The organism is Rhodovulum iodosum (assembly GCF_041020385.1).
GTDB classification, from domain to species: Bacteria; Pseudomonadota; Alphaproteobacteria; order Rhodobacterales; family Rhodobacteraceae; genus Rhodovulum; species Rhodovulum iodosum.
This window is the reverse complement of the sequence record NZ_JBEHHI010000002.1, coordinates 443,280-498,543: the sequence shown is the minus strand read 5'-3', so window position 1 is coordinate 498,543 and position 55,264 is coordinate 443,280. Positions and strand designations below refer to the sequence as shown.

54 protein-coding genes and 1 tRNA gene (1 of these 55 running past the window's edge) are annotated in these 55,264 nt (G+C 67.6%); 27 read left to right on the top strand and 28 right to left on the bottom strand.

Annotated features, from left to right (window positions below):
• Positions 1-286: 286 nt before the first annotated feature.
• Positions 287-2,695, top strand: a complete 2,409-nt coding sequence (locus Ga0609869_RS11540; RefSeq protein WP_125404080.1) for a GcvT family protein — start codon at positions 287-289, stop codon at positions 2,693-2,695.
• Positions 2,696-2,739: 44 nt separating this feature from the next.
• The gene (locus Ga0609869_RS11535; RefSeq protein WP_369022861.1) at positions 2,740-3,339 is read left to right on the top strand and encodes a nucleotidyltransferase family protein; all 600 of its coding nucleotides are present in this window, start codon (positions 2,740-2,742) and stop codon (positions 3,337-3,339) included.
• Here the strand turns inward: Ga0609869_RS11535 and Ga0609869_RS11530 are convergent.
• Together Ga0609869_RS11530 and Ga0609869_RS11525 are read right to left on the bottom strand one after the other, a co-directional pair.
• Positions 3,336-3,773 (bottom strand): hypothetical protein, encoded by a 438-nt coding sequence (locus tag Ga0609869_RS11530; protein ID WP_125403228.1) that lies wholly within the window; start codon positions 3,771-3,773, stop codon positions 3,336-3,338. The genes Ga0609869_RS11535 and Ga0609869_RS11530 overlap by 4 nt on opposite strands.
• Positions 3,774-3,920: 147 nt before the next feature.
• Positions 3,921-6,611, bottom strand: a complete 2,691-nt coding sequence (locus tag Ga0609869_RS11525) for a Hint domain-containing protein (protein ID WP_281273236.1) — start codon at positions 6,609-6,611, stop codon at positions 3,921-3,923.
• A 1,076-nt stretch (positions 6,612-7,687) separates the two neighbouring features.
• On the opposite strand from Ga0609869_RS11525, the gene Ga0609869_RS11520 reads away from it, so the two are divergent.
• Positions 7,688-8,128, top strand: a complete 441-nt coding sequence (locus Ga0609869_RS11520) for a CBS domain-containing protein (protein WP_170168738.1) — start codon at positions 7,688-7,690, stop codon at positions 8,126-8,128.
• Between the two features lie 68 nt (positions 8,129-8,196).
• Here the strand turns inward: Ga0609869_RS11520 and Ga0609869_RS11515 are convergent.
• Positions 8,197-8,280 (bottom strand) — tRNA-Leu (locus Ga0609869_RS11515).
• A gap of 62 nt (positions 8,281-8,342) precedes the next feature.
• Complete coding sequence (ypfJ, locus tag Ga0609869_RS11510) at positions 8,343-9,197, bottom strand: KPN_02809 family neutral zinc metallopeptidase (RefSeq protein ID WP_125403231.1); 855 nt, start codon at positions 9,195-9,197, stop codon at positions 8,343-8,345.
• Positions 9,198-9,315: 118 nt separating this feature from the next.
• Here ypfJ and Ga0609869_RS11505 point away from each other — a divergent pair, with 118 nt between their 5' ends.
• Both Ga0609869_RS11505 and Ga0609869_RS11500 read left to right on the top strand, forming a co-directional pair.
• A complete protein-coding gene (locus Ga0609869_RS11505) occupies positions 9,316-9,894 on the top strand; it encodes a YqaA family protein (protein WP_125403232.1) in 579 nt (192 codons plus the stop codon).
• Positions 9,891-10,376: a disulfide bond formation protein B gene (locus Ga0609869_RS11500; protein ID WP_125403233.1), complete on the top strand. Its 486-nt coding sequence runs from the start codon at positions 9,891-9,893 to the stop codon at positions 10,374-10,376. The genes Ga0609869_RS11505 and Ga0609869_RS11500 overlap by 4 nt, the downstream gene beginning before the upstream one ends.
• On the opposite strand, the gene Ga0609869_RS11495 is transcribed toward Ga0609869_RS11500, so the two are convergent.
• A complete protein-coding gene (locus tag Ga0609869_RS11495; protein WP_125403234.1) occupies positions 10,363-10,632 on the bottom strand; it encodes an usg protein in 270 nt (89 codons plus the stop codon). The two genes, Ga0609869_RS11500 and Ga0609869_RS11495, sit on opposite strands and share 14 nt — an antisense overlap.
• 194 nt (positions 10,633-10,826) lie before the next feature.
• Between Ga0609869_RS11495 and gyrA the strand changes: the two genes are divergently transcribed.
• From gyrA to gluQRS, 7 genes are all read left to right on the top strand, one after another.
• Positions 10,827-13,571 (top strand): DNA gyrase subunit A, encoded by a 2,745-nt coding sequence (gene gyrA, locus Ga0609869_RS11490; RefSeq protein WP_245972082.1) that lies wholly within the window; start codon positions 10,827-10,829, stop codon positions 13,569-13,571.
• A 173-nt stretch (positions 13,572-13,744) separates the two neighbouring features.
• Positions 13,745-14,551: a LysR family transcriptional regulator gene (locus Ga0609869_RS11485; RefSeq protein ID WP_125403235.1), complete on the top strand. Its 807-nt coding sequence runs from the start codon at positions 13,745-13,747 to the stop codon at positions 14,549-14,551.
• Between the two features lie 81 nt (positions 14,552-14,632).
• Positions 14,633-15,043, top strand: coding sequence for a hypothetical protein (locus tag Ga0609869_RS11480; RefSeq protein ID WP_369022860.1), 411 nt, complete (start codon positions 14,633-14,635; stop codon positions 15,041-15,043).
• 175 nt (positions 15,044-15,218) lie between these two features.
• Complete coding sequence (locus Ga0609869_RS11475; RefSeq protein ID WP_170168739.1) at positions 15,219-15,776, top strand: DoxX family protein; 558 nt, start codon at positions 15,219-15,221, stop codon at positions 15,774-15,776.
• 39 nt (positions 15,777-15,815) lie between these two features.
• A complete protein-coding gene (trmFO, locus tag Ga0609869_RS11470; RefSeq protein ID WP_125403238.1) occupies positions 15,816-17,171 on the top strand; it encodes a methylenetetrahydrofolate--tRNA-(uracil(54)-C(5))-methyltransferase (FADH(2)-oxidizing) TrmFO in 1,356 nt (451 codons plus the stop codon).
• Between the two features lie 22 nt (positions 17,172-17,193).
• Complete coding sequence (locus Ga0609869_RS11465) at positions 17,194-17,796, top strand: class I SAM-dependent DNA methyltransferase (RefSeq protein WP_125403239.1); 603 nt, start codon at positions 17,194-17,196, stop codon at positions 17,794-17,796.
• Complete coding sequence (gluQRS, locus tag Ga0609869_RS11460) at positions 17,793-18,626, top strand: tRNA glutamyl-Q(34) synthetase GluQRS (RefSeq protein WP_125403240.1); 834 nt, start codon at positions 17,793-17,795, stop codon at positions 18,624-18,626. Before Ga0609869_RS11465 ends, gluQRS begins: the two co-directional genes overlap by 4 nt.
• A gap of 40 nt (positions 18,627-18,666) precedes the next feature.
• On the opposite strand, the gene hisI is transcribed toward gluQRS, so the two are convergent.
• Entirely contained in the window at positions 18,667-19,026 is a 360-nt protein-coding gene (hisI, locus tag Ga0609869_RS11455; protein ID WP_125403241.1) for a phosphoribosyl-AMP cyclohydrolase, read from the bottom strand.
• A 64-nt stretch (positions 19,027-19,090) separates the two neighbouring features.
• Here hisI and Ga0609869_RS11450 point away from each other — a divergent pair, with 64 nt between their 5' ends.
• Complete coding sequence (locus Ga0609869_RS11450) at positions 19,091-19,546, top strand: iron-sulfur cluster assembly scaffold protein (RefSeq protein ID WP_125403242.1); 456 nt, start codon at positions 19,091-19,093, stop codon at positions 19,544-19,546.
• A gap of 193 nt (positions 19,547-19,739) precedes the next feature.
• Here the strand turns inward: Ga0609869_RS11450 and Ga0609869_RS11445 are convergent, their stop codons facing one another.
• The 5 genes from Ga0609869_RS11445 to sciP form a co-directional block, all read right to left on the bottom strand.
• Positions 19,740-19,862 carry a hypothetical protein gene (locus tag Ga0609869_RS11445; protein ID WP_281273237.1) on the bottom strand — a complete coding sequence of 41 codons (123 nt, stop codon included), beginning with the start codon at positions 19,860-19,862 and terminating at the stop codon, positions 19,740-19,742.
• A gap of 105 nt (positions 19,863-19,967) precedes the next feature.
• Positions 19,968-22,058 carry an ATP-dependent DNA helicase RecG gene (gene recG / locus Ga0609869_RS11440; protein ID WP_125403243.1) on the bottom strand — a complete coding sequence of 697 codons (2,091 nt, stop codon included), beginning with the start codon at positions 22,056-22,058 and terminating at the stop codon, positions 19,968-19,970.
• Positions 22,055-24,181, bottom strand: coding sequence for an NAD-dependent DNA ligase LigA (gene ligA, locus Ga0609869_RS11435; RefSeq protein WP_125403244.1), 2,127 nt, complete (start codon positions 24,179-24,181; stop codon positions 22,055-22,057). The genes recG and ligA overlap by 4 nt, the downstream gene beginning before the upstream one ends.
• Positions 24,182-24,263: 82 nt before the next feature.
• Positions 24,264-24,977, bottom strand: coding sequence for a response regulator transcription factor CtrA (gene ctrA / locus Ga0609869_RS11430; protein ID WP_125403245.1), 714 nt, complete (start codon positions 24,975-24,977; stop codon positions 24,264-24,266).
• A 95-nt stretch (positions 24,978-25,072) separates the two neighbouring features.
• Positions 25,073-25,351 (bottom strand): CtrA inhibitor SciP, encoded by a 279-nt coding sequence (sciP, locus tag Ga0609869_RS11425; RefSeq protein WP_125403246.1) that lies wholly within the window; start codon positions 25,349-25,351, stop codon positions 25,073-25,075.
• Positions 25,352-25,472: 121 nt separating this feature from the next.
• Here sciP and mnmA point away from each other — a divergent pair, with 121 nt between their 5' ends.
• The gene (gene mnmA, locus Ga0609869_RS11420) at positions 25,473-26,621 is read left to right on the top strand and encodes a tRNA 2-thiouridine(34) synthase MnmA (protein ID WP_125403247.1); all 1,149 of its coding nucleotides are present in this window, start codon (positions 25,473-25,475) and stop codon (positions 26,619-26,621) included.
• Positions 26,622-26,703: 82 nt separating this feature from the next.
• Here the strand turns inward: mnmA and lpxB are convergent, their stop codons facing one another.
• From lpxB to pyrH, 13 genes are all read right to left on the bottom strand, one after another.
• Complete coding sequence (gene lpxB / locus Ga0609869_RS11415) at positions 26,704-27,855, bottom strand: lipid-A-disaccharide synthase (protein ID WP_125403248.1); 1,152 nt, start codon at positions 27,853-27,855, stop codon at positions 26,704-26,706.
• Positions 27,852-28,679: an LpxI family protein gene (locus tag Ga0609869_RS11410; RefSeq protein WP_125403249.1), complete on the bottom strand. Its 828-nt coding sequence runs from the start codon at positions 28,677-28,679 to the stop codon at positions 27,852-27,854. The genes lpxB and Ga0609869_RS11410 overlap by 4 nt, the downstream gene beginning before the upstream one ends.
• 6 nt (positions 28,680-28,685) lie before the next feature.
• A complete protein-coding gene (lpxA, locus tag Ga0609869_RS11405) occupies positions 28,686-29,480 on the bottom strand; it encodes an acyl-ACP--UDP-N-acetylglucosamine O-acyltransferase (RefSeq protein ID WP_125403250.1) in 795 nt (264 codons plus the stop codon).
• Positions 29,481-29,488: 8 nt separating this feature from the next.
• Positions 29,489-29,950 carry a 3-hydroxyacyl-ACP dehydratase FabZ gene (gene fabZ, locus Ga0609869_RS11400; protein WP_125403251.1) on the bottom strand — a complete coding sequence of 154 codons (462 nt, stop codon included), beginning with the start codon at positions 29,948-29,950 and terminating at the stop codon, positions 29,489-29,491.
• 106 nt (positions 29,951-30,056) lie between these two features.
• Positions 30,057-30,620, bottom strand: a complete 564-nt coding sequence (locus Ga0609869_RS11395; RefSeq protein ID WP_125403252.1) for an OmpH/Skp family outer membrane protein — start codon at positions 30,618-30,620, stop codon at positions 30,057-30,059.
• Positions 30,620-32,956, bottom strand: a complete 2,337-nt coding sequence (bamA, locus tag Ga0609869_RS11390; RefSeq protein ID WP_125403253.1) for an outer membrane protein assembly factor BamA — start codon at positions 32,954-32,956, stop codon at positions 30,620-30,622. The genes Ga0609869_RS11395 and bamA overlap by 1 nt, the downstream gene beginning before the upstream one ends.
• 104 nt (positions 32,957-33,060) lie before the next feature.
• Entirely contained in the window at positions 33,061-33,189 is a 129-nt protein-coding gene (locus Ga0609869_RS11385; RefSeq protein ID WP_281273238.1) for a hypothetical protein, read from the bottom strand.
• An 87-nt stretch (positions 33,190-33,276) separates the two neighbouring features.
• Positions 33,277-34,614, bottom strand: coding sequence for an RIP metalloprotease RseP (rseP, locus tag Ga0609869_RS11380; protein ID WP_125403254.1), 1,338 nt, complete (start codon positions 34,612-34,614; stop codon positions 33,277-33,279).
• Between the two features lie 13 nt (positions 34,615-34,627).
• On the bottom strand, positions 34,628-35,812 hold the full coding sequence (gene dxr, locus Ga0609869_RS11375) for a 1-deoxy-D-xylulose-5-phosphate reductoisomerase (RefSeq protein WP_125403255.1): 1,185 nt from the start codon (positions 35,810-35,812) through the stop codon (positions 34,628-34,630).
• Positions 35,813-35,814: 2 nt separating this feature from the next.
• A complete protein-coding gene (locus Ga0609869_RS11370) occupies positions 35,815-36,606 on the bottom strand; it encodes a phosphatidate cytidylyltransferase (protein WP_125403256.1) in 792 nt (263 codons plus the stop codon).
• Positions 36,606-37,280, bottom strand: a complete 675-nt coding sequence (gene uppS, locus Ga0609869_RS11365) for a polyprenyl diphosphate synthase (protein WP_125403276.1) — start codon at positions 37,278-37,280, stop codon at positions 36,606-36,608. The genes Ga0609869_RS11370 and uppS overlap by 1 nt, the downstream gene beginning before the upstream one ends.
• A gap of 78 nt (positions 37,281-37,358) precedes the next feature.
• On the bottom strand, positions 37,359-37,925 hold the full coding sequence (gene frr, locus Ga0609869_RS11360) for a ribosome recycling factor (RefSeq protein ID WP_125403257.1): 567 nt from the start codon (positions 37,923-37,925) through the stop codon (positions 37,359-37,361).
• Positions 37,926-37,978: 53 nt separating this feature from the next.
• Entirely contained in the window at positions 37,979-38,716 is a 738-nt protein-coding gene (pyrH, locus tag Ga0609869_RS11355; protein WP_125403258.1) for a UMP kinase, read from the bottom strand.
• A gap of 88 nt (positions 38,717-38,804) precedes the next feature.
• Here pyrH and miaA point away from each other — a divergent pair, with 88 nt between their 5' ends.
• From miaA to Ga0609869_RS11315, 8 genes are all read left to right on the top strand, one after another.
• A complete protein-coding gene (gene miaA / locus Ga0609869_RS11350) occupies positions 38,805-39,677 on the top strand; it encodes a tRNA (adenosine(37)-N6)-dimethylallyltransferase MiaA (RefSeq protein WP_125403259.1) in 873 nt (290 codons plus the stop codon).
• Between the two features lie 105 nt (positions 39,678-39,782).
• A complete protein-coding gene (locus tag Ga0609869_RS11345) occupies positions 39,783-40,574 on the top strand; it encodes a helix-turn-helix transcriptional regulator (RefSeq protein WP_125403260.1) in 792 nt (263 codons plus the stop codon).
• Between the two features lie 224 nt (positions 40,575-40,798).
• Positions 40,799-42,457 carry an ABC transporter substrate-binding protein gene (locus tag Ga0609869_RS11340; protein ID WP_125403261.1) on the top strand — a complete coding sequence of 553 codons (1,659 nt, stop codon included), beginning with the start codon at positions 40,799-40,801 and terminating at the stop codon, positions 42,455-42,457.
• A gap of 119 nt (positions 42,458-42,576) precedes the next feature.
• A complete protein-coding gene (locus tag Ga0609869_RS11335; protein WP_125403262.1) occupies positions 42,577-43,635 on the top strand; it encodes an ABC transporter permease in 1,059 nt (352 codons plus the stop codon).
• 12 nt (positions 43,636-43,647) lie between these two features.
• Positions 43,648-45,069, top strand: coding sequence for an ABC transporter permease (locus tag Ga0609869_RS11330; RefSeq protein ID WP_125403263.1), 1,422 nt, complete (start codon positions 43,648-43,650; stop codon positions 45,067-45,069).
• A 5-nt stretch (positions 45,070-45,074) separates the two neighbouring features.
• Positions 45,075-45,605: a uracil-DNA glycosylase family protein gene (locus tag Ga0609869_RS11325; RefSeq protein WP_125403264.1), complete on the top strand. Its 531-nt coding sequence runs from the start codon at positions 45,075-45,077 to the stop codon at positions 45,603-45,605.
• 4 nt (positions 45,606-45,609) lie between these two features.
• Positions 45,610-47,691, top strand: a complete 2,082-nt coding sequence (locus tag Ga0609869_RS11320; protein WP_125403265.1) for a dipeptide ABC transporter ATP-binding protein — start codon at positions 45,610-45,612, stop codon at positions 47,689-47,691.
• Between the two features lie 155 nt (positions 47,692-47,846).
• The gene (locus tag Ga0609869_RS11315; RefSeq protein ID WP_170168740.1) at positions 47,847-48,452 is read left to right on the top strand and encodes a VPLPA-CTERM sorting domain-containing protein; all 606 of its coding nucleotides are present in this window, start codon (positions 47,847-47,849) and stop codon (positions 48,450-48,452) included.
• 67 nt (positions 48,453-48,519) lie between these two features.
• On the opposite strand, the gene Ga0609869_RS11310 is transcribed toward Ga0609869_RS11315, so the two are convergent.
• Positions 48,520-49,092, bottom strand: coding sequence for a hypothetical protein (locus tag Ga0609869_RS11310; protein WP_125403267.1), 573 nt, complete (start codon positions 49,090-49,092; stop codon positions 48,520-48,522).
• A gap of 143 nt (positions 49,093-49,235) precedes the next feature.
• Entirely contained in the window at positions 49,236-49,826 is a 591-nt protein-coding gene (locus Ga0609869_RS11305) for a lytic transglycosylase domain-containing protein (RefSeq protein WP_125403268.1), read from the bottom strand.
• Between the two features lie 242 nt (positions 49,827-50,068).
• Between Ga0609869_RS11305 and ssb the strand changes: the two genes are divergently transcribed.
• Complete coding sequence (gene ssb, locus Ga0609869_RS11300) at positions 50,069-50,569, top strand: single-stranded DNA-binding protein (RefSeq protein ID WP_125403269.1); 501 nt, start codon at positions 50,069-50,071, stop codon at positions 50,567-50,569.
• A 28-nt stretch (positions 50,570-50,597) separates the two neighbouring features.
• Positions 50,598-51,683 (top strand): site-2 protease family protein, encoded by a 1,086-nt coding sequence (locus Ga0609869_RS11295; protein ID WP_125403270.1) that lies wholly within the window; start codon positions 50,598-50,600, stop codon positions 51,681-51,683.
• A 37-nt stretch (positions 51,684-51,720) separates the two neighbouring features.
• On the opposite strand, the gene aroB is transcribed toward Ga0609869_RS11295, so the two are convergent.
• On the bottom strand, positions 51,721-52,836 hold the full coding sequence (gene aroB / locus Ga0609869_RS11290) for a 3-dehydroquinate synthase (RefSeq protein ID WP_125403271.1): 1,116 nt from the start codon (positions 52,834-52,836) through the stop codon (positions 51,721-51,723).
• 3 nt (positions 52,837-52,839) lie between these two features.
• A complete protein-coding gene (locus tag Ga0609869_RS11285) occupies positions 52,840-53,409 on the bottom strand; it encodes a shikimate kinase (RefSeq protein ID WP_125403272.1) in 570 nt (189 codons plus the stop codon).
• 97 nt (positions 53,410-53,506) lie between these two features.
• On the opposite strand from Ga0609869_RS11285, the gene Ga0609869_RS11280 reads away from it, so the two are divergent.
• The 3 genes in view from Ga0609869_RS11280 to Ga0609869_RS11270 are tightly spaced (each overlapping or abutting the next) and all read left to right on the top strand, a layout consistent with a single transcriptional unit that may run on beyond the window.
• Positions 53,507-53,641 carry a hypothetical protein gene (locus Ga0609869_RS11280; protein WP_281273240.1) on the top strand — a complete coding sequence of 45 codons (135 nt, stop codon included), beginning with the start codon at positions 53,507-53,509 and terminating at the stop codon, positions 53,639-53,641.
• Complete coding sequence (locus Ga0609869_RS11275) at positions 53,631-55,160, top strand: hypothetical protein (protein ID WP_125403273.1); 1,530 nt, start codon at positions 53,631-53,633, stop codon at positions 55,158-55,160. Before Ga0609869_RS11280 ends, Ga0609869_RS11275 begins: the two co-directional genes overlap by 11 nt.
• Positions 55,157-55,264: the start of a tyrosine recombinase gene (locus Ga0609869_RS11270; RefSeq protein WP_369022859.1), read on the top strand. 831 nt of this gene lie beyond the right edge of the window; the window shows 108 of its 939 coding nt (coding positions 1-108); its start codon is at positions 55,157-55,159; the stop codon falls past the right edge of the window. The genes Ga0609869_RS11275 and Ga0609869_RS11270 overlap by 4 nt, the downstream gene beginning before the upstream one ends.

Sequence of the window (55,264 nt, the reverse complement as noted above, 5' to 3'; positions counted from 1 at the left end):
CAGCCACGCCAGCCGCATCAGCCGGAGATTTGGCTTCGGCCAATCCGCCCGTAGCGATACATGCGAAGCAAATCACTGCGAGCGTCCATTGAAACAACCATCTCATGGACAGCACCGATTACGTTATATTAATTAAGATTAACACAACCCGCGGCTACCTCCAAATTGCTTCAGAAGCCCTGACCGTCAGACCGGCCTGAAAACGACAGCTTCTGTCGCGGATGACCATGCCGCCCCCCTGCCCGCCCCGCCACGCTCGGCCACAAGGGAGATGCGAGGGGACGCGATGAAAAGCCATGTGAAGGTCTGCGTGATCGGCGGCGGGGTGGTGGGGTGTTCGGTGCTTTACCACCTGACCAAGCTGGGCTGGTCCGACGTGATGCTGATCGAGCGGTCGGAGCTGACCAGCGGGTCGACCTGGCACGCGGCGGGGGGCTTTCACACGCTGAACGGCGACACCAACATGGCCGCCCTGCAGGGCTACACGATCGGGCTCTACAAGGAGCTGGAGGAAATCACCGGCCTCAGTTGCGGGCTGCACCATGTCGGCGGGCTGACGCTGGCCGACACGCCCGAACGGTTCGACATGCTGAAGGCCGAGCGGGCCAAGCACCGCTACATGGGGCTGGACACCGAGATCCTCGGGCCGGACGAGATCAAGGCGATGGCCGAACTGGTCAATGTGGAGGGCATCCTCGGCGCGCTCTACGACCCGCTGGACGGCCATCTCGACCCCTCGGGCACCACCCATGCCTATGCCAAGGCCGCGCGGATGGGCGGTGCCGAGATCGTGCTGCACAACCGCGTGCTGGAGACCAACCCCCACCCGGAGGGTTGGGAGGTGGTCACCGAAAAGGGCACGGTGATCGCCGAGCATCTGGTGAATGCCGGCGGTCTCTGGGCGCGCGAGGTGGCGGCGATGGCGGGGCTTTACCTGCCGCTCCACCCGATGGAGCACCAGTATCTGGTAACCGAGGAAATCCCCGAGATCGCCGGGCGCGACACAGAGTTTCCCCACGTGATCGACCCGGGCGGCGAAAGCTATCTGCGGCAAGAGGGCAAGGGGCTGTGCATCGGCTTCTACGAACAGCCCTGCGAGCCCTGGGCGGTGGACGGCACATCCTGGGAATTCGGCCACGAGTTGCTGCCCGACAAGCTGGACAAGGTCGAGGACAGCATAGAATTCGCCTATCGCCGCTTCCCGGTGCTGGAACGCGCGGGCGTCAAGACGGTGATCAACGGCCCCTTCACATTCGCCCCTGACGGCAACCCGCTGGTGGGCCCCGTGCCGGGCTTGCGCAACTACTGGGCCGCGGTGGCGGTGATGGCGGGGTTCAGCCAGGGCGGCGGTGTGGGGCTGACGCTGGCGCAATGGATGATCGAGGGCGAGACGCCGCAAAACCCCCAGGCGCTGGACGTCGCCCGCTTCGGCCGCTGGATCACCGCCGGCTATACCCGGCCCAAGGTCGTGGAAAACTACCAGAACCGCTTTTCCGTGACCTACCCCAACCAGGAGCTGCCCGCCGCGCGGCCGTTCCGCACCACGCCGATGTACCCGGTGTTCGACGAGATGGGCGCGGTCTGGGGGCACCAGTTCGGGCTGGAGGTGGTCAACTATTTCGCCCCCGAGGGCGAGGCCCGGTACGAGACCCCTTCGTTCCGCCGCTCGAACGCGTTCGAGGCTGTGGGGCGCGAGGCGCGCGCGGTGCGCGACGGCGTGGGCATCGCCGAGATCCATTCCTTCGGAAAGTTCCGCGTCACCGGGCCCAGGGCCCGCGCCTGGCTCGACCGGATCATGGCCGGGCGCATCCCCGTGCCGGGGCGGCTGGCGCTGAGCCCCATGCTCTCGCCCCGGGGCAAGCTCTTGGGCGATTTCACCGTCTCTTGCCTGTCGGACACCGAGTTCCGCCTGACCGCCAGCTACGCCGCGCAAGAGGTCCATCGCCGCTGGTTCGAGGCGCATCTTGAGAACGGCGTGAGGGTGGAAAACGTCTCGGACCGGATCACCGGCTTTCAGATCGCGGGGCCGCGGGCACGCGACCTGCTGGCCGCCTGCACGCGACAGGACGTGTCGGCAGAGGCGTTTCGGTTTCTCGATGTGAAACGGTTTTGTATCGGAATGGCCGATTGTCTCGTCCAGCGGGTCAGCTACACCGGCGATCTGGGCTACGAGATCTATACCGACCCGATGGCCCAGCGTGCGCTCTGGGCCACGCTTTGGGCAGCCGGGCAGCCCATGGGCCTGACCCCCTTCGGCGGGCGGGCGCTGATGAGCCTCAGGCTGGAGAAATTCTTTGGCGCGTGGCTACGGGAATATTCGCCCGACTACACCCCGGCCGAGACCGGGCTCGAGCGGTTCATCGCCTTCGGCAAGGGCGACTTCATCGGCCGCGCGGCGGCCGAGGCCGAGCGCGCCAAGGGCCCGCGGCGCAAGCTGTGCGCGATGGTGGTCGAGGCCGAGGATGCGGACGTGACAGCCTACGAACCGATCCGGATCGACGGCCATGTGCAGGGCTACTGCACCTCGGGCGGCTATGCCCACTGGGCCGGGCAATCGGTGGCGCTGGGGCTGGTGCCGGCGGGCGCGGCCTGGGACGGCCACGCGGTCGAGATCGAGCTGATGGGCGCACGCCGCCCCGCGCGCATCGTCACCACGCCGCTGTTCGATGCCGACGGCGCCCGGATGCGGGGCTGAGGCGGCGCTGGCGCGACCGCCCTGCCCGGCCTAGCATGGCCGCCATGAGCGAGACCGCGATCCTGATCCTGGCCGCCGGGGCTTCCGCCCGTATGGGCGGGCGCGACAAGCTGCTCGAACCGGTCGCGGGCCGGGCGCTGTTGCGCCGGCAGGTCGAGGCGGCGCTGGCCACCGGCGCCCCGGTGGTGGTGACGCTGCCCCCCGGCGCGGACGCGCGTCGCGCGGCGCTGGCGGGCCTGGCGCTGCGCTGCGTCGAGGTGCCCGACGCCGCCGAGGGCATGGCCGCCTCGCTGCGCGCGGGCGTGGCCGCGCTGCCCGCAGACGCCGATGCCGTGATGGTCGTGCTGGCCGACATGCCCGAGATCGGCGCCGCGGCGCTGGCTGCCATGCTGAAAGCCGGCCACGCCGCTCCCGGCGCCATCCTGCGCGCCACCGCGCCGGATGGCACCCCCGGCCATCCCGTGATCTTTCCGCGGCGGCTGTTCCCCGAGCTTGGGCGACTTTCGGGCGACCGGGGCGCGCGCGACATCCTGAAGGCGCAGGCCGGACGGGTGGTCGCGGTGCCGCTGCCCGGCGACCAGGCGCTGACCGACCTCGACACGCCCGAGGACTGGGCCGCCTGGCGCGCGAAGACCGGGCTTTAGTCGAAGGCGCCGGCGACCCGCGCCTGGCGCGCGTAGAGGTAGAAAACCACCTCCACCACAGCCGCGCCGAGGATCAGGTAGATGCCGATTCTGCCCGTGGCCGAGGCCAGGCCTGGGTCGGCAATGACCGTCAGCCAGACGGTGAGCAGGCAAAAGGCCAGCGCCGCCAGCCCCAGCAACGCCACGGCAAAGCGCCGCCGGAAAAACAACAGGATGCCACCTAACAGCCCGCTCCACGCCGACAGCGCCGAAAGCGCGACGACCCAGGGCGGCAACCCGGTGAAATAATCCACCATGGTGTCGGAAAACTGCGCCAGGTAGGGCTCGACCCGGTACTGGGTGAGCGTGTAATCGACTGCGCCGGCGAGATACCACAGCACCGCCGCGATCGCGACCAGCGAAAGATGCCAGGACGGGCCGTCATTCTGGGTCATCGGGGCGTTCCTCGCGGGCGAATCTGGCCCAGACCGTGCCCGTTTGCCGCCCGGCTGTCCAGCCCGCAGGGGCGGGCCGCCGGCCCGCCCCCTTGGGTGTCCGCCCGCTGCGCCGCAAGGGCCATGCGGGCGGGCTGCATAACCCGTCTACTCGTTAAGCAACAGCGCTTCGTGCCGCTTCAGCGTCTTGCGTGCGGCGGGATACTCCTTGAGCCCCTTCTCGGTCTGCAATTCGGGGAACAGGTCGTAGATCTCGTTGCGCTGGGCGTTGCCCATGCCCTTGAGCGAATAGTCGCCGGGCTGGAAGCTCTCGGTCCAGGCGCCGTTCGAGAGCACCACCTCGTGGCGGTCGAACATGAAGTGGATGTAGGTCGTGCCCATCGTGTCCTTCAGCTCGATCCCACGGTTGTTGACCAGGTGCTTGGCCGCGACCAGCACCTCGCGCTCTTCGAAGTAGAGCGCCGTGCGGTCGTTGGCGACCAGGAGCCTGTGGTTGGGGCTGACCAGCATATCGCTTTCCGGCAGCCCACCGCCGAGCGCCCCCTTGCGCACCAGGATCGGGCGCAGATGCGGCCGCCGGGCCAGGCCCATCGGGTCGAGCGTGGTCGCCCCCCGCCAGCGGATTTCCTGGATGCCGTTGTCGCGGGTGATCACCTTGTCACCCACCTGCAACTCCTCGACCGGACGCTCGCCGCGCGGGGTGGCGATCATGGTCCGCGGCGTAAAGCACGGGATGACGTTCTCGATTTCCGAGAAGTTCAGCGTGCCGACCACCGTGCCGGTCCCGTCGAGGTAGTTGACCGTGCCGGATTCGCCCAGCGGATCGGCGGGGTCGTAGTTGACACGCAGCGGGCCGCCGCCGCGCAGGTCGAGCGTATCCCAGTCGTCGCCGCCTTCGCCGCCGACCACGGTGTCGCCGGCACCCACGGCCCCGAAATAGTCGCGGTCGTCGCCGCCCGACAGCATATCCGCCGCGCCGTCGTCCGGGCCGCCCTCGGTGCTGCCGAAAATGCGGTCGTCATCGGCGCCGCCCTCGGCGGTATCCGCCCCCGCGCCGCCTTCGATCACGTCATCGCCGGCGCCGCCGAGGATGATGTCGTCGCCCTCTTCGCCGTAAAGGAAATCGCCGGCATCCGGCCCGGGATCGGTGATCAGCGTGCCGGGCACGTCGTAATGGGCGTTGACCAGCCCGCTGGCCGAGTCGCCCACGTCGACGTCGACCACGAAGTCGTCGAAATCGGCGTCGCCAAGCGACGGCAGATCCTCAAAGCCCAGCGTAACGGTGCCGTCGGGCGCCTCGCCGAGGCCAACGGTGTGCACCACCCCGTCGGGGTTGAGCCCCACGTCGCTGTCGTAGCCGGCGCTGTGATAGGCCGGCGCGCTCAGCTCGGTCTCGGCGCCGCCGGGCGCGATATGCACCAGCACAGGGTTGAGCGTGCCCAGCGTTGCCGGGTTGCCGTCCGCATCGCGGAACTCGAACGTCCCCTCGCCCAGACCGGCCAGTTCGTCCGCGCCGTCGGCCAGAATGAACAGGCCCACATCGCTGCCCGGTGTCGAGTCGTAGGCGTAGGTGCTGCCCACCGGCACCCCGTCGCTGTCGGCAAAGGCGATCTCGACATCGCCGATCTCGCCGGTGATCGGGTCGATCGAGTAAATGCCGAGCGCGTTTGAAAAACCCGCCTTCTCGCCCTGATAGGTCAGGATCACGCGGGCGTCGTCGCAGTCGGGTCCGTCGCCGATGATGACATCGTCGCCGTCGCCCCCGGTGATGGTGTCGCTGTCGGCACCGCCGACCAGAACGTCGTTGCCCGCCCCGCCGTCGATCGCGTCGCGCCCGGCCCCGCCGAACAAGACGTCCGCCCCGTCGCCGCCGGAAATCGTGTCGTCGCCCGCGCCGCCGCAGGCGCGGTCGTCTCCGGCCTCGCCCGACAGGGTGTCATTGCCGTCTTCGCCGAAGATCTCGTCATCGCCGTCACCGGCCAGCACGGTGTCGTTACCGTCGCCGGCCAGCACGATATCGTCGTCCGGTGCCTCGCCGGGCAGGATCGCGTCGCCCGCGTCGATCATGTCGCCCTCGGGGTCGCCGGTATAGGCCGCGTCGATCAGGTCGTCGCCCGCGGTGCCCTCGACCAGGCCATCGCCCATCGGGCCGATCATGTCGGTGTCGTAAAGCGCGACGTAATCCATCTGGCCGCGGAAATACCGGTCGTAATGACCGTCATCGACCTCGCGCGCGCCGAAGGTAAAGCGCTCGTCGTCGTCGTCGCCGATTTCGAAGGTCAGGCCCGGCTCGGCGACATTCTGGCTGTAGGTGGCGCCGGTGGTCGTGTTCTCGACCAGGAACTCCGCCCCGGTGGCCGCATTCCACGAATAGCAGACCTGCACATCGTCGCCCGGGGAAAAGAACCCGCCGCCGGTGCTCAGCGTCGCCGATGCGCCGCCGCTGACATGTTCGACAACGACCGCGCCCTCGGCGGTGACCGACATGCCGAAATAGCCTTCGCTGTCCTTGTCGGCGAATTCGCCGCGGTTGACCAGCGTGTCGGGGCTGGTGCCCACCTGCGCATCCTGGGCAAAGCGCACGACCAGGGTGCCCTGGCTCAGGTCGAAGGGGCTGTCCTCGCCCCTCACGTCGACCCGGTCGTTGCACCCGTCCAGCACCAGCGCGCCGTTCTGCGCGGCCGCGCCGCCATAGTAGGTGCCGTTCTGGGCAAAGCCGTCGGCCAGACCGGTATCGGCCGCAAAGCAGCCCGCGCCGAAATCCCAAAGGCCCACGAGGTGCGGGTTGGCCGCATCGTCGAAATCGCTGCCATCGACGGGCGGGACATATGCGGTCATGTCACTCTCCATTCCTTGCCTCACGGGCGTGTTCGCCACGCCCCCGGGAGGGGACGGTCACTTTACAGGACCCAAGCAAGGCGGCCCGCGCGGCGGGCGACGGCTCGCTCCAGCCCCGGACGTGATGGCGACAAGACAGTGGCCACAACGACCCGACCCCGCTGCATAGGCAGACGCCGGGCGAGTGCGGCAGACGGCTTTCGCCGCTGCGCGCACCGGCGCGGGCCATTGCCCGCCGCCGCTTGTGACCACCCCCATGGCCAGCAGATCGCCCCCCAGTTGGGCATGAGCGTTTTTACGCCTTCCGCCCGCTCCCACGAAGGGAAATCTGGCGAAATTCGGGCATAACCGGGGCGTGGACGCGGCGAATCCGGGCCAAAACCGAGGCCGGTGCCGCGGCGAAACCGGCCCTATTGTTGACCGGAAACAGAGTATTCTTTCACGTATCATGGTCAGTTTGCGGAAAAGCGGGCTTATTTTCCCGGCCGACAGCGGATTCGCCGCGACCGCGCTTTTCGACTGTTTCCAAACTCCGCCCGGCGGCGCGGCCCGATTTCCGCCTCAATGTGGCCGAATTGGGGCGCGCCGCGGATTTCGGGGGATTGACCCCAGACGCGCGCCAATCCCGCGCGTTCGCAATGATTGATGCCGCAGCGGGCACAAACCCGCCAGGCGTGCGGCGAATCGCCCCTTTGCCCGGTCCTGTTAAACCTTGCGATTTGATGAATTGCCGCCCTGTTGGCAGATCGCGTCGCCGGTCCTTGTTGTCGACGACAACGCGCTGAACACCAAGAAGCGGGACACGAGGTCGAGATCGCTTCAGGGGCGCGGCGAAGGGGGCAACGCCTTTTGAGCCCGCATCCGGGGAAACGCCGTTGGCGCGGTAGTGTGCCCTGCGATCTCCCCTTCCAGGGCGGACGTCCCCGATAATGGCCGCGCGCTCTTTGGAAAAATCAATGCCCGTTCAAGCCTTTCCGGCCGGCCCCGGAAAAATGCGCCCATGCGGGATGCCTTGCATCCGGTTGCCGTGGCGGCGCGAGCGCGCTAGCGTCGGCTGCCAACGTCGTTTCACGGGCATGTTCATGAGCACCACGACCATCCGCAAGATCCTGGCCACGCGACCCTTGCATCGGGTCGGTCCGGACACGACGCTGCCGGACATCGCCCGGTTGATGGCCGAGCACCATGTCGGCGCTGTCGTCGTCATGCAAGACGTCCGGCTGGTCGGAATCGTTTCAGAGCGCGATATCGTGTTTCGCGCCGTGGCGGGCGATATGCCGGTCGACACGACGACCGCCGAAGAGATCATGACGCGCGATCCCGTGACGGTGGATGTCGATGCCCCGATCTCCGAAGCCCTCGAAGCCAGGCTCGGCATCGAGTTCCGGCACTTGCCGGTCATCGAAGACGGCAATGTTGCGGGCCTGCTATCCTATCGTGACATCCCGGCGGAATACCTGATGCTCTTCGAACGGTTCCGCGAGATGTCATCGGCGCGCGCGGACGAATACCCCTGACAGGCGATGCCGGCCGCAACGATCGCTGCCGTTCAAAGCCCGGCAAATGGCCACAAGGTTTTTCAATGTGGTACCCGAGGCCGGACTCGAACCGGCACGCCTTGCGGCGGGGGATTTTGAATCCCCTGCGTCTACCATTCCGCCACTCGGGCCCGTGCCGCAGCGGTTTAGCCCGACCGCGCGGCCCGGTCAACGGCCCGCGCGCGGGGCCCGGTCAGAGGCGGTCTGCCGCGAAGGTGTCGCAGGCGCCGGGGTCGCCCGATTGCAGCCCACGGGCGAACCAGCGCTGGCGCTGGTCCGAGGTGCCGTGGGTAAAGCTGTCGGGCATCGGCACGCGCCCGGCGCTGCGCTGGAGCGTGTCGTCGCCGATCCGCGAGGCCGCGTTCATCGCCTCTTGGATGTCGCCCGGCTCCAGGCTGCCGAAGCGGGACTGGGCATTGGCCGCCCAGACGCCCGCCAGGCAATCGGCCTGCAGCTCGACCCGCACCGAGACCCCGTTGGCCTCCGCCTGCCCCATCCGCGCCCGCGCGGCGTTGGTCTGCTGCAAGATGCCCAGCTCGTTCTGCACATGATGCGCCACCTCGTGGGCCACCACATAGGCGGCGGCGAAATCGCCGCCCGCACCCATCCGGCGCGACAGCGTGGAGAAAAAGGCCGTGTCGAGATAAACCTTGCGGTCGATGGGACAGTAGAAGGGCCCGGTCGCGCCGCTGGCCCCGCCGCAGGGCGAGTTGGTGACACCTTTGAAAAGCACCAGCACCGGCGGGTCGTAGGTTTCGCCCATCCGGGCAAAGATGGCGCCCCAGATCTCTTCGGTATCGGCCAGCGTGACCGAGACGAACTGCCCGGCGGCGCGGTCGGCCTCGGTCAGCTCGGCGCTGCTGGCCTGCGGGGCCTGCTGAACACCCTGCTGCCCGACCAGTAGCGGCGTGACGTCGACGCCCAGCAGCCAGCCGATCACCACGATGGCCAGGATGCCAAGGCCGCCGATGCCGCCCGCCCGTGCCGCACCGCCGGCCCGGCGGCGGTCCTCTATGTTGCGGCTGCCGCGCCGCCCCTGCCATTTCATGCCACGTCCCCCCCCTGCCGTTCGTGCCAATAATACAGCGCACCGCCTGTCCTGGACAGCCTCTTGACCCCGCGCCGCGCCCATGATGCATGGGCCCTGACCCCGGCAGGAGGCGCCGATGCTGAGACGGCTCTACGACTGGACGCTTTCGCTTGCCGAAAGCCCGCACGCGCTTTGGGCGCTCTTTGCCGTGGCCTTCGTCGAAAGCTCGGTTTTCCCGATCCCGCCGGACGTGCTGATGATTCCGATGATCCTGGCGCGACCCGCGCGCGCGTGGGTGGTCGCCGGGGTGGCGCTGGTGGGCTCGGTGCTGGGCGGGCTCTTGGGCTACTACATCGGCTGGGGCCTGTTCGAGAGCGTCGGCCGCCCGGTGCTGGAGTTCTACGGAAAGGACGTCTATTTCGAGACGTTCCGCGAGCGCTATAACGAATGGGGCGCCTGGGCGGTGCTGGTGGCGGGCGTCACGCCCTTCCCGTACAAGGTGATTACCATCCTGTCGGGCACGACCGGGCTGAACCTCGGCGTGTTCATGGTGGCCAGCATCATCGCCCGCGGCCTGCGCTTTTACATCGTCGCGGCGCTGCTGTGGAAGTTCGGCACGCCGATCCGTGATTTCATCGAGCGGTATCTGGGCTTGCTCTTCACCCTCTTCGTGGCTCTGCTGCTGGGCGGGCTATATATGGTGAAATACCTATGACGCGTAATCGACTGATCCTGATTGCCGCCGCCGGGTCGGTGGCCGTGCTGCTGGGGGCTTTCGTCTTTCAGTACGTCTTCGGCTACGCGCCCTGCGCGCTGTGCCTGTGGCAGCGCTGGCCCCATGCGCTGGCGCCGTTGATCGCGGTACTGGCTTTTTTGCTGGGCGGGCGGCTGATGCCGATGGCCGGCGCGGGTACGATGACCGTCTCGACGGGTCTGGGGGTCTACCACACCGGGGTCGAGCGGGCGTGGTGGCCCGGCCCGGCCTCGTGCACGTCGTCGGGCGGCGGCCTTGGCGGGCTCTCTGGCGACGAGTTGCTGAACCTCGACGCCGCCTCTGCCGTGGTCCTGTGCGACGAGGTGGCGTGGTCGCTCTTCGGCCTTTCGATGGCCAGCTACAACGCTCTGGGCTCGGCCGTGCTGGCCGCGCTCTGGGTCCTGGCGGCGGTGAAAAGCCGGCAGGGGTTCAGTGCAGCGTGAACTCGCCCACCACGTTGCGCCACTCGCCGGGGGAAATCATCTTGCGATGTGTAAAGCGGACCGAATGCAGCGGCCCTTCGATTTCTTCCTGCCAGAACTCGATGAAGCTGAACAGCCGCGGGTGGTCGGGCGCGAGGTCGTAATCCTGCCAGATGAAGGTGTTCAGGACGTTCAGGTGATCGGGCATCCGGTAGAAGAATTCGGCCGTGGTCAGACCATAGCCTTTCAGCATAAGCTCGGTTTCCGATTTGTGCACGGTGATGTCTCCTGTTTGCGTATCCTCGTGAAATGATGCCCGATCGTGCCGGCTTTTCAACGAAAACAGTGTGTTAGCACTCTACCCCGGGGGCTGCCGAGCAGTGCGTCCAGCGGCAGTTGCACCCAACATGAAGGTTCTGATAGAGTGCCCGCAACAAGATATAGCGCGCAGGCGAAAGGGCGGACAAAAACGTGAACGACACGCCGGAACCTCCTGATAACGAAGACGAAATGGCACCCGATCCGGGGCGCCACCTCGGCCCGCGGATTTCCATCGAGGAGGAGATGAAGACCTCCTTCATGGATTACGCGATGAGCGTCATCGTCAGCCGCGCGATCCCCGATCTGCGCGACGGCCTGAAACCCGTGCACCGGCGCATTCTTTATACGCTTTGGGAAAACGGCCAGACCCACAACAAGCCCTACCGCAAATGCGCCACCGCCGTGGGCGACGTGATGGGCCGCTATCACCCCCACGGCGACTCGGCGGTCTATGAATCGCTGGTGCGCATGGCACAGGATTTCTCGATGTCGGTGCCGCTGATCGACGGTCAGGGCAATTTCGGCTCGATGGACGGCGACCCGGCCGCGGCCTACCGCTATACCGAAAGCCGGCTGGCCAAGGTCGCCGAGCAACTTTTGACCGATATCGACAAGGATACCGTCGATTTCATCCCGAACTACGCCAACGAGCGCAACGAGCCCACGGTCCTGCCCGCGCGCTTCCCCAACATGCTGGTCAACGGGGCAGAAGGCATCGCGGTGGGCATGGCCACCCGCATCCCGCCGCACAACCTGGGCGAGGTGATCGACGCGACGCTGGCGCTGATCGAAGCGCCCGACCTCGGCTCCGAACAGTTGATGGAATACATCCCCGGCCCCGATTTCCCAACCGGCGGCGTGATCCTCGGCCGGTCTGGCGCGCGTAAGGCGTACCTGGAAGGGCGCGGCAGCGTCATCATCCGCGCCAAGACCCGGATAGAAGAGCTGCGCAAGGACCGCTACGCCATCGTTCTGGACGAGATCCCCTACCAGGTGAACAAGGCCTCGATGATCGAAAAGATCGCCGACCTGGTGCGCGAGAAGAAGATCGAGGGCATCGCCCATGTGCAGGACGAATCCGACCGGGTCGGCGTGCGCGTGGTGATCGAGCTGAAGCGTGACGCCACGCCCGACGTGGTGCTGAACCAGCTTTACCGCTTTACCCCGATGCAGACATCGTTTGGCTGCAACATGCTGGCGCTGAACGGCGGGCGGCCCGAGACGCTGACGATCCGGGGGTTCCTCGCCGCGTTCATCGATTTCCGCGAAGAGGTCGTGGCACGGCGCACCGCCTACGAGCTGAGAAAGGCGCGCGAGCGCAGCCATATCCTGTGCGGTCTTGCCGTCGCGGTGTCGAACGTGGACGAGGTTGTCGCCGCGATCCGGTCTTCGGCGGATGCGAGCGAGGCCCGTGAAAAGCTGATGGAACGGCGCTGGCCGGCGCACGAGATCGCCGACTACATCCGCCTGATCGACGACCCGACGCACACGATCAACGAGGACGGCACCTACAACCTGTCCGAGGCGCAGGCCCGCGCGATCCTCGATCTGCGCCTGCAACGTCTCACCCAGCTGGGCGTCAAGGAAGTTACCGACGAGCTGGAAGAGCTGGCCGCCAAGATCAAGGATTACCTCGACATCTTGCGTTCGCGCGACCGGATCATGGAGATCATCGCCGGCGAGTTGACCAAGGTTAAGGAAGAGTTCGCCGTCCCCCGCCGCACCGAGATCATCGACTGGGCCGGCGACATGGACGACGAGGACCTGATCGAGCGCGAAGACATGGTCGTGACCGTCACCCAGTCCGGCTATATCAAGCGCACGCCGCTGGGCGAGTTCCGCGCGCAGCGCCGCGGCGGCAAGGGCCTGAGCGGCATGCAGACCAAGGACGAGGACGTGGTGACCACGCTGTTCGTGGCCAACACCCACACGCCGCTTTTGGTCTTCACCACCGCCGGCATGGTCTACAAGCTGAAGACATGGCGCCTGCCGCAAGGCGGACGCACCGCCAAGGGCAAGGCCATCGTCAACATCCTGCCGATCCCGACCGGCGTCTCGGTCGCGGCGATCATGCCCGTGGACCGGCCCGAAGAGGAATGGGACGAATTGCAGATCGTGTTCGCCACCTCGGCGGGCACGGTGCGGCGCAACCGGCTGTCGGATTTCACCAACGTGATGCGCAACGGCAAGATCGCGATGAAATTCGAGGACGAGCACGCCGAAACCCGGCTGATCAACGCGCGCATCTGTTCCGAGGACGACGACGTGATGCTGGTCACCGCGCTCGGCCGGGCGATCCGCTTTCCCACCACCGACGTGCGGGTGTTCAACAGCCGCAGTTCGGTGGGCGTGCGCGGTATCCGTCTGCTGGGCGGCGACAAGGTCGTCTCGATGTCGGTCATCCGTCATTTCGAGGCCAGTTCCGAAGAGCGTACCGCCTACCTCAAGCAGCGCCGCCTGATGGCCGGCCTGACCGACGAGGAAGAGCCCGACGAGGACGACGAGACCGTTGCCGGCGGGCAGCTTTCGCCGGATCGCTATGCCGAGATGTCGGCGGCCGAAGACCTGATCCTGACCATCACCGCGGGCGGCACCGGCAAGCTCAGCTCGTCGCACGACTATCCCGTGCGCGGCCGCGGCGGCCAGGGCGTGCAGGCGATCGACAAGGGGCTGCGCGGCGGCCCCCTGGTGGCCTGCTTCCCGGTCGAGATCGACGACCAGATCATGCTGGCTACCTCGACCGGCCAGTCGATCCGCTGCCCGGTCGAGGGCATCTCGTTCCGCTCGCGCAGCGCGGGCGGCGTCAAGGTGTTCAACACCGGCAAGGACGAGCTTGTGGTCTCGGTCGCCTGGATCGCCGACCAGGGCGAGGAGCCGGAGGACGAAACCGGCTGACGCAGCCGCATCGAGGCCCGCAAACGCAACGAAAAATGGCGCTTCGTCCTTGCGGGCCGGCCTCTTCGTGCTACCCTGAGGCGACGAGGCGCGCAATTACTCCCTGAAAGAGATAAAAACAGGTCTGCGCGCGTCGTCCGACGGGGGGATCAGTGGAAAACTACTGGGATGACTTGCGCATTCTCGCGGCGGTCGCGCGCAATGGCACGATGTCCGGTGCGGCACGCGAACTGAACAGCAACGCGGCGACGGTCTCGCGCCGCCTTGACCGGCTCACCGAGGCTTTCGGCGAACCGGTTTTTTACCGCACGTCCGATGGCTGGACGACGAACCCGGCCATCCTGCCCCTGATCGAGGCCGCTGAACGCTTTCAGCAGGACCTCCAAAGCGTCGTGAACGCGCGCGCCAGCCACACCGCCGGGGCGAGTTCGATCTCGGTCGGCATGCCGCCCGTGATCGCGTCCAACTTCATGCTTCCCAACCTCCGCAACCTGCTGAGCGCCCTTCCCAACCTGAGCCTGACAATCGACCACCGCGTTTTCGGCGAAGGCCTGGGCCCTTACGATATCGTCATGACCTTTTTGCCGATCGATCAGGGCCGGCTGATCGCCAAACGCCTGGGCGAGCTCGACTATGCACTGTACCGGCCGTGCGGGACCGAGACCCAAAGCGGTTGGATCGGCCTGACCGAGCGGCACGATCGCTATCCCGTGATGCAGATGGCACGCGCGTATTTCGACGAACCGCCCCGCGTTCGGGTCGACCAGATCGCTCATGTACGCGAAGCGATGAAGGGCGCGCGCCTGAACGGGCCGTTGCCCCTGGTCATCGGCGATGCGGACGACGACCTGGAACGGCTCGATCCCGACGGACCGCCCCTTCAGGCGCCGCTCTGGCTGGCCTATCACGAAAGCCGCCGGGGCGACCCGCTGCTGGCCCAGGTCGTAGCATGGATCGACCGCTACATGTTCTCCGGCTGAACGGCGCTGCACAAAATCGCAATTGCGGCTTTGCAGGATGCAACCTTGCCAACTCAATGCTCTACAGGCACTCTCCTAGAAGTGGAAAAAAAACAGAGCAGGTTCCCGATGCGGATATTTATCGACACCTTGGCGGCCGGTTTGCGATGGACCATGGCGCTGATCTTCGCGTGGCATGTCATCCCGCCCACGATCTCTCATGTCCTTGGCAAGAGCTACCTGCCGGACGAACTTGAGGCGCAGACCATCGCCGTTCATGCACTGCTTGTGGTGACGGTGATATGGCTGGCCTTCGGGCTGCGGACCCGCGTGGTGGCCGTGCTGGGCGGCACGCTGTTCGTGGCCCACGGGCTGTTGGGTCAGGATGACCTGTCGCACGGCGCGCCGGTAATGTGGCTGATCATCGCGGTCGGGTTAATCGGAAGCGCCCTTGCGGTGGTTGGCGGCGGACGCTGGTGCATGTATCGCGGCGGTTGGTCGGTCCCGGTCTGAAGCCGCCCTGCCCGCCGCCCAACGGCGCATCTGCCGTGTCACACCGCCCGTGAACGCGCCCGGCATCATGTCGCAGCGTCCGGCGCAAAGCCGCCCGCATTCCGCCCGGTTCTTGTCAGATTTCACCTTCAATCCTGCCCGGGATGATCCCGGATCGCGAAACCGGAAAGCCGCAATGAACCGCACCTCCACTGCCATGCGCCCCTCCGGCACCGCCGCCCTCGCCGCGGCACGGATGCTGATCGCGTCCTATTTCATCGCCCACGGCTCGGGCCTGGTGGTCGACCCCGACGCCACCGCGCTGATCGCACTGGTGCTGCCCGAGGGCTGGGCCGCCTGGACCTCCGCGGGTCTTGTCTGGCTCACCGGCTTTGCCATCTTCGTCGGCCGCTACGTGCGCCCGGCGGCGCTGCTGCTGGCGGTCCACACGGTCTGGACCGCGCTTGTCAGCCATGGCGGGCTGGCCGGTGCGCCCGTCGTGATCGAACCGCTTTGGTCAGATCTCGCCATGGTCGGCGCGCTGGCGCTGGTGGCGCTGACCGCCCCGCCCGGCGGCCGGCCCAACGCGCGCCGCGCCTTGCGGCGGATCATGCCGCGCCGCGTCACCGTCGACACGCCGGTCAAACCCCGCCGGCCGCGGCCCGACCTCATCGACCCGCCCGAGCCCGCGGCGGATGGCGCGGCCGATACCGTCGTCGCCTTCGACCCGCCGAACCGGCGCCAATCGGCCTGAGCCCTTTCCTTCGCGGGGCCGGGCCGCTACATCCCGCCCATGGCAGAGACACTTCACATCGTGGGCGGCGGCATGGCCGGCGCCGAGGCCGCCTGGCAGGCGGCACAGGCCGGCGTCTACGTGGTCATCCACGAAATGCGCCCCCAGACCGGCACCTTCGCCCACCGCACCGGCCATCTGGCCGAGATGGTCTGTTCCAATTCCTTCCGTTCCGACGATGACGAGCAAAACGCCGTGGGCCTGCTCCACTGGGAGATGCGCCAGGCCGGCGGGCTGATCATGGAGATGGCCGACGCCAACCGCCTGCCCGCCGGCGGCGCGCTGGCCGTGGACCGCGACGGCTTTGCCCAGGCCGTGACAGCGCGGCTGGTATCCCACCCCAGGATCAGCGTGGAAGTCTCTGAAATCACGGATCTTCCAGAGGATGGGCGCTGGATTTTCGCCACCGGTCCGCTGACCTCCGGCGCGCTGGCCGAAGCGATACGAACCGCCACCGGCACCGACGCCCTGGCCTTTTTCGATGCCATCGCGCCGATCGTCTACGCCGACAGCGTCGACATGACCAAGGCCTGGTTCCAGTCGCGCTATGACAAGGGCGAAACCGAGGAAGAGCGCACCGCCTATCTCAACTGCCCGATGGACCGCGCCCAGTACGAGGCTTTCATCGACGCCCTCCTGGCCGCGGAAAAGACCGCGTTTCACGAGGGCGAGACAGCCGGCTATTTCGACGGCTGCCTGCCGATCGAGGTCATGGCCGAGCGCGGGCGCGAAACGCTCCGCCACGGCCCGATGAAGCCGGTCGGCCTGACCGACCCCCATGCGCCCGAGGTCAAGCCCCACGCCATCGTCCAGTTGCGCCGCGACAATGCACTGGGCACGCTCTACAATATCGTGGGCTTTCAGACCAAGATGAAATACGGCGCACAAGCCGATGTTTTCCGTATGATTCCCGGCCTCGAAGAGGCCCGGTTTGCACGCCTCGGCGGGATCCACCGCAACACGTTCCTCAACGCGCCGACCCTGCTCGATGCCCAGCTGAGGCTGAAATCGCGCCCCCATATCCGCTTTGCCGGGCAGATCACCGGGGTCGAGGGCTACGTGGAAAGCGCGGCGATGGGCCTGCTGGCCGGCCGCCTCGCCGCCGCCGAGATCGCCGGCTGCGCCCTGCCCGAGGTGCCCGCGGTCACCGCCATCGGCGCGCTTCTCACCCACATCACCGGCGGCGCGGAGGCCAAGACCTTTCAGCCGATGAACGTCAATTTCGGCCTCTTTCCCCCGGTCGAGGGCCTCAAGGGCGGCCGGCGCGGGCGGCGCGACCGCTACAAGGCCTATACCGACCGGGCCAAGGCGGCCTGGACGGCGTGGCTTTCTGCCGCGCGGCTGGACGCGGCCTGAACCGGGCTGTTACCCTGCCGCCATGGCACAGAAAAAGTTCCTGAACAAAGTCTACGACGTCGAAACGCGCGACGAGGTCGAAACGCTCTACGACGCCTGGGCCGACAGCTACGACGCCGAACTCGTCGAAAACGGCTATGCCACACCGGGCCGGGTGGCCCGCGCCATGGCCAAGACCGGCTGCAAGGAGCCCGTGCTCGACCTCGGCTGCGGCACCGGGCTGTCGGCAGAGGCGATGCGCGCCGAGGGCTTTCAGACGATCGACGGCACCGACCTCTCTGCCGGCATGCTCGACGCCGCGCGCGCCAAGGGCGTCTATCGCAAGCTCTGGGTCACCGACCCCGACGCGCCGCTGCCCGACGGCTACGCCACCATCGCCGCGGTCGGCGTGGTCAGCCCCGGCGCGGGCGGTCCCGAGCTGCTTTACGCGATGGCCGGCGCGCTCTCCCGCGGCGGGCGGCTCGCGTTCTCCTTCAACGATCACGCGCTCGCCGATCCCGCCTATACCGGCCACCTCAACGAGCTGCTGGATACCGGCGCCTTCCGGCTGCTGCACGCCGAAAAGGGTGACCACATCCCCGAGATAGGTCTGAACTCCACGGTCTATATTCTTGAAAAGACGTGAATTACCGGACCCGTTTCGCGCCGTCGCCCACCGGGCCCCTGCATCTGGGCCACGCGTTCTCGGCGCTCACGGCGTTTGACCGGGCCCGCGCGCGGGACGGCACCTTCCTGCTTCGGATCGAGGATATCGACCGCCCCCGCTGCAAACCCGGCTTCGAGGCGCAGATCTACGACGACCTTGCCTGGCTGGGGCTGGGCTGGCCCGAACCGGTGCTGCGCCAGTCCGACCGGCTGGACGCCTACGCCGCCGCGCTCGCCCGCCTTGCCGAGATGGGGCTCACCTATCCTTGCCGCTGCACCCGCCGCGACATCCGCGCCGCGGTCTCGGCGCCGCACGGCCCCGCGGGCCCGGTCTATCCCGGCACCTGCCGCGCCCGCCCGATGGCCGAGGCCGGACCGGGCGACGCCGTCCGCCTCGACATGGAGGCGGCCCTCGCCCATCTCGATGCCGCGCTGCCCGGCTTTACCGAAACCGGCCCGGCCCATGCCGGCCGCCACCCGCTCGACCCCGCGGCGCTGCGCGCCGCGGTCGGCGATGTGGTGCTGGCGCGGCGCGATATCGGCACCTCTTACCATATCGCCGTCGTGGTCGATGACGCCCACCAGGCCATCACCGAGGTGGTCCGCGGCCTCGACCTTTTTGAAGCCACGCCGATCCACGTCCTGCTGCAAACGCTCCTCGGCCTTCCGGTGCCGGCCTATCATCACCACCGGCTGATCACCGACGACACCGGCACGCGGCTGGCCAAGCGCGACGACGCCCGCGCCATCGCCACCAACCGCGCCGACGGCGCAACGCCCGCCGATATCCGTGTCATGCTCGGGCTCTAGGCGGCCCGCCCTGCTTCTTCTTGGCAAAAATACCCAGAGGCTAGCCCGCCACCGGCGCCATCAGTTCCACTTCCGCGCCATCGCGGACAGCCGTGAAAAAACAGCTTTGCCGGTTGGTGTGGCAGGCCGGCCCCCGCTGGTCGACGACCAGCAGCAGGCAATCGCGGTCGCAATCGACCCGGAAATCGACCAGCCGCTGCACGTGGCCGCTGGTCTCGCCCTTCACCCAGAACGCCTGGCGCGAACGCGACCAGTAGGTGACGCGCCCGGTTTGCAGGGTGCGTGCCACCGCCTCGGCGTTCATCCACGCCATCATCAGCACCTGTCCGTCCTCGGCCTGGGCGATGGCGGGGATCAGGCCCTGTGCATCGTAGCACAAGCTTGCGGGGTCAAATGCCATGGCGGCTCCTTTGAAAACCGTTTCGGGCAGGTTAGGTATAGAAAATCCGACCCGAGGAAAAGCCATGAGCGACGAGACCGACCTGATCAAGCTCTATTCCCAGCGCATCCTGACGCTTGCCGCCGACATCCCCCATCTGGGCCGGCTCGAGGCGCCGATGGGCAGTGCGCGCAAGCGTTCGCCGCTTTGCGGCTCGACGGTCACGGTCGATCTGAACATCGATGCCGAGGGCCGCATCACCGCGTTCGGCCAGGACGTCAAGGCCTGCGCGCTGGGCCAGGCGGCGGCCGCGGTCGTGGGCGCCAACGCCATCGGGCGCAGCCGGGACGAGGTCGAACAGGCCCGCGACCAGCTCAAGGCGATGCTCAAGTCCGACGGCCCGCCCCCCGCCCCGCCCTTTGACGGGCTCGAGGCGCTGATGCCCGCGCGCGACTACAAAAACCGCCACGCCTCGATCATGCTCAGCCTCGAGGCCACGCTCGAGGCGCTGGACGCCGCGCGCGAGTCGGCCTGCGCCTGATCCCCGACAGATCAAAAAAAAACCGCCGCACGCTGTGGGGACAGCGGCGGCGGCAAGGGGCGTATCTGTGCGTTCCGGGCGGGAACGGACCTTTGCCGCGTGGGGACAGAAAGTAAACGCGACGGCGCATCGGGTTTGGGGCATCGATGCGCGGGGGTCTGGCACAGATCGCAGGCAGAACCTTGACGTCGGGTCAGACGAGCCCGGGCAGGTGCAGCCCGACGACGAGCATCACCATCAGCGCGGCTGCGCCGGCGGCATCCTGCAGCAGCGTCGCCTGGGACCGGGCGATCACGGTCTTCAACTCGGTCAGCATCGGTGGGCTCCCTGATTAACCTCTTGTTGACCTTTTGTTCTCATATTTGTCCAGCCGTGTAAAGAACTTTTTAGGAACATCCGTGAACACGCGAGAACAAACCGGCTAACCCACCGAAATCAGGCGGATCGCCCGGTCCTGCTCCATCAGCCAGAGCAGCACGCGCACCGCCTGGCCGCGGGCGCCCTCCAGCGCCGAATCCTCGGCCAGCAGGCGCCGCGCGTCGCTTTGCGCCACGGCCATCAGCGCCGCCTGCCGCTCCAGGTCGGCGATGCGGAACCGCGGCAGGCCCGATTGCGCGGTCCCGATCAGATCGCCGGCGCCGCGCATGGCGAGGTCTTCCTCGGCGATGCGGAACCCGTCCTCGGTCTCGCGCAGAATCTCCAGCCGCCGCCGCGCGCTCTCGCCCAGGGGCGGCTGATACATCAACAGGCAGGTCGAGGCCGCCGCGCCGCGCCCCACCCGGCCGCGCAGCTGGTGCAGCTGGGCCAGCCCGAAATTCTCGGCCCGCTCGATCACCATGATCGACGCGTTGGGCACGTTCACCCCCACCTCGATCACGGTCGTCGCCACCAGCACCGCCGTGTCGCCCACGACGAATCGCGCCATCGCGGCGTCCTTGTCCGCCCCGGGCATCTGGCCGTGCACCAGCCCCACGCGCCCCTCGCCCAGGCTGGCCCTGAGCCGCTTGAACCGCTCTTCCGCCGCGGTCATGTCGACGCTTTCCGATTCCTCGACCAGCGGGCAGACCCAATAGGCCTGGCGTCCCTCTTCGATGGCGCGCCTGAGATGGGCCACCACCTCGTCCATCCGCGCGGTCGAGACCAAAGCGGTTTTGACCGGCAGCCGCCCGGGCGGTTTTTCGTCCAGCACCGAGACATCCATGTCGCCATAGGTGGCCAGCGCCAGCGACCGGGGGATCGGGGTGGCCGTCATCACCAGCACATGCGCGCCGTGGCCCTTTTTCGCCAGTTCCATCCGCTGGGCGACGCCGAAGCGGTGCTGTTCGTCCACCACCGCCAGGCGCAGGTCGTGAAACGCCACGTCGCGCTGGAACACCGCATGGGTGCCCACCAGCACGTCGATGCGCCCCTCTGCCAGCGCGGACAGCTTGTCCTGCCGGTCGGCGCCGCGGTCGCGGCCGGTCAGCAGGGCCAGCCGGATGCCGGCACTTTCGGCCAGCGGCCGCAGGCTCTCGTGGTGCTGTCGCGCCAGGATCTCGGTGGGCGCCATCATCACCCCCTGCCCGCCCGCCTCGACCGCGACCAGCAGCGCCATGAAGGCGACCAACGTCTTGCCCGCGCCCACGTCGCCCTGCAACAGCCGGTTCATCCGCCGGTCGCGGCCCATATCGGCGGCGATCTCGTCGAGCGCGCGGCTTTGCGCGCCGGTGGGGCTGTAGGGCAGCGCGGCCAGCACGCGGGTGCGCAGATGCCCGTCGCCCGCGGTGGGCCGCCCGTGGCCGCGCCGCACCGACTGGCGCGCCAGGGCCAGCGTCATCTGGTGGGCGAAAAGCTCGTCATAGGCCAGCCGCTGGCGCGCCGGCGCGGTGGCGGCCAGGTCGGCGGCAGAGGCCGGGCCATGCGCGGCCCTGAGCGCCGCGGCCCAGTGCGGCCATCCCTCGCGTTCGACCAGCGCGGGGTCGATCCATTCGGCCGGATCGGGCAGCCGGTCCAGCGCCCCGGCCACCGCGCGGGCCACCACCCGCTGGGTCAGGCCGGCGGTCAGCGGATAGACGGGCTCGAACGCCGGGATCGTGTCGGCCTCTTCGGGGCGCAGCATGTGATCGGGATGCGCCATCTGCGCGCGGCCGTCGAAGAGCTCGACCTTGCCCGAAACCACCCGGCGCTGGCCCGCCGGCAGTTGCCGGCGCAGGTAATCGGATTTCGCGTGGAAGAAGACCAGCTGAAAGCTGGCGGCCTCGTCCTGGACGTTGACCCGGTAGGGCCGGCCGGGGCTGCGCGGCGGGTCATGCTCGCCGATCAGCACCTCGACGGTGGCCACCTCGCCCGGGCTGACCTCGCGGATCGAGGCGCGGCGCTGCCGGTCGACGCCCGAATGGGGCAAGGTGAAAAGCAGGTCGCGGGGTTTCTCGACGCCCATCTGGGCGAACAGCTTGGCGGTTTTGGGGCCGACCCCGTCGAGCCCCTCAAGCTCTGCAAAGAGCGGGAACAGGATGTCGGGCCGCCCGCTCATGTCCCGCCGATCAGCGCAAGCCAGCCGTCTTCGTCGAGCGTCTCGATGCCCAGCTCGGCGGCCTTCTTGGCCTTCGACCCCGCACCGGGGCCGGCCACCAGCAGGTCGGTCTTTTTCGACACCGAGCCCGAGACCTTGGCCCCCAACGCCTCGGCCCGCGCCTTGGCCTCGGCCCGCGTCATCTTTTCCAGCGTGCCGGTGAAGACCACGGTCTTGCCCGCCACCGGGCTGTCGACCGCGCCGCGCGGCGCGGCCTCTTGCACCGTCAGGTGCCGCGCCAGCCGTTCGATCGAGGCGCGTTCGGCGGGCTGGTGGAACGCGGTGATCAGCGATTGCGCCATCACCTTTCCGACCCCGTCGATGGACAGCAGGTAGTCCCATTCGGGCCCCTCGCCGACGGTGGCCTCGGTCATCGCCGTCTCGAAGGCCTCCCATGTCAGGTAGTTGCGCGCCAGCAGCTCGGCCGCGCTTTCGCCCACGTGACGAATCCCGAGGGCAAAGATCAGCCGGTCCAGCGGGATGGTGCGCCGCGCGTCGATGGCGGCGAATAGGTTGGCGGCCGATTTCTCGCCCCAGCCTTCGCGGTTTTTCAGCTTGCTGACGGTCTCGGCGTCGCGCGCTTGCAGCGTGAAGATATCGGCGGGTTCGCGGATCGGCAGCGTCTCGTCGTTATAAAACATCTCGACCTGTTTGGCCCCCAGCCCCTCGATGTCGAAGGCGCCGCGGCTGACGAAATGCTTGAGCTTTTCCACCGCCTGGGCCGGGCAGATCAGGCCGCCGGTGCAGCGGCGCACCGCGTCGCCCTCTTCGCGGATGGCCTCCGAGCCGCATTCGGGGCAGAGGGCGGGGAATTGGTAGGGCTCTGCGCCCTCGGGCCGTTGCGACAGGTCGACATCGGCCACCTTCGGAATCACGTCGCCGGCGCGGTAGACCTGCACCCAGTCGCCCTCGCGGATGTCCTTGCCGCCGCGGATCTCGTTGCCCTTGGCGTCGCGCCCGGCGATGTAATCCTCGTTGTGCAGGGTGGCGTTGGACACCACCACGCCGCCCACGGTGACCGGGTGCAGACGGGCCACCGGGCTCAGCGCGCCGGTGCGGCCCACCTGGATCTCTATCTTTTCCAGCCGCGTCCAGGCCAGTTCGGCGGGAAACTTGTGGGCGATGGCCCAGCGTGGCGTGGTCGAGCGGAAGCCGAGGCGGTCCTGCAGCGCAAGATCGTCCACCTTGTAGACCACCCCGTCGATGTCATAGCCCAGCGTCGCGCGGCGCTGTTCGATGTCGGCGTAATGGGCCAGCATCGCGTCCGGCCCGTCGCAGAGCGCCGTCAGCGGGTTGGTCTGAAAGCCCAGCGCGGCCAGCCGGTCGATGGCGCCCTTTTGCGTGTCGGCCAGCGGCGCGCTGAGCACGCCCCAGCCATAGGCGAAGAATTTCAGCGGGCGGCCGGCGGTGATGGACGGGTCGAGCTGGCGCAAGGAGCCGGCGGCCGCGTTGCGCGGGTTGGCAAAGGTCTTGGCCCCGGCCTCGGCCTGGCGGTCGTTCAGCGCCTCGAAATCGGCATGCGCCATGTAAACCTCGCCGCGTACCTCCAGCACGTCGGGCGCGCCGTCGAGACGCGTAGGAATGTCGTCGATGGTGCGCGCGTTGGCGGTGACGTTCTCGCCCTCTTCGCCGTCGCCGCGGGTGGCGGCCTGCACCAGCGCGCCGCCCTCGTAGCGCAGGCTCAGCGACAGGCCGTCGATCTTGGGCTCGGCGGTATAGGCCAGCGGGTCCTCGGGGGCGAGGCCAAGGTAACGGCGGATGCGCGCGTCGAACTCGGCGATCTCGTCGGCCTCGAAGGCATTGGCCAGCGACAGCATCCGCCGCGCGTGGCGCACCTTGGCAAAGCCCTCGGACGGCGCGGCGCCGACGCGGTCGGACGGGCTGTCGGTGCGCTTGAGATCGGGAAAGCGCGCCTCGATCGCCGCGTTCCGGCGCTTGAGCGCGTCGTAATCGGCATCCGCCATCACCGGCGCGTCGGCGCCATGATAGGCGGCGTCGGCGTCGGCGATGGCCTCGGCAAGGCGCGCCAGTTCGGCCTGCGCCTGCGCCTCGGTCAGATCTTCGACGGGGGTCTCGGGCGCCATCGCTCTCTCCCGGCTGGTCCTCGCAATGTGATACGAAGAGACCCGGAAGAGGTCCAGATGCCTCGCGGCTCCGGCTGCCCGGTCAGGCGCCCAGCGCGACGCCGCGGTTGTAATTCACCGGCTCGGGGTCGCGCAGCACATAGCCGCGCCCCCAGACGGTTTCGATGTAGTTCTCTCCGCCGGTGGCCTGGCTCAGCTTCTTGCGCAGCTTGCAGATGAAGACATCGATGATCTTCAGTTCGGGCTCGTCCATGCCGCCGTAGAGATGGTTGAGAAACATCTCCTTGGTCAGCGTCGTGCCCTTTCGCAGCGAGAGCAGTTCGAGCATCTGGTATTCCTTGCCGGTCAGATGCACCACCTGCCCGTCGACCTCGGCGGTCTTGGCGTCGAGATTGACCGCCACCCGGCCGGTCTGGATGATCGACTGGGCGTGGCCCTTGGACCGCCGGATGATCGCGTGGATGCGCGCCACCAGTTCGTCGCGGTGGAAGGGCTTGGTCAGGTAGTCATCGGCGCCGAAGCCGAACCCCTTGATCTTGTTGTCGGTGTCGTCGGCGCCCGACAGGATCAGGATCGGCGTGTCGACACGCGACATGCGCAACTGGCGCACCACCTCGTGCCCGTTCATGTCGGGCAGATGCAGGTCGAGCAGGATCAGGTCGTAATCGTAGAGCTTGGCGAGATCGACGCCCTCTTCCCCCAGATCGGTCGTGTAAACGTTGAGGTTGGCGTGGGTCAGCATCATCTCGATGCTTTTCGCCGTCGTCGGGTCGTCTTCCACCAAAAGCACGCGCATTCCGTAAATCTCCGCTTCAGTCGGGCACCTTGGCGCAACGGTGCCGGATAATGGTTAAGCGCACGTTATCATGGTTAAAGACCTAGCCATACAATTCAGGGTTGTCCACCCCCTTTCCGGAACGTGGCCTTGAGCCCCTCCATCCCGTGGGCGCTGACCGCGCGTTTCCAGCCCTGGAACTCTTCCTCCGAGAGCCCGTAACGCGCCAGCGCCTCGGCCTCGCCGATCAGCCCGGCGGCCACCGCCCTGACCACGGCGGCCTTGCGACGGGCGACCCAGCGCCTGGTATCGACGGGGGGCAGGTCGGCCCGGCTCATCGCGCTGCCGTCGGGCAGGGTCACCGTGCGCGGGCCGTTCACGCGCTTGAGATACATGCGCCTCTCCTCTCTCGGATGGCGCGAGACTGGTCCGCACGCTTTAACGCGCGGTGAAGCCGGGGGTTGTGAGTGCCTCGCATTTTCCTATATTTCGCCGGACCACCCCCCGGAGTCCGCCATGCCCCGCGACAGCGCCGATCAGCTGAATTCCCTCGGTTTCGCCAAACCCCCGGCCGAGACCCGCGTGGTCGTGGCCATGTCGGGCGGCGTCGACAGCTCGGTCGTGGCCGCGCAATTGGCCGAGGAAGGCTATGACGTGGTGGGCGTGACACTGCAGCTTTACGACCATGGCGCGGCGCTGGCCAAGAAAGGCGCCTGCTGCGCGGGCCGCGACATCCACGACGCGCGCCGGGTGGCCGAGGCAATGGGCTTTCCGCATTACGTGCTCGACTACGAGAACGTGTTCCGCGACGCGGTGATCGACGAGTTCGCCGACAGCTATCTTGCGGGCGCGACGCCGGTGCCCTGCATCCGCTGCAACGAGCGGGTGAAATTCCGCGACCTGCTGGAAACCGCGAAAGACCTGGAGGCCGACTGCATGGCCACGGGCCATTATATCCAGCGCCGGATGGGGCCCGCCGGCCCCGAACTGCATCGCGCGGCCGACCCGGCGCGCGACCAGTCGTATTTCCTGTTCTCCACCACGCCCGAACAGCTTGAATACCTGCGCTTCCCGCTGGGGCACCTGCCCGACAAGGCGGCGACGCGGGGGCTGGCGGCGAAATACGGGCTGCCGGTGGCCGACAAGCCCGACAGCCAGGACATCTGCTTCGTCCCGCAAGGCAACTATGCCAGCGTCATCGAAAAGCTGCGCCCCGGCGCGGCGGAACCCGGCGAGATCGTCCATGCGGACGGCCGCGTGCTGGGCGCGCATGAGGGCGTGATCCACTACACGATCGGCCAGCGCCGGGGCCTGGGCATCGGCGGGCTGGCCGAGCCGCTTTACGTGGTGCGGCTGGATGTCGAGGCGCGGCAGGTCATCGTTGGCCCGAAAGAGATGCTGGCCACCCGCACGGTGCCGGTGCGCGAGGTCAACTGGCTGGGCGATGCGCCGCTGACCTCGAAGCCGGAATGGCACGTCGCGGTCAAGCTGCGCTCGACCCGCCCGCCGCGCGAGGCGATCCTGCGGCCGGTGTCGGAGACCGAGGCCGAGGTCGAGCTGCTGACCCCCGAGGAAGGCGTGAGCCCCGGCCAGGCCTGCGTGGTCTATGAAACCGGCAGCAGCAGCCGGGTGCTGGGCGGCGGCTGGATCTGGCACGGGCGGTAGCGCCTTTGCGGCAGGGCGGCTCTGGCGGCAGCCGTCGGCAGGTGGGTATTTTCGCCAAGAAGAAGCAAGGCGCGCGCGGAGGTCAGCCGAGCCCGTCGAGCACGGCGCGTGCGGCGCGCAGGCCGGGCGGCGGGCCGCCGCGGCCCAGGCGCTCCATGGTGAGGCGCGCGGCGTCAAGCTGGCCGGCGCGGGCCTCGGCATCGTCGAGCAGGTCGATCAGCGCCGCGGCGATGGGCGCGGGCTTGCACGCGGCGCCCAGAAACTCGGGCACGGCGGGGCGTTCGCTGACGAGGTTGACCAGCGTCACCGTGTCGACCCTGAGCATCCGCGCGATGACCTGGCGGCTGAGCCAGGCCATGTCATAGGCGATAACCATCGGGGTGGCCGCCGCGGCGAGTTCCAGCGAGACGGTGCCAGAGGCCGCGAGCGCGGCGTCGGCCGTAGCAAAGCAGGCGCGTTTTTCGGCCGCGCTGCGGGGTTCGATGACGACGGGCGCGCCGGGCCAGGCGGCTGTCAGATCCTTTACCAGGCCGGCCACGGCCGGCGCGGCGGGCACCGCGACGCGCAGGGCCGGGTGGCGCGCCAGCACCGGGGCGATGGCCGCGCCGAAGACAGGGGCGAGGCGGCCGACCTCGCCCGCGCGCGACCCCGGCAGCACCAGCAAGACCCGCGCCTCGGCCCCGAGGCCGTGGGCGGCGCGGAGATCGGCGATCTCTCGCTCGGTGGGCGTCGGCTGCACCGCGACCGGGTGGCCGACGAAATCGCAGCGGATGCCCTCGCGTTCCAGATAGGGCGGCTCGAACGGGAAAAGCGCAAGCACCTGGTCGACGATCTCGGCCATCTTGGCGGCCCGGTGCGGGCGCCAGGCCCAGACGGTGGGGGCCACGTAATGCACGGTGCGGATATGGCTGGCCGCCTTGACCCGGCGCGCGACGCGCAGCGAGAAATCGGGGCTGTCGATGGTGATCAGCGCGTCGGGGCTGTCATCGAGCACGGCGCGCGCCGATTGCTTGATCCGGCGCATGAGCTGGGGGTAGCGCGGCAGGACCTCGGCCAGGCCCATGACCGAGAGCTCCTCCATCGGGAAGAGGCTGGCAAGCCCCTCGGCCTGCATCAGCGGGCCGCCCACGCCGGTGAAGGCCACGCCCGGGCAAAGCTCTTTCAGCCCGGCCATCAGCGCGGCCCCCAGCGCGTCGCCCGACGGCTCGCCCGCGATGAGGAAGAACCGCCTCACGCGGGGCGGACCCAGAGAAAGAGGCCCGCGTCCTCGGCCGCGGCCACGCTCGCGGCGCGGTCGAGCACCATCACGCCGCCGGCCTCGACGGCGATGCCGGCGAGCCCCGCCCGGGCGGCCGCCTCGACGGTGGCGGGGCCGATGGCGGGCAGATCGACCCGGCGCTCCTGCCCCGGCTTGGGCGCCTTGTAGAACACGCCCCTGGCGGCGTGCGTGTCAGGGCGCCGCGCCCCGGCGACAAAGCGCAGCATCGCGTCGGTGCCCGGCAGGGTTTCGAGCGCGAGGCACTGGCCCTGGGCCACCACCGCCCCCTGCCCCACATCGGCCGCGCCGATCAGCGCCACCAGTTCGGCCGCGCGGGCGGCATCCTTTTCGTCTTGCGGCGAGGGCGCGGGGCCGGCCAGCAGGCCCGGCGCCGGCACCAGGTCGGGCGCGATCGTCTCGGCGCCGACCACAACAAAGCCTTCCTCTTCGAACAGCCCGATCACCGCGCGAAGGAGCGCGTCGTCGCCCTGCTGCAGTGCGGGCAGCACCCTGGGCAGCAGCATCGCGGTTTTCGGGTCGATGCGTTCGGGGTCCAGCCGGGCGCGGGTGACGCCGCCGGCCAGCACGACGCGGGTGGCGCCGATCTGATGCAGCCGGTCGAAGAACAGCGCCAGCCGCTCGACGAGGAAGGGTTCGGTCTGCCAGCCCTCGGGGGCCTCGGCACCGGACCCGTCGACGGGCGCGAAGACGAAGGGCGCCCCGGCCTCGGCCAGGTGCCGCCCGAGCGTGAGGGGCAGCGCCCCGCACCCGGCCACGATGGCTGTAAGACCCGCGCTCATCTCCGCTCAGCCCGGCGTCAGGAACGAGCGGTCGCTGTCGCCGAGGATGAACGCGGCAAGCTCGCGCACGTAATCGCTGTCGGCCTCGGCGAGGCGTTGCGCGCGTTCCTGAAAGGCACCCTCGCCCTCGGCAAGCTCGCGGTAGGCGGCGCGCAGCGCAGAGATATCCGCCCGCGCCACGCCGCGGCGCTTCAGCCCCACCAGGTTCAGCCCGTCGAGCACCCCGCGCGGCCCCTGCACCAGGCCGTAGGGGATCACGTCGTTGGCAACCATGGTCACCGCGCCGATGATCGCGCCGCGGCCGATCCGCACCCATTGGTGGATGCCCGACAGGCCGCCGACGATCACGTCGTCCTCGAGGATGCAATGGCCCGCCAGCGCCGCGTCGTTGGCCAGGATCACCCGGTTGCCCACCTGCGCGTCGTGACCGACATGGGCGCCGGTCATGAACAGGCAATCGTCGCCCACCCGCGTGATGCCGCCGCCGCCCTCGGTGCCGGTGTTCATGGTCACGCCCTCGCGGATACGGTTGCGCGCGCCGACGATCAGTTCGGTTTCTTCGCCGCGGTATTTCAGATCCTGCGGGATCTCGCCGATGGTGGCGAAGGGAAAGATCACGGTTTCGGGCCCGATCCGGGTGCGGCCGGTGATCACCGCATGGCTCTTGACCTCGACGCCCTCGCCCAGCACGACCTGCGGGCCGATCACCGAGAACGGGCCGATGCGGACACGCGGGCCGATCTCGGCGCCGGGCTCGACGAGGGCCGTGGGGTGGATGTGCGCGGTGGCGTCGACGGCCATGGAAGGGATCACTCCTTGGGCATGTCCATCATCGCCGAAAACTCGGCCTGAGCGGCCATCTCGTCGCCGACCTTGGCCACGCCCTCGAATTTCCAGACTTTCGAGCCGCCGCGGGTGGCGCGCACATGCAGCTCCAGCACGTCGCCGGGGCCGACCTTGCGGCGGAACTTCACCTTGTCGATAGCCATGAAGTAGACCAGCATCTGCTTGTCGGCCATGCCGAGCGAGACACCCACCATCACCGCCGCGGTCTGGGCCATCGCCTCGACGATGGTCACGCCGGGCATGACCGGCGTGCCGGGGAAATGGCCCTGGAAATGCGGCTCGTTGAAGGTGACGTTCTTGATCCCCACGGCGCTTTCGTTGGGGACGATGTCTACGACCTTGTCGACCAGCAGGAACGGGTAGCGATGGGGGATGATCCGCTGGATCAGCTGGATGTCGGCCTCGGTCGGCATGCTCTGGCTCATCTGCGGCTCGTCCCTCTCGTTTCGCGTCTTGCCCGGCGGAGGGGTAGCAACTCGGCCGCGGGGGGGCAAGCGCCGAGAACGGCAAAGGGGCGGCGGGGCGGCCGGCCTATTCCGCCGCCGGGGCCTCCTTTTCGGCCTCCGGCGCGAGGCGCGTGTCGATCCGTGCGATCGCCGCATCGGTGATGTCGATCTGGTCGGCCGACAGAACGACGGCGCGGGTTTCCAGCACCGCCACCGCGCGGCGCTCGCGCACGATCTCGGTCAGGATCGGCGCGATCTCCCGGTAAAACCGTTGCTGCGCCGCGTCGCGTTTTTGCGACAGCGCGCGGGCCTTTTCGTCCTGCTCGCGGCGGATCGTCACCACCTTGCTGTCGAATGCCTCGGCCAGGTCACGGAACGCATCGGGCGCCATTTCGGCGCGTTTTTCGGTCAGGTCGCGCTCTTCCTCGACGAGTTTGGCCTCGATCTCGCGGTTTTCGGCGGCAAGCGCGGTGGATTCGCGGTTGATCTCGTCAAGCAGCGCCCGGCCGTAGGCCGAGCCGGTAAAAAGCCGCTCCTGGTCGACGGTCAGGATCGGGCTGGCGACCGCCTGCGCCCCCTGCTGCGCCAGCGCGGCGGGCGCGGGCAGCAACGCCACGGCCAGGAACAGGACGGCGCACAGGCGGGGCATCAGAACCGTGTCGAGATCGTCAGATCGAAGGTCTGCTCGTCGTCGTAGTCTTCTTTCTGGATCGCCTTGGCGAAATTGAACCGCAAGGGCCCGATGGGCGTGGTCCAGAAGATCGAAACGCCGATCGAGGACCGCAGGTTGAAATCGTCGTCCACGACCCCGCCATCGGTGTTGTCGAGGCTCCAGACCGAGCCGAAATCGGCAAAGACACCGCCGGTGATGCCGTATTCGTTGGGCAGGCCCACGGGGAACTCCGCCTCCAGCCGCGCCACGGCGAACATGTTGCCGCCCAGCGCCTCGCCCGAGCCGGTGGCCGGATCGCGCGGGCCCAGGCCGTTGGGCTCGAAGCCGCGGATCTTGCCGTTGAGGAAGTATCGGTCGGTCACGCGGCTGTTGCCGTCGAGCATGTGCAGCCACCCGCCCTCCAACTCGGCACGCAGCGTCACCTCTTCCGACCAGACGCGGGTCTGCGCGGCTGCCAAAGCGGTGGTCTCGATGAACTCGGTATCGCCGCCGACCCCGGCGAAATCCTGGCCAAAGCGCAACAGAATGCCCGAATTCGGATCGAGCCCGCCCTCGCGGGTGTCGTAGCTGAAGCTATAGCCGAGGGCCGAGGTGATCAGCGAATCCTCGGCCGCCTCGTCCGCGATGATCGACGAATCGCCTGTGTAATCGTAGAGCCGGTCCTGCGAGAGCACATAGCGCACTTCCAACCGCCCGTTCTCGCTCAGCGGGAAGGTGAGCGACGGACCGACGCTGATCTGCTGTGTGCGGAACAGCTCGTCGTTTTCCTTGTCGGTCACCGCGTAGACCGCATCGAAGGAAAACGCCACGTTGCGCCCCAGGAATGCGGGCTCTGTAAAGCTCAGCCTTGAGATCGCATTGTCGGTGCCGGTGTTGAAGCTGAACCGCAAGGCCTGCCCGCGGCCCAGGAAATTGCGCTCGGAAAAGGTGATCGCTGCGCCGGCGCCGGACGAGGCCGAATAGCTGAGGCCGAAGCCCAACGAGCCCGTCGGCTGTTCCTCGACATTGACGTCGACGATCACCCGGTCGGGGCTGGTGCCCTCGCGCGCCTCGACATCGGCCGAGCTGAAAAAGCCCAGAGCGCGGATGCGCTCGGCGCTTTCGCGGATTTCGCGCGGGTTGAACGGGTCGCCCTCGACGGTGCGGAACTGGCGCCGCACCACGCGGTCGAGCGTGGTGGCGTTGCCCTCGATATCGATCCGCTCGACGAAGATGCGCGGACCCTTGACGATGGCGAACTCGACATCGAGCGTCAGGTCGCGGTCGTTGCGGGTGATCCGCGGGTCGACGCGGATGAAATCGAGCCCCTTGCGGATCGCCAGCCGCTCCAGCCGGGCGATGGTGTTTTCCACCAGCACCGGCGAATAGGTCATTCCGGGCCGCAGCCTGATCGCCGACAAGAATTCGTCGGGGTCGATCTCGGCCAGGTCGCTGACCGCGGTGATCTCGCCGAAATCGAAGGACTGACCCTCGCGGATGTTGAAGGTCAGAAGAAAGGCGTCGCGGCGGCGGGTCAGCTCGGAGCTGACCGACAGAACCTGGAAATCGATGTAACCGCGCGACAGGTAGAAATCGCGCAGAACCTGCTTGTCGAACTCGATACGGTCGGCCACGAACGTGTCGCGCCGCACCAGCGCACGCAGCAGGCCCGCCTGCTTGGTCTGCAGCACGCGGCGCAAACGGCGGTCGCTGTAGTTGCGGTTGCCGACGAAGGACAGCCGCTCGATCTCGACGGTCCTGCCCTCGGCGATCTCGAACACAAGATCGACGCGGTTGTCGCTGCGGCGGATGATCTTGGGCTCGACCGTAGCCGCAAGGCGCCCGCCCTGTTCATAAGCCGCGACAATGGCGGCGGCGTCGGCCTCGGCCGTCGCGGGGCTGTAGACCCGGCGCGACTGCGAGCGGACGATCTGGGCGAGGTCATCGTCCTTGATCGCGCGGTTGCCCTCGAAATTTATCAGGTTGATCGTGGGGTATTCGCTGACCCTGATGAGCAGGCGATTGCCCTGCGGCACGATCTCGACGGTTTCGAACAAACCGCTGTCGACGATTTTCTGGTAGGCGTCGTTCAACGCGCCCGCCGACAGGGCCTCGCCGCGGGCGATTCCGGCGTAGCTGAGGATCGTGGCGCCAGAAACCCGCTGATTTCCCTCTATCTCGACCGAGGTAAAGCGATAGTCTTGTGCCGCCGCGGTCTGCGGAAGACCCAACCAAATGATTGCAGCGAAAAGGAAAACCGCCAATTTCGCGCCACAGGCGATCGACCGCCTAACGGGCCGCTGCTGTGCCGCCCCCGCCCGGTGCTCCCTCATTGCCGTCCCCCGCTGTGACCTGTCGCATCTTGGGCTTTGCTAGCGGGTCTGACCAGCCTTGTCAAAAGAGCAGAACGCCGCCGCGAGGCGTGCGCCCTGCCGCTTCAAAACAGCGAGACGAGATACGCCCCGGCCATGAGGGCGAGAAATACCGAAATAATGTAGAACAGCCGGTCCCAGGTCAGGTTTACCAGCAAGGACAGGCTGCGATAGCCAGCTTCGAAGGTACTCATCGAAGGCCTCCTTTCTGCCGTTCGGATTAGACCTTGTTGAAAAATCTAGTGTCCGAATACGGCAGAAACTTGGCTAACGCGTGACGATCACGGGCAAAAAATATCGTTCGTAAGGGCAAAGACCATCAGCGACACCAGCAGCGCAAGGCCGACCGTCATCAGCACGCGCATCGCCTTGTCGCTGGGCGGACGCCCCACAATAGCCTCGTAGCCGTAAAACATCAGGTGCCCGCCATCGAGCACCGGAATCGGGAACAGGTTCAGCAGTCCCACCGCGGTGGAAAGCACGGCGATGAACCAGATGAAGCTGAGCGCCCCCTGGCTGGCCGCCGCACCCGAGGTCTCGGCGATACCGAGCGGACCCGACAGGTTGCACGAGCTGATCGCACCGGTGATCATGTGATAAAGGCCCGACAGGCTGGAGCGCATGATGAACCAGGTCTGCGACACGCCGTAGTTCAATGATTCCAGGACGCCGGGTATCCGCGTCTCCGGCTCGAAGACCAGCCCGCCGGTCATCCCGATCAGCCAGCGCGTCTCGAACCCGCCCTCCGGCAGGGGCAGGTCGGCCCGCCGCGGCTCAAGTTCGTAGCTCAGCGTCTCGCCATCGCGCCAGACCTCGATCGTCAGAGGCGCGCCTTCCGAGGCGGTCACGACGTCCTGCACCTGGGTGAAGGCGCTGACCGGCTGCCCGTCCACGGCCACGATCACGTCGCCGGATTTCATGCCCGCCTCCATCGCCGCGGAGTCGGGCTGAATGCTCTCGATCCGCGGCGGGAACGGATATGGGCCGGCCAGTTCGATCTCCTCGCCGTCCCGTTCCAGCCGGTAGGTGATATCGCCGGTGACGGGCAAATTCTCGACCGCACTGTAAAGCGCTTCGTAATCGGGGGTCGCCTGCCCGTTCAGCGCGAGGATGCGGTCGCCTTCCTGCAATTGCGTCAGACCCGCGGGCAGCGGCATCATCTCGCCCACGGTCGGCGGCTCGACCGCGACGCCGCGGGCGAACAGCAACACCATGAACACAACCGCCGCCAGGATGAAATTGGCCACCGGCCCCGCCGCGACCGTCACCGTCCGCGCCCACAGCGGCGCGCCGTGCATGGTGTGGCGCAGGGTGTCGGCGTCCAACCCCTCCAGCGCCTTGCCGTCCTTGCCGCTCGCGGCGTTGGAATCGCCCAGAAAGCGGACGTAGCCGCCAAAGGGCAGCGCCGCCACCTGCCAGCGGGTGCCGTGCTGGTCATGGCGCGAAAACAGCACCGGCCCAAAGCCGATGGAAAACACCTCGGCATGGATGCCGGACCAGCGCCCAACGATGTAGTGGCCGTATTCATGAACGGCGACGATTACGCTGAGCGCGACGACGAAGGCTATCGCTGTGTAAAGAAAGCCCCCGAACGTGGGAATTAGACTGACAACTTCCACTGCTATTCCTGTTTCAATTCTGGTTGGTCCGGGCAATGACCGCGTCTGCAGTATCTCTTGCCAATCTGTCGGTTGCCAGCACGTTATCAAGGATCATCCCGGCATTTGTTTGGCCCGTTTCGTGCGAAAGCCTGTCCAGCACCGCCTCGACCACCTGGGCCATCTGCAAAAACCCGATACGTCGGTCGAGAAAGGCATCGAGGGCACGTTCCTTGGCGCCGTTGAACACCGCGCCGCTCAGCCCGCCGGCGGACATCACCTCGCGCGCCAGCCGCAGGGCGGGCCAGCGCTGCTCGCAGGCGGGGCGGAAATTGAGCTGGCCGATCTGCGCCAGGTCCAGCCGCGCCACCGGCAGTTCTGCCCGGTCGGGCCAGTTCAGCGCATAGCCGATGGCGTGGCGCATGTCGGGCGGGCCGACATGGGCCATGATCGCCCCGTCGCGGAACCCCACCAGCGCGTGGATCAGCGATTCAGGGTGTACGACGGCCTCGATCCGCGCAGGATCGATGCCGAAATATTCTTTGGTCTCAATAAGTTCCAGCGCCTTGTTGAACATCGACGCGCTATCGACCGTGATCCGCTGGCCCATCGCCCAGTTGGGGTGCGACGAGGCCTGTTCGGGCGTGGCGCTGGCCAGCGCCTCGATCGGCCAGTCGCGGAACGCGCCGCCCGAGGCGGTAATTATGATCCGCTCCACCGCGGCGATGTCTTCGCCCACCAGCGCCTGGAACACCGCCGAATGCTCGCTGTCCACGGGCATCACCGTGGCGCCGTGGCGTTCGGCCTCGGCCAGCAGCAGCGGACCGGCGGTGACCAGGCTTTCCTTGTTGGCCAGCGCCAGCGTGGTGCCGTGGCGCAGCGCCCGGAACCCCGGCACCAGCCCCGCCGCCCCCACGATGGACGACATGATCCAGTCGGCCGGGCGGTCGGCCGCCGCGACCAGCGCCTCTTGCCCCGCCGCGGCCTCGACGTTCGATCCGGCCAGCGCGGCCTTGAGCGCGTCGTAGCATTCGGGAAAGGCGGTGACGGCCACATCGGCCTGCAGCTCTTTCGCCTGCTCGGCCAGCCGCGCGACGTTGCGCCCGCCCGACAGCGCGACCACGTCATAGGCCTCGGCCCCGCCCTGCCTGGTCAAGAGATCGACCGTGTTTTCGCCAATCGACCCCGTCGACCCGAAGATCGTGATCCGCCGCCGCATGTTCAGAACCTCACTTCGGGAACGTAAACGAGCTGGGCCACCAGCAGCATGAACAGCGCCGCCCCCAGCAATCCGTCGAACCTGTCGAACAGGCCGCCATGTCCCGGCAAGAGGCCAGAGCTATCTTTCACCCCCATGCGGCGCTTGACCGCACTCTCGGCGATGTCTCCCATCTGGCTGGCCAGCGACAGCGCCATCGAGATCCACGGCAGGTCGCGCCCGGCATTGGTGAAGGTCAGGAAGATCAGCCCGATCAGCACCGCGGCGAACCAGCCGCCCAGCGTGCCGGCCCAGGTTTTCTTGGGGCTCACCCTCGGCCAGAACTTGGGCCCGCCGATGAAGCGGCCCGCGAAATAGCCGGAGACGTCGGTGGCGATGACCACCAGAACCAGCCAGATCAGCCAGACCACGCCGTGCACGTCACGAAACCCGGTCAGCCCGTAGCTGGCCGCCACGATCGCCAGCGCAAAGGCGGCAAAGATCGCGCGTTCGCGCCGGAGCAGCACCGCGCCCAGGATCGCCGGCACGGCGATCGGCACCAGCGCCACGGCGTCGGGCAGCGCCCGGCCCACCAGCACAGCCGCCGCGCCCGAGAGCCCGACGATCACCGCCTCGAGCGCGCGTTCGGGCGCGACCATGCGCGCCAGTTCCCACAGCATCAGCCCGCAAACCGTGGCGGCCAGCGCGGCGAACCACGGGCCGCCGGCCCAGACCGCGCCGAGGCCCAGCGCCGCCATGCCCACGCCCGAGGCGAGCCTGAGCGAGAGGTCGTGCCACGGGCCTTTGGCTGACATCAGGCGATCACCGCCCCGAATCGGCGGTCGCGCAGCGCGTATTCGCCAACGATCCGTGCAAAATGCTCGGCGGTGAAATCGGGCCACAGGATCGGCGTGAACTCGTACTCCGCATAGGCCGATTGCCAAAGCAGGAAATTCGAAATCCGTGCCTCGCCGGAGGTGCGGATCACCAGGTCGGGGTCGGGCAGCACGCAGGTATCGAGGTAATGGGCCAGCGTCTCGGCATCCACGTCCTCGGGGTTCAGCCGGCCCGCGGCCACCTCGCGCGCCAGCCGCTTGGTGGCGCGAGCCACCTCGTCACGGCCTCCGTAGTTCAACGCGATGGTCAGGTGCACCAGGTCGTTGCCCGCGGTCAGACTTTCGAGCGACTGCATCATCTCCACCAGCTTGGGGTCCAGCCGGTCGCGGTCGCCGATGAAGCGTACCCGCACCCCCTCAGCCAAAAGCGCCTGCGCCTCTTTCTGAATGTAGCGTCGGAACAGCGTCATCAGCCCCGAAACCTCGGCCTGGGTGCGCTTCCAGTTCTCGGTGGAGAAGGCGAAGATCGTCAGGTATCGGATGCCCAGATCGGGGCAGGCCTGCACGATCTCGCGCACCCGCCGCGCGCCGGCCTGGTGCCCGAACAGGCGCGGACGCCCCCGGCTTTGCGCCCAGCGTCCGTTGCCATCCATGATGACCGCCACATGGGTCGGCGCGCCCTGCTCTTTGTTCCTCGCGGCCACCCGCTATCCTTCCCGACCACTCAGGGCTCAGACCTGCATGATCTCCTGCTGTTTGTTTTCCAGCGCCGCGTCCACCTTGGCGATGTGCGAGTCGGTCATCTCCTGCACCTCGTCGTGCCAGATCTTGTGATCGTCCTCGCTCATGCCGGCGGCCTTGGCCTTCTTCAACTGTTCCATTCCGTCGCGGCGCACGTTGCGGATCGCGACTCGGGCCTGTTCGGCATATTGCGCGGCAACTTTGGTCAATTCGCGGCGACGCTCTTCGTTAAGCTCGGGAATCGGCAGCATGATGATCGTGCCGTTGGTCTGCGGGTTGATCCCCAGACCGGATTCCATGATCGCCTTCTCGACCTTGTTGACCAGCGACTTGTCCCAGACATTGACCGTGACCATCCGCGACTCGGGTACGTTGACGGTGCCCACCTGGTTGATCGGGGTCGGGCTGCCATAGGCATCGACCATCACCGGGTCCAGCATGCTGGCCGAGGCGCGCCCGGTGCGCAACGAGGCGAATTCGTGCTTGAGCGCGGTCATCGCGCCGTCCATCCGGCGCTTGAGGTCGTCGGTGTCGATTTCCAGCTCGTCGTCCGCCATGTCTACTCTCTTCTGTTCTTAGGGCGTTCTGGCGCGTTTCGATTGCTATAGCGTCAACCGTGCACGATTGTATAGGTGCCTTGCCCCTTGAGGATACCGCGAAAGCCCCCGGGCTCGTCGAGGCTGAAGACGATGATCGGCAGGTCGTTGTCGCGCGCCAGGGCGATGGCCGAGGCATCCATCACCTTGAGGTTTTTCACCAGCACGTCGTCATAGGTGATTTCGCTGTAGCGCACCGCGTCGTCGGACGCGTTGGGGTCCTTGTCGTAGACGCCGTCCACCTTGGTGCCCTTGAAGATCGCCTCGCAGGCCATCTCGTTGGCGCGCAGCGTGGCCGCGGTGTCGGTGGTGAAATAGGGGTTGCCGGTGCCGGCGGCAAAGATGCAGACGCGGCCCTTTTCGAGGTGCCGCACCGCGCGGCGGCGGATGTAGGGTTCGGCCACCTCGTCCATCCGGATCGCGCTGATCACCCGGCAGAACACGCCCAGCCCCTCCAGCGCGGACTGCATCGCCAGCGCGTTCATAACCGTGGCAAGCATGCCCATGTAATCGGCGGTGGTCCGCTCCATCCCCTGGGCGCTGCCCTGAAGCCCGCGGAAGATGTTGCCGCCGCCGATCACCATGCAGATCTCGACGCCCATGTCGTGAACGCTCTTGACCTCCTGGGCGATGCGCTCGACCGTGGGCGGATGCAGGCCGTAGCCCTGATCGCCCATCAGCGCCTCGCCCGAAATCTTCAGCAGGACGCGCCGGTAGGACGGGCTCGGTTGATTGGCATTGCCCTCGGTCATAGTGTCCAGCCCCGGTCCTGTCCTTGTCTGGCGCGAAAATGTAGGAAAAGGCCGGAAGGTTCAACGGCCAAGAACGGCGGCGGCACGCATGGAACTCCCGAAACTCGATCCCGCGCGCCCTGTGCTGATCGCCGGGCCAACCGCCAGCGGCAAGTCGGCGCTGGCGCTGGCCGTCGCCGAGGCCCGCGGCGGGGTGGTCGTCAATGCCGATGCTTTGCAGGTGTTCGACGGCTGGCGGGTGCTGACCGCGCGGCCCGGCCCCGAGGACGAGGCGCGCGCGCCGCACGCGCTTTACGGCCATGTCCCGTTCACGGGCGCGTATTCGGTGGGCCACTGGCTGCGCGACGTGGCGCCGCTGCTGGCCGGCGCGGACCGCCCGATCATCGTGGGCGGTACCGGGCTCTACTTCACCGCGCTGACCGCGGGGCTGGCCGAGATCCCGCCAACCCCCGATGCGATCCGCGCCGAGGCGGATGCGCGCCTGGCCGAAGAAGGGCCGTCCGGGATGCTGGCCGAGCTCGACCCGCCCACCCGCGCGCGGATCGACACGAAAAACCCGGTTCGCATCCAGCGCGCCTGGGAGGTGCTGCGCGCCACCGGGCGCGGGCTGGCCGCGTGGCAGGACGACACCGGCCCGCCGCTTTTGCCCCTGGCCCGGGCGCAGGCGCTGGTGGTCGAGGCCGACCGCGACTGGCTGGGCGCGCGCATCGACGCGCGGTTCGACGCGATGCTCGCCGCCGGCGCGCTGGAGGAAGCGCGCGCAAACCTGCCCCGCTGGGACCCGCACCTTCTGTCGGCCCGCGCCATCGGCGCGCCCGAGCTGATCGCCCATCTTCGCGGCGAGATGACACTGGCCGAAGCGCGCAGCGCCGCACAGCGCGCCTCGCGCCAATACGCCAAGCGCCAGCGCAGCTGGTTTCGCGCCCGGATGTCGGGATGGCAGCGCATCGCGGCGGGCTGAGTTGCCACTAAAAAGCATTTTTCGCACAATCACGGTTTACCCATGGGCGGAAATCAGCGATTCGTTGCACCAACCGAACCAACCGAACCAACCGCGGCCGCGCCCATGTCCGATACCGTCCCCGATTTGCGCATGACGCCCATCGCCCAGCTGATGCAGGGCGGCCGCTGGCGCGTCGAATCGATGCGCAGCTACACGCGCCACCAGCTTTTGTGGTTTACACGCGGCCAGGGCCGGCTGACCGTGGCGGGGATCACCCGCGGGTTCGGCGTGCATAACGCGGCATTCATTCCCGCGGGCACGATGCACGCCTTCGAAATCACCGCTGCGGTCTACGGCACGGCGCTGTTTTTCGCCGACGACCCCGCACTCGCCCTGCCCGACGCGCCGCATCACCTGCGCATCCGCGAATCCGCAGCGCAGGTGGAACTGACCGCCCTATTGGAAACCCTCCAGCGCGAGCTTGACGGCGACCGCCCGGCCAGGGCGCGCGCCCTGCGCCAGTATCTCGGGCTGCTGTCGGTCTGGCTGGAACGGCAACTCCTGGTCAATGACGACCAGCTTGCCCCGACCGATGCCGCGCGGCGTCTCGCCGCGGGCTATGCCGCGCTGGTCGAGCGCGATTTCCACACGCCCCTGTCGGTCTCGGACTACGCCGCCGCGCTCGGGGTGACGCCCACGCATCTGACCCGTGTGTGCCACCAGACCTGCGGGCGCACCGCCTCGGAGTTGTTGGCAGAGCGCAAGATCGGCGAGGCCCGGCGGCTGCTGGCGGATACGAAACTGCCGGTGAAAGACATCGCCGTACAGCTCGGCTATCGCTCTCCCGCCTATTTCACCCGCGTCTTCCAGGCGCGCACCGGACGCGCGCCGCTGACCTTTAGAAAGAGCGGCTAAGCCAAGGGCGCGCCAGCTTTCGGTTGCAACGCGGGCCAATGTCGTTTTTGTTAATGGCACATGTCGTTTTCCGACATTTCGATGGGAAAGCGCGAAGATTGAAACCTGCGCGGCTTCGAACCGCGCAGCACCGAGTAAATGGGATGCCGGTCCGCTTCCGGCCGGGGGCACGCTCCGGGCGGGACCGCGAAAACCGGGCGTCCCTCCATTGTAGGGAGAGCGCAATGACCGACCGCACCAGCCGCACCGACCGGATTCATCCGGCCGCGAGGATGTACGCCCGCGAACACCAAGACGGGCAGATGAGCCGCCGCGAGTTTCTCGGCCGCGCCACGGCGCTGGGCGTTTCCGCCACCGCCGCCTATGGCCTGATCTCTCTCGACGGGCAGGCCCAGGCCGCCAGCCACGGCATGGCGCCCAAGATGGGCGGCACCCTGCGCGTCCAGATGAACTGCCGCGAGTTGAAGGACCCGCGCACCTACGACTGGTCCGAGCTTGGCAACGAAACCCGCGGGCTGATCGAATACCTCGTCGAGGTCAAGCGCGACGGCGTGCTGCAGCCGATGCTGCTTGAAAGCTGGAGCGCCAACGACGATGCCACCGAATACACGCTGAACGTCCGGCAGGGCGTGAAATGGAACAACGGCGACGACTTCACCGCCGAGGACGTGGCCGCCAACATCATCGGCTGGTGCGACGAATCCGTCGAGGGCAACTCGATGGCCGCGCGCATGGCTTCGCTCATCGCCGATGGCAAGGCCGCGGAGGGCGCGGTCGAGATCGTGGACAGCCACACCGTCAAGGTCAAGCCGCTCACCCCCGACGGGACGTTGATGTTCGGCATGGCCGACTATCCTGCCCCGATCATGCACCGTGACAAGATCGGCACCTCGGTTCTCGACCACGGCATCGGAACCGGCGCCTACATGATGGAGGAATTCAAGGTCGGCGAGAAGATCGTGCTGGTGAAAAACCCCGACCACACCTACTGGGGCGACGCCTATCTCGACCGGGTCGAATTCCTCGACTACGGCACCGACCCGTCGGCCTGGCTGGCCGGCGCCGATGCCGACGAGTTCGACATGACGTACGAGACCGTGTCCGACTTCATCGACATCTTCACCTCGATCGGCTGGACCGAAAGCGAGGTGGGCACCGCCTCGACCGTGGTGATCCGCCCCAACCAGGAGGCCGAGGTCGACGGCATGGTGCCCTATGGCGACGTTCGGGTGCGCCGCGCGCTGGCGCTGGCCGTGGACAATTCGGTGCCGCTGGAACTGGGCGTGTCGGGCCGCGGCAACGTCGCGAACAACAACTATCACGTGGCCCCTGGCGTGCACCCCGACCACGCCGACATCCCGCCCCACGAAAAGAACGTGGACGAAGCGCGGCGCCTGATGGAAGAGGCCGGGATGCTGGACTACGAGCACGAGATCGTGTCCATCGACGACGACTACCGCAAGAACACGACCGACGCGGTGGCCGCGCAGCTGCGCGACGCCGGCTTCAACGTCAAGCGCACGGTGATGCCCGGTTCGACGTTCTGGAACGACTGGACCAAGTACCCGTTCTCCTCGACCAACTGGAACCACCGCGAGACCGGCGTCCAGCTGCTCAACCTCGCCTACCGCTCGAACGCGGCCTGGAACGAGAGCGGCTTCCGCTCCGAGGCGTTCGATGCGCTGCTCGACCAGGCCACGGCCATCGCCGACAACGACGCCCGCAAGGAGGTCATGGCCAAGCTCGAGCAGATGATGGTGGACGAAGGCGTGGCCATCATCCCCTATTTCCGCTCGCTCTACCGCCACTACAAGGAGGGCGTTGTGGGCGGCGAGATGCACCCGAAATTCGAGATCAACATCCACCACATGGGCTGGGCGTAACCGCCTGATCTGACGCAAGGAACCGGGGGCGGCCGCCGCCCCCGGACAGCCAGCCCGTGCGGCCGGCATAGGGGTCGACAACAGCCGCGCCGGGTGCGCGGCCAGCGACAGGGGGTTCGATGGCATTCTTCATTCTCAGGCGGCTGGGCGTCATGCTGCTTACCGCGCTCTGCATGACCTTCGTCGTCTTCCTGCTGACGAACCTGCCGCCCAACCTAGAGAAACTGGCCAAGACCCAGGCGGGCTCGCGCATCACCGACACAGAGGTGACGAGCTGGCTGGAGCGCAACGGCTATGCCGCCCCGATCCTGCTGCGCTATGGCGAGTGGCTGGGGGTCTGGCCCGCGGACCTGGTGACCGACGCCGAGGGCACCCCCATCGGCGGGCGCTGCCTGCGCGGCCGCTCCGGCATCACCAGCGCCGACGAGGTGCCGCGCTATTGCGGTGTGATCCAGGGCGACTGGGGCTATTCCACCAAATACCGCGTCGGCGTGGCCGAGATCATCGGCGAGCGGCTGGCCCGCACCGGCATCCTGATGTTCTGGGCCTTCGCCACGATGGTGCCGCTGGCACTGATCATCGGCGTGCTGGCGGGGATGCGCGAAGGATCGGGGCTCGACCGCAGCCTCTCAACCTTTTCCATCGCCTCGACCTCGACGCCCGAATACGTTTCGGGCGTGATTTTCGTGGTGGTCTTCGCCTCGTCGATGGTCGGGCTGAAATGGTTCAACGGCTCGGCCAAATCCGCCGTCGACGGCGTGACCTTCGAGAATTTCACCCTGCCGGTGGCCACCATCGCGCTTTACGGCATGGGCTATATCGCGCGGATGACGCGGGCCTCGATGGCCGAGGTGATGACCGCGCAATATATCCGCACCGCCCGGTTGAAGGGGGTGAAGTTCAGCACCATCGTACTGCGCCACGCGCTGAGAAACGCGCTGATCGCGCCCTTCACCGTCATCATGCTGCAATTCCCGTGGCTGCTGACCGGGGTGGTCATCGTCGAGGCGCTGTTCGTGTATCCGGGCTTCGGCAACGCCTTGGTCGAAGGCGCGCAGAACAACGACATCGACCTGCTGCTCGCGGTGTCGGTCGTGGCGGTGGTGGTCGTGCTGGTCACCCAGCTGATTTCCGATATCGGCTATGCCTTCCTCAACCCGCGCATCCGCGTCTCTTAACGGAGGTTTCCCATGGAACCGATGACCTGGACGGGCGCGCTGGGCCCCTACCTGAACCCCGCGATCCAGATCGCCGCGCTGGCGCTGGCGGTCTCGGCGCTGGCCAATATCCTCGTGGCGCTCTTTTCGGCCAACGAGCGGGTGCAATACAGCGAACACGGCGCGGTGCTGCAATCGAACGCGACGCTGCGCTTCACCCGGATGGCGATGGGCCTGTCGCTGGCCGCGCTGGTCGCCATCGTGCTGGGCTATATCCTCGGCGGCATCCTGATGCCGGCCGGCGAAAAGGGCATCGTCGGCAGCATCGCCAGCCGCTTTACCCCGGTCTGGATCGCGCTGGCGGTCACCTTTGTCGTCTCGATCGCGTTCAAAAAGCGGCTTGGGCTTTACGGCCACCTCTTCGACAACGTGATCGGCATGGTGGGCTTCGGGCTGGTGATGTTCTGGGTCTTCACCGCGATCTTTGCCGACGCGATTGTCCCCTTCGACCCGGTGCAGGACGTGATCTCGGGGATGAAGAACAAGGCCCCCGGCACGCCGCTGCCCAACCCCGCCGAGGGGCAATTCACCCACTACCTGCTGGGCGGCGACGCGCTGGCGCGCGACGTGTTCTCGCGGATGGTCATGGGCTCGCGCGTGGTGCTGACCATCGCGCCGGCGGCGACGCTGTTTGCCTTTATGGTGGGTATCACGCTGGGCGTGCCCGCGGGGTACATGGGCGGCAAGTTCGACACGGTGCTGTCCTTCATCGCCAACCTAGTGCTGGCCTTCCCGGTGATCCTGCTGTTTTTCCTGCTGGTCACGCCCGAGATCATCACCATGGGTGTGCCCACCTACATGGCGGCGGTGCTGTTTCTCTTCCCGATCATCTTCCTGGTGATCCTTTGGAACTCGCGCTTTCACACGCGCACCGGGCTGAGGAACCTGCTGGTCGCGCTGACGGTGCTGATCGGCGGGTGGCTTTACCTCGGGCTCGCCTGGGACCTCGACCCGTTCGGGCTGGTCTCGATCCCCGGGGGCGTGCTGATCGTCTTCGTCTCGGTGGTCTTCGTCAACTCGCCCACGGTGTTCCGCATCGTGCGCGGCCTGACACTGGATATCTCGACCCGCGATTACGTCGCCGCCGCACAGACCCGCGGCGAGGGGCCGTGGTACATCATGCTGTGGGAGATCCTGCCCAACGCGCGCGGGCCGCTGCTGGTCGATTTCTGCCTTAGGATCGGCTACACCACGATCCTGCTGGGAACGCTGGGCTTTTTCGGCCTCGGCCTGCCGCCCGAAAGCCCCGACTGGGGCACCTCGATCAACGGGGGCCGCGGCCTGCTGCAATTCTTCCCGTTCCCGCCGCTGGTGCCGGCCGTCGCCATCATGAGCCTCGTTCTGGGGCTGAACCTGCTGGCCGACGGGCTGCGCGAAGAAAGCTTGAGGGACTGAAACAGATGAGTCCATGCTTTAGAATAGGGGACGTAAAGCCGGAAATAGTTGTTCTCGGTTCATGCCCGGGGAGACTAGAGAAACTGGACGGCACACCCTTCGCGGGGCAAGCAGGCTCAAACCTCTCAAATCTACTCACCGAACTGACGCGTGAGAACCTCATTGGTGTCAACGACGCCATATATGACCGATACGACGTGACGCTATTAAACGCCCACTGCACGGCGCTGTGGAAGAGTGAGCATGGCAGAACAGAGCCATATGTTCGCGAGATCAAAGTTCCCGCCAACCTCGAGCGTCTTAGAAGGCGCCTTGAAGAGGTCAAATGCAGGCGCCTAGTTTGCGTAGGCAAAAAGGCAAAGAGAGCGTTCGAGCTAGTTTTAAAGGAAGGTCCAATTGAATCCATTGAGACAGCGCACCTAGTCGGCCATCCTTCTCAACAACATCTGAATAGTCACTATCGACATTTTCGCCCTGAATTACGCTTGGCGAAGATGGTGAAAAATACGCTTCGAGTTCTGCCGCTGGGGAAATAGGCATATGACAAAATGGGACCATGACGGCCCGATCCTGGAGATCGACAAGCTCTCCATCAGCTTCTTCACCCGGATGCGCGAAATCCCCGCGGTGATGGATTTTTCCGTCATCGTCGAGCCCGGCGAGGCGGTCGGGCTGGTGGGCGAATCCGGCTGCGGCAAGTCCACCGTGGCGCTCGGCGTCATGCAGGACCTCGGCGTGAACGGGCGCGTCGTGGGCGGCTCGATCAAGTTCAAGGGCCGCGATCTGGCCTCCATGGGCGAGGAAGACCTGCGCGATCTGCGCGGCAACGAGATCGCCATGATCTACCAGGAACCGATGGCCAGCCTGAACCCGGCGATGCGGATCGGCCAGCAATTGACCGAAGTGCCGATGATCCACGAGGACGTGTCCGAGGCCGAGGCGATGAAGTTGGCGCTTCAGCTGGTCGAGGACGTGCGCCTGCCCGACCCCCAGCGCATCCTCAGGTCCTATCCGCACCAGCTGTCGGGCGGCCAGCAACAGCGCATCGTCATCGCCATGGCGCTGATGTCCAAGCCGTCGCTGCTGATCCTGGACGAGCCGACGACCGCGCTGGACGTGACCGTGGAGGCCGGCATCGTCGATCTGGTCAAGGACCTGGGCAAGAAATACGGCACCTCGATGCTGTTCATCAGCCACAACCTCGGGCTGGTGCTGGAAACCTGCGACCGGATCTGCGTGATGTATTCCGGCGAGGCGGTTGAACGCGGCTCGATCAAGGATGTGTTCGACAAGATGCGCCACCCCTATACGCAGGCGCTGTTCCGGTCGATCCCGTTGCCCGGCGCCGACAAGAACGCGCGCCCCCTGGTGGCGATCCCCGGCAATTTCCCCCTGCCCCACGAACGACCGCCGGGCTGCAATTTCGGCCCGCGCTGCGATTACTTCGAGGCCGGGCGCTGCGATGCGCAGGATATCAAGATGACCGACGTGCCCGGCGACGACCGGCACGAGTCCCGCTGCCTGAAGTTTCAGGAAATCGACTGGGCCGCGCCGGTCCAGGGCGCCGCGACCAGCCAGAGCACGCCGCCAGGCGATGTCGTGCTCAGGATGGAAAACCTCAAGAAATACTACGAGGTGGCTGCCAACGCGCTGTTCAGCTCCCACAAGAAGGTGGTCAAGGCCAACGAGACCCTCAGCTTCGAGGCCCGCGAAAGCGAGACACTGGCCATCGTCGGCGAATCCGGCTGCGGCAAGTCGACCTTCGCCAAGGTGCTGATGGGGCTGGAGACCGCGACGGACGGCAAGATCCTGCTGGACAACCGCGAGATCCAGGACACGCCGATCCAGGCGCGCGACACCAAGACGGTGTCGGATATCCAGATGGTGTTCCAGAACCCGTTCGACACGCTGAACCCCTCGATGACCGTCGGCCGGCAGATCATGCGCGCGCTCGAGATCTTCGGCGTGGGCAAGTCCGAGGCCGAGCGCCAGCAACGGACGCTGGAGCTGCTGGACCTCGTCAAGCTGCCCCGCGAATTCGCCGGCCGGATGCCGCGCCAGCTTTCGGGCGGGCAAAAACAGAGGGTGGGCATCGCGCGCGCCTTTGCCGGCGGCGCGCGCATCGTGGTGGCCGACGAGCCCGTCTCGGCGCTCGACGTCAGCGTGCAGGCGGCGGTGACCGACCTGCTGTTGGAAATCCAGCGCGAGAACAAGACCACGCTGCTGTTCATCGCCCACGACCTCAGCATCGTGCGCTACCTCTCGGACCGGGTGATGGTGATGTATCTGGGCCACGTGGTCGAACTGGGCTCGACCGACCAGGTCTTCTCGCCGCCCTACCACCCCTATACCGAAGCGCTCTTGTCGGCCGTGCCCATCGCCGACACCCGGGTCAAGAAAAAGCGCATCGTGCTGGAGGGCGACATCCCTTCGGCGATGGACCCGCCGCCCGGCTGCCCCTTCCAGACCCGCTGCCGCTGGAAAGACAGGGTGCCGGGCAACAAGTGCGAGACCGAAGTGCCGCCGATGGTGACGCTGGCCGAGGGGCATTCGGTCAAATGCCATCTCAGCGCAGAGGCGTTTGAAGAGATGCAGCCGGTGATCGAGATCGCCGCCGAATAGGGCGGGCATTGCCGCCCTGCCCGACCGGTTGCGCCGGCGACATTGCCCGAATCGCCGAAATATGGCAAAAATGCGGCATTACTTATGGGAACTTATGGGAGTAGTACGCCATGTTTAGATATTTGAGAGTCGCACTGCCGGTCGCGCTCGCTGCATTGGCAGCGCCGGCTTCGGCCACCATTGTCGGTGGGGCCATCACCAGCGGCAGCGCCTTTGACCAGGGCGGTACATTCATCAAGCTGACGGTGCCTTTCACCGAGTCCGACCCCGACAGCACCGTGGGCAACAACAATTTCCAGATGCCAAACCTCTACGGTTTCGACGAAATACAGAACATCGCCGTGCCCAGCACGCTGCCGGTCGATCTGGGCACCGCGCCCGTTGCGGGCGACATCGTTGCCAGCCACTACATCATTTTCGACCCGCTCCGGTCGACCACCATGTCCGGTTATGTCGACTTCGATTCCGATATCTACGGCGTGGTCACCCAGACCAACACCTTTCTGGCCAGCGATGCACTTGCCAATCCGGGCGTAACCTATCTAAGCCCTGCGGCGCGCGGCCTTGAAAGCGGCGACGAGGTGCGGATCGAGGGCACGCGCCTGTGGCTGGACGGTTGGCGGGCCAGCACGCCCGGCGACGTCGTCCGCGTGTTCACGAGGGAATCGCCCGGTGCAGAGGTGCCGCTGCCGGCCTCGCTGCCGCTGCTTATCGCGGGTCTGGCCGGGCTCGGTCTGCTGCGCCGCGCCCGCAAGGGCTGAGGAGCACTACCAAACATCCGACGCCCGTTCCGGCCGGAGCGGGCGTTTCGTGTTTCAGGCGGGCCGCCTAGTCTATCGCCTCGATCGTCGTGATGTCGAACACCGCGAGGCCCAGCACCTGCACCGCGCCCGCGGCGGAATTGCCGCGATCGCCGAAGCTGTCGCGCCGGGTGCTCACGGTCAGCCGTGCGCTGCCGATCTGCCCCACCTTCAGCGCGGAGGGAACGGCCACGCCCGCCAGTGCCTCGGCATCGTCAAAGCGGATCTCCAGCGACAGCGAGTCGACCGGCGTATCGTCGCGCGCCTGACTGTCGAACGCGATGATCAGGTTGTCCTTGATGGTGGTCTGCGGCGCGTCCTGCTGGGGGATGCCATCGCCGACGCTCAGGAACACGGGGCCGGGAAGGGCCGACAGGTCCAGTTCGTTCAACGCGACGAAGCCCGTGGCATAGGCGGCAAAGCCGACGCGCCCGGGGATGCCCGTTTCGACGGTCCGGGGCGCATCGGTGTCAAAGCCGAACGTTCCGGTGATCGTGTCGAGGCCCGCCGCGCGGGCGGTCAGGCTGTCCGCAGGCGGGGTGCCCTGCACGAACTTTACCTCCGCCTCGAACCGGTAGGCCAGCGACTCCGCGCGCGCCACGGCACCGAACGCGGAAAGCGCACCGCAGAAGACCGCGAGGGCGGCGCGGCGGTTGATCGGGCGCGGCCTTCCCCGATCGTCGCCGGCGGAGCGGGACACCACCCCGACACTGGGCACACCGGTGAACGGCCGTGGCCGCACCCCTAGCTGCCCCAGATGATGCGAACGTAGTTGCGGGTCTCGCGGTAGGGCGGCACGCCGCCGTGTTTCTCGACCGCCTCGGGGCCTGCGTTGTACGCCGCCAGCGCCAGCCGCCACGACTGGAACCGGTCATACTGCCGCCGCAGATAGCGCGCGCCGCCTTCCAGGTTCTGGCGCGGATCGGTCGGGTCGACCCGCAGCAGGCGCGCGGTTTGCGGCATGAGCTGCGCCAGCCCCAACGCCCCCTTGTGCGACCGTGCCCGCGGGTTCCACCCCGATTCCTGCTGCACCAGGCGCAGGAACAGATCCTCCGGCACGCCGTGCTGGCGCGCCGCGGCGCGGGCGGCGTTCAGGTACTGGCCCCGATAGGCGCCGCTGTAGGGCAGGTTGCCGCCCCGCGAGGGCGTGATGACGGGCTTTGGCTGCAGCCGCACCGAGTTTGAATATTGCACCGCCGCACGGTTATCCAGCACCCGTGTCTGCGACTTGAACAAAAGCGCGCGCGCCTTGGACGACACGCTGAGACTGTCTGCCGAAACCGCCCCTGCGCCCATCGCACCCAGCAAGGCCAGCGTAACGCCGAACTTTCGCATTTTCCCACCCTCGTCCGTAACCGGCGTGACTATACCGAAATCACTGAAATCCGCCACCCCCGTGACAGGCGCCGAACGCTCCGGGCAGCGTGGCCGCGCACCCGGCCCGTCACCCGATCCCGGCGAGGCGGCCTCCGATTGCCAGCGCGCGCGTCCGATTTCACCTTTCATTAACCGGGCTGGGGTGGTGTAAACATGGACACGAAATTTTCGACGGAATCGAACGAACGGGGGCGACGGCCATGGCAGGCAGCGTGAACAAGGTCATTCTGGTGGGCAATCTCGGCCGCGATCCCGAGGTGCGCACATTTCAGAACGGCGGCAAGGTGTGCAACCTGCGCATCGCCACGTCCGAAAACTGGAAGGACCGAAACACCGGCGAGCGGCGCGAAAAGACCGAGTGGCACTCGGTGGCGATCTTCTCGGAACCTCTGGCGCGCATTGCCGAGCAGTATCTGCGCAAGGGATCCAAGGTTTATATCGAGGGTCAGCTTGAAACCCGCAAATGGCAGGACCAGTCCGGCCAGGACCGCTATTCGACCGAAGTGGTGCTGCGCCCCTACCGGAGTGAGCTGACGCTGCTCGACAGCCGGTCGGATGCCGGCGGCGGCGGGGGCGGCGGCTATGGCAGCGGCGGCGGCAGCGGCTACGGTGCCGGCGGCGGCGGTGGCGGCGGCCAGCAATCCGACTATGGTGCCCCCTCTGGCCCGGCCAGCGATCTCGACGACGAAATCCCGTTCTAGGCCCTGAGAGCGGGGCGCGGAGGGCAGAATGACCTGGTCTTTCTCCATCGGCCGCCTTTTCGGCTCTGACCTCAGGGTACATGCCACCTTTTTCCTTCTGCTGCTGTGGATCGGCACCGCCTCCTATCTCGATGGCGGCTGGGCCGCGGCGGCCGAGAACGTGGCCTTTATCGCCGCGCTCTTCGCCTGCGTCGTCGCGCACGAGTTCGGCCACGCGCTGATGGCGCGGCGCTACGGCATCACCACGCCCGACATCACCCTGCTGCCGATCGGCGGACTCGCCCGGCTCGACCGGATGCCCGAAAAGCCGGGGCAGGAAATTGCCGTCGCGCTGGCGGGCCCGGCGGTCAACGTGGTGATCTGGGCGGTGCTGGTGGGCGTTTTCGGGGCGACGGCCGACCTGGGCGAGCTGGAAAGCCTCGAAAATGCCGAGATCAGCTTTTTCGCCAAGCTCGCGGCGGTCAACCTGTTTCTGGTGCTCTTCAACATGATCCCCGCCTTCCCGATGGATGGCGGGCGCGTGTTTCGCGCCGCGCTCAGCTATTTCGTGGGCCGGGTGCGCGCGACGCGGATGGCCGCGCAGGGCGGGCAGGTTCTGGCCTTCCTCTTCGGCTTTCTCGGCCTGACCTCGGGCAGCCCGGTGCTGGTACTGATCGCGATTTTCGTCTTCGTCGCCGCCGGCGCGGAAAGCTCTGACGTGATGCTGCGCGACATGGCACGCCAGATGCGGGCGCGCGACGCGATGATCACCGCCTTCGAGCCGCTGGCGCCGGGCGACAGCCTGCAGGCCGCGACGACCGCGGTGATCCGCACCACCCAGCACGAATTCCCGGTCCTCGGCCCGGACGGCCGCCTTGAGGGGTTCCTGACGCGCGCCGCGCTGTTCTCGGCGCTACAGGACGGCACCCGCGCACGCCCCGTGACCGAAGCGATGACCCGCGATATCCCGTCCGTCGCGCTGGCCGCGCCGCTGGAAGAGGCGCTGGACGCGCTGCATCAGACCGGTGCGCCGGCGGTGGCGGTCACCGGCCCCGAGGGGCGGATGGTGGGCTATATCACGCGCGAGAATATCGGCGAACTGATGGTCATCAGCGGGCGCGACAGGCGGATGTAAGCGCGCCGATCAACGCCCCGTGCGCACGAATTTCGGCTCAGCGTCCCGCCAGGCGGTCTTGGAGCAGCCGTTGCAACGCGTCGCGGTCCACGTCGGACGTCACGAACGCCTCGCCGATCCCGCGCGCCAGGATGAAACGCAAGCGCCCGTCCTGCACCTTCTTGTCCTGCGCCATCAGCGCGATCAGCGCCTCGGCATCGGGCAGATCGCCGTCGATATCGGCCAGGTCGGTCTTCATCCCCATCGCCTTGAGATGCGCGCGCACGCGGCTGGGCTCTTCCTGCGCACACAGCCCCATCCGCGCCGACAGCTCGAAGGCCAGCGCACAGCCGATCGCCACGCCCTCGCCATGGAGCAGCCGGCCGGAATAGCCCGTCGCGGCCTCCAGCGCGTGGCAGAAGGTGTGCCCGAGATTCAAGAGCGCGCGGTCGCCCTGCTCGGTCTCGTCGCGGACCACGATCTCGGCCTTCATCTCGCAGGAGCGGCGCACCGCGTGGGCCCTGAGGCCCCGGTCGCCGGCAGCCAGCGCCGGCCCGTTCTTCTCGAGCCAGGCAAAGAACGCCGCATCGCCCAGCAGCCCGTATTTCACCACCTCGCCGTACCCGGCCAGGAAGTCACGCGGCGTGAGCGTTTCCAGCACGCCGATATCGGCCAGCACGCGGCTGGGCTGGTGAAACGCGCCGATCAGGTTCTTGCCATGCCGCGAATTGATCCCGGTCTTGCCGCCGACCGAACTGTCGACCTGGGCCAGCAGCGAGGTCGGCACCTGGACGAACCGCACGCCCCGGCGCAGCACGGCCGCGGCGAAACCGGCCAGATCGCCGATCACCCCGCCGCCAAGCGCAACCACCATGTCGCGGCGTTCCACCTTTTCGGCGATCAGCCATTCCACGGCGCGCGAGAACTGGTCCCAGCCCTTGGTGGCCTCGCCCGGCGGCAGCGCCAGCGCCGACATCTCGACGCCGGCCTCGGCCAGGCCGCCGCGCAGCGCCTCCAGGTGCAGCCCGGCCACGGTCTCGTCGGTCAGCACCGCCACCCGCGGCCGCGACAAGAGCGGCGCAATCTCGGCGCCGGCCGCGGCGATCAGCCCCGTGCCGATGCGGATGTCGTAGTCGCGGCCCGGCAGGGGCACATGCACCGTCTCGATGGCCATCGCTCAGGTCCTTTCCAGCACGTCCGGGCGCGTTTCCAGCGCCGCGATCACCCGGTCGGTCATGTCGTCCACCGAGTAACCGGCGTCGGCCTTGACCGACAGGTCGGCCCGCGCATAAAGCGGCACCCGCGCCTCGTAAAGCGCCTTGAGAGTCGCATAAGGGTCGGCCGTGCGCAAAAGCGGCCGCGTGTCCTTGTGCCGGACGCGCGCCCACAGCAGGTCGAGATCGGCATCGAGCCAGACCGCCACGCCCTTTTCCGTGATCATCCTGCGATTCTCTGCCGACAGATACGCCCCGCCCCCGGTCGAGAGCACGCCGCGCGCCTCGCTCAGCAGCCGGGCCAGGACCTGCCGCTCCTTGAGGCGGAAAAACGGCTCTCCGTCGCGCGCGAATATCTCGGGGATGCTCATGTTGGCCGCCTCGACGATGGCGGCATCGGAGTCGAGAAACGGCACGCCAAGCCGGCGCGCCAGCGCCGCGCCCACTGCCGACTTGCCCGCCCCCATCATACCGACCATCACCACGGGTTTCTTCAACCGCCAGCCCAATTGGGCAACCTCTCGCTGAGACATCCTTACCCGCCTTCAATGGCGTGAACTTCGCCCGAATGCCATATATAATCAGCCCAAATCGGGGACGGCCCCGAGCGGCAAAAAAAGGGCGGGCAGTATGTGGCGGCTTATCAAGGCGTTGTTTTTCCTTTGTATCCTGGGGTTCATCGCGCTTTCGGGCTATGCGTATCTGGGCGATTTGCGGCCCCCGACCGGCGAGATGCGCGAAACGGTGACCTTCGATGCGCAATGACGCAGCCCGGGTCGTGGCGCTAAGCCTGGCCCTGGCCGGCCCCGCAGGGGCCGAGGCGCCGCTTTCGGCGATCGACTGGCTGTCGAGGTCGGTTGACCGCGCGGCGCCCCGTGTCACCGACGAACCCCGCGTGACCGACGACGCCACGCCCGAGGAAATCGCCGTGCGCCCGCTCGACGCCCCCGACCCGGACGCGGTGGGCCTGATCCCGGCCGCGGCCAGCGGGCTGCCCCGTTTGCTGTGGGGGCCCACCCCGGCCGACGAGGCGGCGCGGCTGCTCAGGGCCGCGCGGGTGGACACGCTGCCGGCGATGCAGGCGCTTTTGGTGGCGCTGCTGCTGGCCGAGATCGACCCGCCCGCCGACAGCACCGGCGACGGGCAGGTTCTGACCGCGCGGCTGGACAAGCTTTTGGACCTCGGCGCCGTCGACGAGGCCCAGGCGCTGGTCGAACGCGCCGGGCCCACGGCCAGCCCCGCCCTGTTCCGGCGCTGGTTCGACATCTCGCTGCTGACCGGGCACGAAGACCGCGCCTGCGCGGCGATGCGGGCGACGCCCGACATCGCGCCGACCTTTCCCGCGCGCATCTTCTGCCTTGCCCGCGGCGGCGACTGGATGGCCGCCGCGCTGACCCTCGGCACCGGGCGGGCGCTGGGCTTCATCACCGCAGAGGAAGACGCGCTGCTGGCGCGTTTCCTCGACCCCGAGCTTTTCGAGGGCGAGCCGCCGCTGCCCCTGCCCGCGCGGCCCAGCCCGCTGGTCTTTCGCATGCGCGAGGCGATCGGCGAGCCGCTGCCGATCGCCACCCTGCCGCGCGCCTTTGCCCGCGCCGATCTGCGCGCGACCGCGGGCTGGAAGACCCGGATCGAGGCCGCCGAGCGGCTGGCGCGCACCGGCGCGCTGGCGCCCAATGTCCTGCTGGGCGTCTATACCGAGCGGCTGCCGGCGGCGTCGGGGGGGCTGTGGGACAGGGTGGCCGCGGTGCAGGCGCTGGACGTGGCGCTGCTGGCAGGCGACGCCGGCGCCGTGGCCTCTGCCCTGCCAGAGGCCTGGGCGGCGATGACGCGGGCCGAGCTGGAGGTGCCCTTCGCCGCGCTTTACGGGATGCGCCTGGCCCGCGTGCCGCTGAGCGGAGAGGCCGCCCGGCTGGCCCGCACCGTGGGACTGTTGTCGCCCGATTACGCGATCATCGCCGCGGGTGCGGGCACGCCGCCGTTTCTGGCCGCGATCGCCCGCGGCGCGGCGCCCGCCGACGCGCCGCAGGACGCGCTGGCCCAGGCGGTGCGCGCGGGCTTTGCCGACCCCCCGCCCCGGCAGGGGCTCGGCCCCGCGCTGACCCAGCAACTGTCGGACGGCAGGACCGCCGAAGCGATCCTCGCGGCGGTCGATCTTATCACCGACGGCGCCCATGGCGACGTGGCCGACATCACGCAGGGGCTGGCTCTCCTGCGGCTGCTCGGGCTGGAGGACGACGCCCGGCAGGCCGCGCTGCAGCTGATGCTTCTGGAGCGGCCCGGATGACCCCGGACGCGGCGCGCTGGATCGAGGCCTTTTTGGAGGCACAGGCCGCCGAGCTGGACGCGGCGCGCAACACGCTCTTGGCCTATGGGCGCGACCTCAAGGAT

What these genes read in the sequence shown, in the direction of transcription:
- Ga0609869_RS11540 (WP_125404080.1), top strand. Translation starts at nt 287, where the DNA reads ATGAAAAGCCATGTGAAGGTCTGCGTGATCGGCGGCGGGGTGGTGGGG.
- Ga0609869_RS11535 (WP_369022861.1), top strand. Translation starts at nt 2,740, where the DNA reads ATGAGCGAGACCGCGATCCTGATCCTGGCCGCCGGGGCTTCCGCCCGT.
- Ga0609869_RS11530 (WP_125403228.1), bottom strand. Translation starts at nt 3,773, where the DNA reads ATGACCCAGAATGACGGCCCGTCCTGGCATCTTTCGCTGGTCGCGATC.
- Ga0609869_RS11525 (WP_281273236.1), bottom strand. Translation starts at nt 6,611, where the DNA reads ATGACCGCATATGTCCCGCCCGTCGATGGCAGCGATTTCGACGATGCG.
- Ga0609869_RS11520 (WP_170168738.1), top strand. Translation starts at nt 7,688, where the DNA reads ATGTTCATGAGCACCACGACCATCCGCAAGATCCTGGCCACGCGACCC.
- ypfJ (WP_125403231.1), bottom strand. Translation starts at nt 9,197, where the DNA reads ATGAAATGGCAGGGGCGGCGCGGCAGCCGCAACATAGAGGACCGCCGC.
- Ga0609869_RS11505 (WP_125403232.1), top strand. Translation starts at nt 9,316, where the DNA reads ATGCTGAGACGGCTCTACGACTGGACGCTTTCGCTTGCCGAAAGCCCG.
- Ga0609869_RS11500 (WP_125403233.1), top strand. Translation starts at nt 9,891, where the DNA reads ATGACGCGTAATCGACTGATCCTGATTGCCGCCGCCGGGTCGGTGGCC.
- Ga0609869_RS11475 (WP_170168739.1), top strand. Translation starts at nt 15,219, where the DNA reads ATGAACCGCACCTCCACTGCCATGCGCCCCTCCGGCACCGCCGCCCTC.
- trmFO (WP_125403238.1), top strand. Translation starts at nt 15,816, where the DNA reads ATGGCAGAGACACTTCACATCGTGGGCGGCGGCATGGCCGGCGCCGAG.
- Ga0609869_RS11465 (WP_125403239.1), top strand. Translation starts at nt 17,194, where the DNA reads ATGGCACAGAAAAAGTTCCTGAACAAAGTCTACGACGTCGAAACGCGC.
- hisI (WP_125403241.1), bottom strand. Translation starts at nt 19,026, where the DNA reads ATGGCATTTGACCCCGCAAGCTTGTGCTACGATGCACAGGGCCTGATC.
- Ga0609869_RS11450 (WP_125403242.1), top strand. Translation starts at nt 19,091, where the DNA reads ATGAGCGACGAGACCGACCTGATCAAGCTCTATTCCCAGCGCATCCTG.
- Ga0609869_RS11445 (WP_281273237.1), bottom strand. Translation starts at nt 19,862, where the DNA reads ATGCTGACCGAGTTGAAGACCGTGATCGCCCGGTCCCAGGCGACGCTG.
- recG (WP_125403243.1), bottom strand. Translation starts at nt 22,058, where the DNA reads ATGAGCGGGCGGCCCGACATCCTGTTCCCGCTCTTTGCAGAGCTTGAG.
- ligA (WP_125403244.1), bottom strand. Translation starts at nt 24,181, where the DNA reads ATGGCGCCCGAGACCCCCGTCGAAGATCTGACCGAGGCGCAGGCGCAG.
- ctrA (WP_125403245.1), bottom strand. Translation starts at nt 24,977, where the DNA reads ATGCGCGTGCTTTTGGTGGAAGACGACCCGACGACGGCGAAAAGCATC.
- sciP (WP_125403246.1), bottom strand. Translation starts at nt 25,351, where the DNA reads ATGTATCTCAAGCGCGTGAACGGCCCGCGCACGGTGACCCTGCCCGAC.
- mnmA (WP_125403247.1), top strand. Translation starts at nt 25,473, where the DNA reads ATGCCCCGCGACAGCGCCGATCAGCTGAATTCCCTCGGTTTCGCCAAA.
- Ga0609869_RS11410 (WP_125403249.1), bottom strand. Translation starts at nt 28,679, where the DNA reads ATGAGCGCGGGTCTTACAGCCATCGTGGCCGGGTGCGGGGCGCTGCCC.
- lpxA (WP_125403250.1), bottom strand. Translation starts at nt 29,480, where the DNA reads ATGGCCGTCGACGCCACCGCGCACATCCACCCCACGGCCCTCGTCGAG.
- fabZ (WP_125403251.1), bottom strand. Translation starts at nt 29,950, where the DNA reads ATGAGCCAGAGCATGCCGACCGAGGCCGACATCCAGCTGATCCAGCGG.
- Ga0609869_RS11395 (WP_125403252.1), bottom strand. Translation starts at nt 30,620, where the DNA reads ATGCCCCGCCTGTGCGCCGTCCTGTTCCTGGCCGTGGCGTTGCTGCCC.
- bamA (WP_125403253.1), bottom strand. Translation starts at nt 32,956, where the DNA reads ATGAGGGAGCACCGGGCGGGGGCGGCACAGCAGCGGCCCGTTAGGCGG.
- Ga0609869_RS11385 (WP_281273238.1), bottom strand. Translation starts at nt 33,189, where the DNA reads ATGAGTACCTTCGAAGCTGGCTATCGCAGCCTGTCCTTGCTGGTAAAC.
- dxr (WP_125403255.1), bottom strand. Translation starts at nt 35,812, where the DNA reads ATGCGGCGGCGGATCACGATCTTCGGGTCGACGGGGTCGATTGGCGAA.
- Ga0609869_RS11370 (WP_125403256.1), bottom strand. Translation starts at nt 36,606, where the DNA reads ATGTCAGCCAAAGGCCCGTGGCACGACCTCTCGCTCAGGCTCGCCTCG.
- uppS (WP_125403276.1), bottom strand. Translation starts at nt 37,280, where the DNA reads ATGGATGGCAACGGACGCTGGGCGCAAAGCCGGGGGCGTCCGCGCCTG.
- frr (WP_125403257.1), bottom strand. Translation starts at nt 37,925, where the DNA reads ATGGCGGACGACGAGCTGGAAATCGACACCGACGACCTCAAGCGCCGG.
- pyrH (WP_125403258.1), bottom strand. Translation starts at nt 38,716, where the DNA reads ATGACCGAGGGCAATGCCAATCAACCGAGCCCGTCCTACCGGCGCGTC.
- miaA (WP_125403259.1), top strand. Translation starts at nt 38,805, where the DNA reads ATGGAACTCCCGAAACTCGATCCCGCGCGCCCTGTGCTGATCGCCGGG.
- Ga0609869_RS11345 (WP_125403260.1), top strand. Translation starts at nt 39,783, where the DNA reads ATGTCCGATACCGTCCCCGATTTGCGCATGACGCCCATCGCCCAGCTG.
- Ga0609869_RS11340 (WP_125403261.1), top strand. Translation starts at nt 40,799, where the DNA reads ATGACCGACCGCACCAGCCGCACCGACCGGATTCATCCGGCCGCGAGG.
- Ga0609869_RS11335 (WP_125403262.1), top strand. Translation starts at nt 42,577, where the DNA reads ATGGCATTCTTCATTCTCAGGCGGCTGGGCGTCATGCTGCTTACCGCG.
- Ga0609869_RS11330 (WP_125403263.1), top strand. Translation starts at nt 43,648, where the DNA reads ATGGAACCGATGACCTGGACGGGCGCGCTGGGCCCCTACCTGAACCCC.
- Ga0609869_RS11325 (WP_125403264.1), top strand. Translation starts at nt 45,075, where the DNA reads ATGAGTCCATGCTTTAGAATAGGGGACGTAAAGCCGGAAATAGTTGTT.
- Ga0609869_RS11320 (WP_125403265.1), top strand. Translation starts at nt 45,610, where the DNA reads ATGACAAAATGGGACCATGACGGCCCGATCCTGGAGATCGACAAGCTC.
- Ga0609869_RS11305 (WP_125403268.1), bottom strand. Translation starts at nt 49,826, where the DNA reads ATGCGAAAGTTCGGCGTTACGCTGGCCTTGCTGGGTGCGATGGGCGCA.
- ssb (WP_125403269.1), top strand. Translation starts at nt 50,069, where the DNA reads ATGGCAGGCAGCGTGAACAAGGTCATTCTGGTGGGCAATCTCGGCCGC.
- Ga0609869_RS11295 (WP_125403270.1), top strand. Translation starts at nt 50,598, where the DNA reads ATGACCTGGTCTTTCTCCATCGGCCGCCTTTTCGGCTCTGACCTCAGG.
- aroB (WP_125403271.1), bottom strand. Translation starts at nt 52,836, where the DNA reads ATGGCCATCGAGACGGTGCATGTGCCCCTGCCGGGCCGCGACTACGAC.
- Ga0609869_RS11285 (WP_125403272.1), bottom strand. Translation starts at nt 53,409, where the DNA reads ATGTCTCAGCGAGAGGTTGCCCAATTGGGCTGGCGGTTGAAGAAACCC.
- Ga0609869_RS11280 (WP_281273240.1), top strand. Translation starts at nt 53,507, where the DNA reads ATGTGGCGGCTTATCAAGGCGTTGTTTTTCCTTTGTATCCTGGGGTTC.
- Ga0609869_RS11275 (WP_125403273.1), top strand. Translation starts at nt 53,631, where the DNA reads ATGCGCAATGACGCAGCCCGGGTCGTGGCGCTAAGCCTGGCCCTGGCC.